The following is a 56009-nucleotide window of genomic DNA, read 5'->3' on the forward strand; positions in this document are numbered from 1 at the left end:
GGCAGGATCGCGCGCATTTCCGGCTCGACCCAGAAGACATCGACATCGTCGCGCGCATCGGCCATGGGGAAAATGCCGATGGCATAGGCCCGCATCAGCATGTTGAGATCGATGGTGACCGGGCCGGGTGTACCGTGCATGTTCATCAATCTAGGCGCTTGCAGGCCAAGATCAATCGGCTTTGGCGCGCGGGGCTTTGCGATTGCCCGGCAATCGGCTAGAGCGCGGCTCGATTTATTCAGGAGTGACCTACATGCGTGCCGAAGGGCAGGCCTATATCGATACCATCAACGCCGCGCTGGCGCTGGTCCGCAAGTTTCTGGACTGGGACCGCGCGCTGCGTCGCCTCGACGAGCTGAATGCGCGTGTCGAGGACCCGACGTTGTGGAACGATCCCAAGGCCGCAGAAGAGGTGATGCGCGAACGGCGCAGGCTGGAACAGGCGATCGGTACGGTCAACGAGATCGGTGCCGAGATGGCCGATGCGATCGAGTTCGTCGAACTGGGCGAGGCCGAAGGTGATGACGAAACCATCGCCGAGGGGCTCGCCAGCCTGAAGGCGCTGGCCGAACGTGCCGAGCGCGACAAGGTGCAGGCGCTGCTCGCGGGTGAAGCCGACAGCTATGACACCTATCTGGAAGTCCATGCCGGCGCCGGCGGCACCGAAAGCCAGGACTGGGCCGAAATGCTGCAGCGCATGTACTCGCGCTGGGCCGAGCGGCGCGGCTACAAGGTGGAACTGGTCGATTATCATGCGGGCGAACAGGCGGGCATCAAGTCCGCGACGCTGCTGATCAAGGGCGAGAATGCCTATGGTTTTGCCAAGACCGAAAGCGGCGTGCACCGGCTGGTGCGCATCTCGCCCTATGACAGCTCGGCACGGCGGCACACCAGCTTTTCCAGCGTCTGGGTCTATCCGGTGATCGACGACAATATCGAGATCGAGATCAAGGAAAGCGACCTCAAGATCGATACGTACCGTGCATCGGGTGCGGGCGGCCAGCACGTCAACACCACCGATTCGGCGGTGCGCATCACGCATATTCCTACCGGCATCATCGCCGCCAGCCAGAACGACCGTTCGCAGCACAAGAACCGCGCCACCGCGATGAACATGCTGAAGGCGCGATTGTACGAGGCCGAACTGCAGAAGCGAGAGGCCGAAGCCTCGGGCGAATATGCCGCCAAGACCGAGATCGGCTGGGGCCATCAGATCCGCTCCTATGTGCTGCAGCCCTATCAGCTGGTGAAGGACCTGCGCACCGGCGTCACCTCGACATCGCCTGGCGACGTGCTCGACGGCGCGATCGATCCGTTCATGGCAGCGGCGCTGTCTCAGAAGGTGACCGGGGAGAAGGTGGACGTCGAAGATGTCGACTGACCGGTCCGGTCGGCGGACCTGGATCGTGCTGGCAACGGCATGGCTTGCCGCCTGCCAGCCATCGGCCGGCGATGAGGGCGACCGGCCCGAGACCGCGCGCGCCTTTCCCCGCGCCGACCGTCCGGTGGCGGGCGTTGTCAGCAACGAGTTTTCCAACGAGGAAGCCCGCGACGACCGCAACGAGGCGACCAAGGTCATGGACCTGGCCGGGGTTGCGCCCGGCATGACGGTGGCCGATATCGGCGCGGGCAACGGCTATTACACCGTGCGCCTGGCCGAGCGGGTCGGGGCCGAGGGACGCGTGCTGGCGCAGGACATCGATGATGCCGCGCTCAAGCGGCTGGGTACCCGGGTCGAGCGCGAGCGGCTGGACAATGTCTCGATCAAGCCCGGCGATATCGACGATCCGCGTCTGCCGGAAAACAGCTTCGACCGCATCTTCATGGTGCACATGTATCATGAGGTGACCGAGCCTTATGCCTTTATCTCGCGGCTGCGGCCGGCGCTGAAAAAGGGCGGGCAGGTCATCGTCGTCGATGTCGACCGCCCGACCAACCGCCATGGCATTCCGCCCAAGCTGCTGTTCTGCGAGTTCGAGGCGGTCGGCTACAAGCTGGTCGAGTTTATCGAGAAACCGGATATCGCAGGCTATTTCGCCCGTTTCGAGGCGGAAGGTCGGGCGTTGAAGCCGAATGAGATCAAGGGCTGCGACCAGCCCTGAACGCCCGGGGCGTTTTTATGGGGCTTTTTGGGTGCAGCAAGACTATAGCGGCGGGGGCAAAGTGGGAGCGAATACGTGTTCAAGGGTTTGAAGCCGATCAACTATGGCGGGCGTGAAGTCTGGCCGCTGATCGAAGGTGGCAAGGGGGTTTCGGCCACCAATCATGCAAGTTCGGGTGCATGGGCGGCAGCAGGCGGCATCGGCACGGTCTCTGCGGTAAACGCCGACAGCTATGACGAAAACGGCAATGTCATCCCGCAGATCTACCACGGGCGCACGCGCGCCGAACGGCACCAGGAACTGATCCGCTACGGCATCGAAGGCGGCGTCGCGCAGGTGAAGCGCGCGTTCGAGATTTCGGGCGGCCAGGGTGCGATCAACATCAATGTGCTGTGGGAAATGGGCGGCGCGCAGCAGATCCTGCACGGCATTCTGGAACGCACGCGCGGCATGGTCGCCGGCGTCACCTGCGGTGCGGGCATGCCGTACAAGCTGTCCGAAATTGCTGCGCAATATAATGTGAATTACCTGCCGATCATCAGCTCTGCCCGCGCCTTCCGCGCGCTGTGGAAACGCGCCTATCACAAGGTCAGCGAGCTGATGGCAGCGGTGGTCTATGAAGACCCCTGGCTGGCGGGCGGGCATAACGGCCTGTCCAATGCCGAAGATCCCAAGGTTCCGCAGGATCCCTATCCGCGCGTCAAGGCGCTGCGCGACACGATGCGCGCCGAGGGCATTTCGGACGATGTTCCGATCATCATGGCCGGCGGCGTCTGGTATCTGCGCGACTGGGAAAACTGGATCGACAATCCCGAGCTGGGCCAGATCGCGTTCCAGTACGGCACGCGTCCGCTGCTGACCCAGGAAAGCCCGATCCCCCAGAAGTGGAAGGACGAACTGACCAAGATCAAGGAAGGCGATGTGCTGTTGCAGCGCTTCAGCCCGACGGGATTCTATTCCAGCGCGGTCCGCAATCCTTTTCTCCAATCGCTCGAAGCCCGCTCGGAACGGCAGATTCCGTTCTCGACCGAAATGGCGGGCGAGCATACGTCGCAGCTCGACTGCGGGGTGAAGGGCAAGAATTTCTGGGTGGCGCCAGCCGATCTGCAGCGCGCGCGCCGCTGGGACGCGCAAGGCTTCACGACCGCGCTCAAGACGCCGGACAACACCCTGGTCTTCTGCTCGCCCGAAGAGCGCGCCGAAATCCGCAAGGACCAGACCGACTGCATGGGCTGCCTGTCGCACTGCGCGTTCTCGTCGTGGAAGGACCATGACAACAACTCGACCGGCTATCTCGCCGATCCGCGCAGCTTCTGCATCCAGAAGGCGCTGCAGAACATCGCGCATGGCGAGGACCCGGACAAGAACCTGATGTTCGCCGGCCATGCCGCCTATAATTTCGGCACCGATCCGTTCTATTCCAATGGCTTCGTCCCCACGGTGAAGCAGCTGGTCGATCGCATCCTGACCGGCGACTGATCGCTACGGCTGCCGCGTCATGCCTGGTATAACTGGGCATTGACGCGGCGGCGTTTCTCCCGCATCCCGTTGTTAACCGGACGATTAACACGGGGTGTGGAGATGGATTTCAACCTTTCGGACGAGCAGATCGCGCTGCGCGATACCGTGCGCCGTTTTGCACGTGCCGAACTTGTCCCGCTGGCGGCCGAGCTGGAGCGCGACAACCGCCCGGTACCCCGCGCCATGGTGCGCCGCTATGCCGAAATGGGGCTGTTGGGCATCAACACACCCGAAGCGCTGGGCGGGCTGGGCCTGGGCAATCTCGATGCGCTGATCGTGCTGGAGGAGCTGGCGAAGATCAGCTCGGCGGTCGCCTTTCCCGTGTTCGAGGCCTGTGTCGGCCCTGTCCGCGCGATCCAGCATTTCGCGCCGGACGCGCTCAAGCAGCGCATCGTGCCGCAGGTCTGCGCGGGCGAGATGATCGTCGCGGTGTCGATGTCCGAACCGGCAGCGGGCACGGCGCTGACCGACCTGACGACGCGCGGCGTCATTGCCGATGGCCAGGTGACGATCAACGGCACCAAGCGCTGGTGCTCGGGCGGGGGGCATTCGGACGCCTATCTGGTCTATACGCGGCTGTCCGACGCGCCGGGTGCCAAGGGCATCGGTGCGGTGCTGGTCGAAAAGGGGACGCCCGGCCTCAGCTTCGGCCAGCCGGAAACGCTGATGGGCTTTCGCGGCGTTCCATCCGCCGACCTGATCTTCGATGACTGCGTCGTGCCCGAAGGCAATATCGTCGTCCCTGCAGGCGGCTTTGCCAAGCTGATGGAAGCGTTCGATCTGGAACGCTGCGGCAATGCCACCATGGCGCTGGGACAGGCCTCTGGCGCGCTGGAAGACGTGCTCGCCTATGTTCAGGAGCGGCAGCAGTTCGGCAAGCCGCTGGTCGATTTCCAGGCGGTGCAGATGAAGCTGGCCGAGATGCAGATCGAGGTCGAGGCGGCACGGCTGCTGATCTGGCGTGCGGCAGTCAACGCCGACCAGGGGCTGCCCTCGATCCTGGACAGTTCATCGGCCAAGTGCTTTGCCAACCAGATCGCCCGCAGCGTCACCGGCAATGCCGTCCAGCTGATGGGCGGCTATGGCTATTCCACCCAATATCCCATGGAGCGCCGCATGCGCGACGCCTGGGGCTGGGGAATTGCCGGTGGTGCGATCGATATCCAGAAGGTCAATATCGCCAGCGCGATGATTGGCCGCCGCTTCGATCAGCGACGCTGATCAGATGTTGATGCCTGCGGTATCGCGATCAGCTATATTGCGACCGCGCCTTGCGCAGCAGGCGGGACCAGTGCTTGCGATCGCGATCGCGCAGCTTGGTGTCTTCGGAACGCGCCTGCAGTATTTCGATCAGGTCGTCGCCATATTTTTCAAACATGTCACGCAGGTCGCGCGCGTCCTTCCGACGCTGCTCGGCGCTTTCAAACAGTCCCAGTATCATAATGCCCCCACAGGATCCGGTGCGACTCGTTTATGATACGGACACACCCCAACCCGTTACGCGGGGAAATATCTCCAAAACGGAGCTTTTCGCAACCGGACAGTGGCTGGACAAATGTCCAAACCGACCGATTTTGGCCCGTTTCTGGACATTTTGGCACAAACTGTGACTTAATGGTGACAGATGGAATGACAGTTCCAAAACAAGGAGGAACGCCCAAGTGGCAGAAGCAATCTGGACGATAAGCGATGTCGCGGCGACCGGGCCGCTCGCTGGAGTGCGCGTGCTCGATATGTCGAGCGTGGTGATGGGCCCGCTGGCCACGATGATGCTGGGCGATATGGGTGCGGACGTCATCAAGGTCGAAAACAAGGGCGGCACCCATTCGGGCGACATGATGCGCTATGCCGGATCATCGCCGACGGGAGACCTGGGGCCGATCTTCATGGCGCTCAACCGCAACAAGAAATCGGTGACGATCGACGGGCGCGACGAGCTGGGCAAGGCGCAGCTGGAAGCGCTGCTGCGCGAGGCGGACGTCTTCTTCCACAATGTGCGCATGGCGGGGATGGAACGGCTGGGGCTGGACTATGACTCGGTCAAGCGGATCAACCCCGGCATCATCTACATCCATTGCTGCGGCTATGGCGCCGAGGGCCCCTATGGCAAGCGCCAGGCCTATGACGATCTGGTCCAGGCAGCGTCGGGCTGGGCAGACCTGTATGCGAAACGGTCCGATGGTCCGCCAAGCTACACGCCGTCGCTGGTCGCGGACAAGACGGTGGGCCTGTTCGCCACGATCGCGACGCTCGCCGCTGTAGTGCACAAGCAGCGCACGGGCGAGGGGCAGTTCGTCTCGGTGCCGATGTTCGAATGCTTCACCTTCTTCAACATGGTCGAAAATCTCTACGGGCAGACGTTCCCCGGCGATGGCAAGTTCGGCTATACCCGGTCGATCAACCCGCGGCGCAGGCCGTATCCGACCAAGGACGGGTTCATCGCCATCGTGCCCTATGTCGACCGGCAATGGGCGCGCTTCTTCGAGATTGGCGGGCGACCCGGCGTGTTCGAGGATCCGCGCTTTTCAACTTATGAAGAGCGCACCAAGCATACCGGCGATCTGTATGCGATCATCGAGGAGGTCGCGGCGACCAAGACCACCGACGAATGGGTCGAGCTGCTCGACAAAGAAGACATTCCGGCGATGCGGTTCAACCCGATCGAACAGGTGCCCAACGATCCGCATCTGAAGGCGACCGGCTTTTTCATGGACATGGCAGCGCCGCATATCGGACCCTATCGCACCTTGCGGCACCCCATCGCGTTTACCGGCAGCCCGGCCAATCAGCGGCTGGCCCCGCAGAGCATCGGCGCGCAGAATGGCGAACTGCCCAGCGCGGCCAACGATTGAGCTGACACCGGCGCTCGCGCTGATCGGTGGTTGCGCCGGTCAGCGCGGGAAGGACGGATTGTAGGTGATCGGGGTGCGCAGATAGCGCGGAGTCTCGGCGGTTGCCCCGACCGGCTTGCGCGCCAGCTTGGGATTGATCTGGCGGTCGAAGGCAACGCCGAATTTCTCGCTGCGAACCCAGGCGATCTGGCCGCGCACCGGACCGATATTGCGCAGGTCCACGACGATCTTCTGGCCCTGAGCAACCTCGACGTCAGATTCGACCATCATGCCGCCGGCGGAAAGGTTGCGCACCTTCACCTTGTGCTGCTCGCCAGTATCCTCGACGGTCAGATCGGCCAGCAAGAACAGGCTGTCCCGCGCGCGACTCTCTTGGACGTCGAGAGATTTCGGGCTGACAGGCATGTTCATCGGTCTGACATCCAGATTGGCAACGGGGACAGTTCCCCCCAAACGGAGGGGATCAGGTGCGGCCCTGTTATAGCGCCAAGATCGTCGCCAATTGGTTAATTGTGGCCACCGATGGACCGCAATTTCAGTCGTCGCGGGAAATTTTCTCGCGGCGCTCATGCGCTTCCTGGGCTTCCACCGTCATCGTGGCGATCGGGCGGGCGACCAGGCGACCCAGGCCGATCGGCTCTCCGGTCACTTCGCAATAGCCATATTCGCCTTCATCGATGCGGCGCAGCGCGGAATCGATCTTGGCGATCAGCTTGCGCTGGCGATCGCGGGTGCGCAGTTCGATGCCCCAGTCGGTCTCGCTCGATGCACGGTCGTTCAGGTCCGGCTCGCGCATCGGGCCATCCTGCAACTGCTGCAGCGTATCCTTGGAGGCAGCGAGGATGGAGCGCTTCCATTCCTGCAAAAGGGTGCGGAAATATTCCAGCTGGCGCGGAGACATATAGTCTTCGTCAGGCGACGGGAAATAATCGCCCGCGATGTTCCTGCGCGCCTTGGCCAGCACATCGATGTCGTCGATTGCCGTCGAGATGGACGCCATTGAATGCTCCCGGTGGTCTTGCAGCACCGCCGCCACGCGCCCAGGGTCGGACACGTCCCGTCGGCCTTTGGTTGCAGCGGCCTATAGCCAGCAGGCACAAGGCATACAAGCAGCAAAAGCTTTAGAATCGGCGGTAAACCGGTGCATCTCCAGCCAGGGCACGATTGCCGTACCGTCATGCAGATTTCTAGACCGGCCGAGGGCGATGGTGGATAACACCGGTTAATTCCGACCTGTTTTTCGGTTCCAAATCGGGACAGGCGCGCCCCATCGGCACGCTGGAGCGCAGATTTTTGTCGCGCACATTGTCAAATCAAGGTTAACAGCATTGAGATTAACGCTTTGTTCTGGCTTGCCTTGCATATCGGGATGCTGACCCGGCTCATGGTTTGGTACCATCAGCCCAGGAATGGCCCCCAGGTCTGAGAGAGAAAACACAATGTCTGTACGGATGGCCTTGGCAAAATTGTGCGCCTGCACCTGCGGCGGAGCGATCATCGGCGGTGGCGCAGTCCATGTTGCCGATACGCCCCCTGCTCAGGTGAAGCAGTATCGCCAGACGAAGACCACCAAGCCGATTCGCGGTCGCCAGATCGCCAAGGCGCCGGTCCGCCAGGTCAAGCGTGCGCGCCGCATGGTTGCCCGCACTCCGGTGCAGGGCACGCCCCAGGTCATTACCGTAACGACCCAGCAGGCACCGATCCCGCTGCCGCTGCCCGCTTATCCCCAGCAGGATCCTGGCGGCTTCTCCGGCGGCGGCGGTGGCGGCGGCGGCTTCCCTGTCGTGGTCGGCGGTAGCGGCGGCTTCGGTGGCGGCTTTGGCGGCGGTTTTTTCGGCGGCTTCTTCGGCGGCGGCGGTGGTGGCGGCGGCAGCGTCGTGATCTCCTCGACCGGATCGACCAGCACCTCGACCGGCGGCTTCACCAGCACCGGCGGATCGACCAGCACCTCGACCGGTGGCTTCACCAGCACCGGCGGATCGACGAGCACTTCGTCGGGCAATATCTCGACCGGCGGCATCTCCACCTCGACGGGGGGCGTGTCGACCTCCACCGGCGGCGTTTCGACTTCGACCTCGACGGGCGGCGTCAGCACCTCCACCGGCGGTGTCTCGACCTCCACCGGCGGCGTGAGCACCTCGTCCGGCAACGTGTCGTCCTCTTCGGGCAACGTGTCGTCCTCGTCGGGTAATGTGTCCTCGTCGTCGGGTAACGTGTCGTCTTCCTCGGGCAACGTGTCCTCGTCTTCGGGTAACGTCTCTTCGTCCTCGGGCAATGTCAGCTCGTCGAGTTCCTCGTCGTCTTCTTCGAGCTCGTCGTCGTCCAGCTCGTCCTCTTCCAGCTCTTCCTCCTCGGGTGGTGGCAAGCCGGGTTCCAGCGGCTCTTCGGGTTCCAGCGGCTCTTCGGGTTCGAGTGGCTCTTCGGGTTCGAGTGGCTCTTCCGGTTCGAGCGGATCGTCGGGTTCGAGCGGATCGTCGGGTTCGAGCGGTTCCTCGGGCTCCAGCGGCTCCTCTTCGTCGTCGAGCAGCTCTTCCAGCTCCTCGTCGAGCAGCGGATCGTCGGGTTCCAGCGGCTCGACCGGTTCCACTGGGTCGAGCGGTTCCTCGGGCTCCAGCGGTTCCTCGGGATCGTCGGGCTCCAGCGGTTCGTCGGGTTCGACCGGTTCCTCGGGCTCGTCGTCTTCCTCCAGCAGCTCGAGCTCGTCCTCGTCGTCCAGCACCTCTTCGGGCGCCACGTCGAGCAGCACCTCTTCCAGCTTCGGCGGCACCAGCAGCGGCAGCAGCGGTTCGACCGGATCGAGCAGCAGCACCGGCTCGTCGGGTTCGTCGAGCTCCAGCAGCTCCTCCTCGTCTTCGTCGAGCAGCTCTTCCAGCTCCAGCGGCGGCACCCCGCCCGGTGGCGGCACCGACGTTCCGGCTCCGCCCGCCATCCTGCTCTTCGGTGCAGGTGCGGTGGCCCTGGCGGCGCGTCGTCGCTTCGCCAAGCGCAAGGATGACTCAAAGCGCAACGCGGCCTGATCCGGTCGGCAGCGACCGTCACCGCTGCCCGCCATCGACCGTCATTGGAAAGGGCGATCCCGGCCATGCCAGGATCGCCCTTTTTGCTGGGCTGCCCGCACGATTGCGCATTGCATCGGGGCGGGCGGGCAGGGCATAGGCTCAGGCCATGCACGACATCAAATTCATCCGCGAGAACCCCGAAGCCTTTGACGCCGCGATGGTGCGCAAGGGGCTGGAACCTGTCGCCGCCGAGATCATCGCGCTCGACGCCAAGCGGCGCGAGGCGCTGAACGAATCGCAGGCAGCGCAGGCGCGGCGCAACGAGGCATCCAAGCTGATCGGCCAGGCCATGGCGCAGAAGGATGCCGCCACCGCCGATGCGCTCAAGGCCGAGGTTGCCGAGCTCAAGACGCGTCTTGCCGAGCTGGAGGAACTGGCCCGCACGGGCGATGCCGCGCTGGCCGAACGGCTGGCAGCGCTGCCGAACCTGCCTGCCGCCGATGTCCCCGAAGGCGCAGACGAGACTGGCAATGTCGAAATCATCCGCTGGGGCGATCTGCCGCATTTCGATTTCACGCCCCAGGAACATGCCGATATCGGCCCGGCGCTGGGCATGGATTTCGAGACCGCCGCGAAGATTGCCGGTGCGCGCTTCACCTTCCTGCGCGGCGGCATCGCGCGAATGAACCGGGCACTGGGCCAGTTCATGCTCGATGCCCAGGTGGCGCGCGGCTATAACGAATGCGCAACGCCCTATCTGGTGCGCGACGAGGCGGTCTTCGGCGTGGGGCAGCTGCCCAAGTTCGCCGAGGACCTGTTCCAGACCACCGATGGCCGCTGGCTGATCTCCACCTCGGAAGTGAGCCTGACCAACAGCGTGCGCGAACAGATTCTCACCGCTGCCGAGCTGCCGATCCGGCTCACCGCGCTGACGCCCTGCTTCCGGTCAGAGGCGGGATCGGCTGGACGCGACACGCGCGGGCTGATCCGCCAGCACCAGTTCGAGAAGGTGGAGCTGGTCACCATCGCCGCACCCGACCAGTCCGAGGCCGAGCATGCGCGCATGTGCGAAGCGTCCGAGGCGATCCTGCAGGCGCTGGGCCTGCCGTACCGCAAGATGCTGCTGTGCGCTGGCGATATGGGGCAGGCGAGCCGCAAGACCTTTGACCTCGAGGTCTGGCTGCCCGGGCAGAACGCCTATCGAGAGATTGCCAGCATTTCGAACTGCGGCGATTATCAGGCGCGACGGATGAACACCCGCTACCGCCCCGAAGGCGAGAAGGGGACCGAGTTCGTCCACACGCTCAACGGCTCTGCGCTGGCAATCGGGCGCACCCTGGTGGCGATCGTCGAGAATTACCAGCAGGCCGATGGCTCGGTCCGCGTGCCCGACGCGCTGGTGCCCTATATGGGCGGCGTCGAGATCTTGCGGCCCTGACAACCCGCTTTTTGCAGGCTGGCTGTCCGGCAGCCGAGGGGGGTGAGGGGTGCGGCCGAGTGCTAGCAGCGCAAACTCGATACCCGCGCGCGATCCCAAAAGATCACCCCCACCCAACCCTCCCCCATCAAGGGGGAGGGCTTTTCGTGCGTTCCGGCCTCAGAACTTCGCCGCAACCTGCACGCCGTACAGGCGCGGTTCGCCGGCGATGAACGTGGGGGTGCCGAAGGCCCCGCCGGTATTGCCCGCGTCGATCAGATAGTCCTCGTTGGTGAGGTTGCGGGCAAAGGCGGTGATTTCGTACCTGCCTTCGTCAAACCGTACGCCCGCGCGGGCATTGACCAGCACATAGCCGTTTTCGCTCAGCAGCTGGGTGTTGGGGATTTCGAAGAACTGCTTGCTCGAATAAGTGACCGTCGGGAAGAAGAACAGCTCGGCGCTGTCGCCGACCGGCAGCGTCACGTCGATCCCGGCGGCGGCCTTGTGCTTCGACTGCAGGCGGAAGCGGTTGTCCTGGAAGGCCGGGTTGGGCGATTCGATCTTGGCATCGATATAGGCATAGTTGGCGAACAGCCGGACATTGTTGCCGATGCGCAATGCGCCTTCGACTTCCACGCCGAAATTGCCGGCATTGCCCGCATTCACCGGCACGGTCTGGCCCTGCTGGTTGAAGAAGCTGGTCTGGAAGTTCGAATAATCCTGGTAGAATGCGCCGATCGATCCGGTGAAACCGCCGAAGCTGGCCTTGATGCCGCCTTCGTAATTCCAGATCTTCTCTTCGGGCACGAGCGTGAAATTGGCGACCGCGCCGGTCGGGCGAGCGGTTGCGCTCAGGTTCAACACCGGCGAGCGGCGTCCCTTCGAGATGGTGGCATAGACGTTCACATCGTCAGTCACCCGGTAAAGCGCGTTGAAGCGCGGCAGCCATGCATCGAAATTGTCGCTGACGCGGAACACCTGCCCGCCGGTATCGGCAGCGCCCAGCAGCGACACGCCGCGCACGCCCAGCGAGGCGAAGATCTGGCTGCCCGGCTGCACCGCAGTATAGGTCGAGGCGCGCTCTTCATACAGATAGCGCACACCTGCCGACAGCTCGAACCGGTCGGAGACATCGAACGTCAGGTCGGCAAAGGCCGAATAGACCGTGTTCTTGCCGCCATTGGTGAACGAGCTGGAATAGGGCAGCACGCTGGCCGCGCCGCGAGTCAGGATCGCGGTGGCGTTGCGCGCCGGATTGGGGCTGTTGAGCGCGGCGCAGGTCGAGGCTCCCGGCACGCCAAGCGCTGCCGCGACATTATTGCGGACCGGCGCAAAGGCGGCAAAGGGTGCGCAGCTGATATAGGTGCCCTCGTCGGTCACGAACGGCACGGCCTGCGTGCCTTGCTCATGGAAGATGTTGAACCCGAAAAAGCCGCGCAGCCGGTCGCTGTCATAGGCGAAACGGGTTTCGTGGCTCATCTGTTCGCCTTGCGCATCCTCGGCAAATTCGAGGAAGAACAATGCGGTGCCATCGGCATCGAACGTTTCGAGGCTGTCGAACTTGCGATAACCGCTGATCGAGGTCAGCGACCAACCGCCACCCATGGGCGTCTGGAAGGTGACGCTGGCATCATAGACTTCGCGGTTCAGACCCAGCTTGGAAAGTCCCAGGATCGCGCGGCTAAGATCGGCCGGCGCACCGCCCAGCTCGGCAAAGGTGAACGGGCTGGTGGTGCCGCCGGTCGGCGCGATCGAGCCGGACTTGAACGCGGTGCCGGGGTTGCGCTGCTGTTCATAGTTGAACACGAAGTCCATCGTGCTTTCGGCGGTCGGCCAGATGCGCACCGATCCGCGCACGGCGAGCTGGTCGATGCCGTTCAGGTCCGCCTGCTGCTGTCCGACGGTGCGTGCCGAAGTCGTGCCGGCATCGCCAGCGATATTGCGGACATAGCCGTCGCGCTTCTTGTACGACGCGGCGATGCGTCCGGCGATCTTGTCGTTGCCGACGTTGATCATCGCGCGGCCTTCATACAGATTGAAATTGCCGTAGCTGCCGCGAATGTCGGCCGAGAAGCCCGGCTCGGGCTTGGCGGTGATCACCGAGATCGCACCGATGGTCGCGGCGGTGCCGAACAGCGTTGCCTGCGGGCCCTTGACCACCTCGATGCGGTCGATGTCGAACAGGTCGAAATAGGAGCCGCGCGAGCGCGATACGTCGATGCCGTTGAGGTAGATGGTCACGCGCGGCGCGATCTGCGCGCTGCCCGAATCCGATGTGATGCCGCGGATGACGAAGCCAGGATTGTTGGCGCTCTGCTCCTGGATGTTAAGGCCGGGAATATAGGCGGAAAGCTCGTCGAACTCGTCGATGCCGATCTTGTCCAGCTGCTCGCTGTTGATCGCCGAGATGGTCAGCGGCACGTCCTTGATCGACTGTTCGCGCTTCTGCGCCGTGACGATGATGGTGCTGTCGTCACGGGCTTCGGCATCGGCCTGGTCCTGGGCCAGGGCCGGGCTGGCCGACAGGGCGATGGCGAGCGAGAGCAACGAGACGCGAAGGGATGGCATGGGCGCATGTCCTCAGATTGAGTGGAATGCGCGCCCTCTGCCTAACCTCGGCGTCTTTTGTGCGTAGCAACAATTACCGATTTGTGGCGATTTGGAATTAGATTTGTAACATGGCGGCCATGATCCGGGTGACGCGACGTCAGCCCCTGGACCGGCCCCGATCAGATGCGCACCATCTTCATGCCCATCTCGCCATAGCGCGGCCCTGCGGTCGCTCCGGCGGGCGCAGCGGCATCGAGCGCGTCCAGATCGGCCGGGGTGAGCGTTACATTCACCGCCGCCATCGAATCCTCGAGCGTCGCCCGGCGCTTGGAACCGGGGATGGGGACGATGTCATCGCCCTGCGCCAGCAGCCAGGCGAGCGCGATCTGCGCGGGCGAGACGCTGTGCTGGGTGGCGATGCGCTTGACGACATCGACAATCCCCATGTTCGCGGCGAAATTCTCTTCCGAATAACGCGGATCGTTGAGCCGATAATCGCCCTCTGCCAGGTCCGAGCGCTGGCTGATCTGCCCGGTCAGGAAGCCGCGCCCGAGCGGGCTGTAGGGGACAAAGCCGATGCCCAGATCCTGACACAGCGGCAGGATCTCGTCCTCGATCCCGCGTTCCCACAGCGAATACTCGCTCTGCAGCGCGGCGATGGGGTGGGTGGCGTGCGCGCGGCGGATATTGTCCGCACCGGCTTCCGACAGGCCCAGATAGCGCACCTTGCCCTCTTCGACCAGGCGGGCCATCGCGCCCACCGTCTCCTCGATCGGCACATTGGGGTCGACGCGGTGCTGGTAATAGAGGTCGATGGTGTCGACACCCAGCCGCTTCAGCGAGCCCTCGCAGGCGCGGCGCACATTGTCGGGGCTGGAATCGACGCCGCGATAACCGCCATCCTCGATCCTGAAACCGAATTTGGTGGCGATGACCAGACGGTCGCGCCGCCCGCGAATGGCCTGGCCCAGCAGTTCCTCGTTGACATAGGGGCCATAGACCTCGGCCGTATCGAAAAAGGTCACGCCCAGCTCGATCGCGCGTTCCAGCGTGGCGATGGACTCGCGATGATCGCTCTTGCCGTACATCGCGGCACCAATGCCCGCCATCGGCATGCAGCCAAGGCCCAGCGCAGAGACTTCCAGCCCGCCCAGATTGCGATAGATCATTGCCTGTCTCCTTCGGCGCGAGCGATGGTCGTCGTCACCGCCATGTCCATGGTCACGTTGCCCAATGTGCGCATGATATCGGGGAACACCTCGATCGCCAACAACAGTGCCAGCGGCTCGACGGGAACGCCCATGGCGATGCAGATCGGCGCGATGGAGCTGATGAAGCTGATCGACCCTGGCAACGACACCGCGCCCATGGTGGTGATGGCGGCCGCGGCAATGCCCGCGACGAGCGCCACCGGGCCAAGTTCGACACCCATCAGATGTGCGACATAGACTGCCACGGCCATGTTCATGCACGGGCCGGTCGCCCGGAACAGCGCCACCGCAATCGGCAGCACGACATCGGCGGTCCGCTCGCCCACGCCGAGCGCGCGCACGCCGGTCAGCATGGCCGGGAGCGAGGCGAGCGAGGACTGGGTGGAAATGGCAACGGCCTGGGCCGGGATCGACGCCCGCAGGAAGCCGAGCGGACTGATCCGCCCGCCGACAAACGCGAGTGTGAAGGCCGAAATCCAGACCAGCGATCCGGTGCCTGCGACGATCAGGACATAATGGCCCAGCGCGCCGAAGGCGGCGACACCCGCGCGCGAGCCGACGACCAGCCCCAGGGCGAACACGCCGATCGGTGCGAGCGCCAGCACCCAGCCGATCAGGATGATCATGGCATCGGCGATCGCGGCGAACAGGCCCTGCACCGGCGCGCGCTGCTCGGCCGGAAGCCGGGTCAGCGCGAAGGCAAACGCAAGGGTGAAGATGATCAGCGGCAGGATCGCGTCATTGGCGGCGGCCGCGACCGGATTGGTCGGCACCAGCGCGCGCAGGAACTCGGTAAACGGCGGCACCTCCCCGGTCGGCTGGGCGCTGGCCAGCGCACCGCGCAGCGCCGCACGTGCCGCCTCGGGCAGCGGAAAGGTGGCGAGCAGGGCAGGGGTGACAAGCGCCGCCATGGCAGCGGACGCCCAGAGCAGCGCGATCATCGTTGCGATCGCGCGCACCGTCAGTCGCCCGGCGCTCGCCATCTGGGCGGTGCGCAGGATGCCGGTGATCAGCAGCGTAACGACCAGCGGCACCACGGTCATCTGCAACCCGCGCAGCCAGAGCGATCCGATGACATCGGCGGCGTTGACCAGCCCGGGCGCGGTTCCGCCAATCGCCATCCCCAGCGCAATGCCCACTGCCAGCGCGCCCAGGACCAGAAGGGTTTTCAGCATTCAAATGGCTTTCTTGTCTCTCATTCCGTCCCGCGAAAGGGCGACGTTTTCAGCCTTATGACCACGGATTGCGTTTTGCGTCACCCTGAACTTGGCGCATGGGCCATTTCTCCGTCATCCGCCTACGCCCGACGGGACGGCAAGGATGCTCGGACGGGCTCGAAATGACGGGATTTGACACTTGGCCCGGTGACATGGTTGGCAAGTCCCGGCCCAATCCGCTAAGCCCCGAAAAAACAGTCAGGGGTTCCAGCGTGACACGCAAGTTTTTCGGTACGGATGGCATTCGCGGACGCACCAATAGCGGCTTCATGACCGCTGCCATGGCGATGGCCGTGGGGCAGGCCGCCGGTGCGCATTTCCTGCGCGGCAAGCACAAGCACCGGGTGGTGATCGGCAAGGACACGCGGCTTTCCGGCTATATGATGGAAAATGCGCTGGTCGCAGGCTTTACCAGCGTCGGCATGGATGTGGTGCTGGTCGGGCCGATGCCGACGCCTGCTGTCGCGCTGCTGACCCGGTCGATGCGCGCCGATCTGGGCGTGATGATCTCCGCCAGCCATAACCCGTTCCAGGACAATGGCATCAAGCTGTTCGGTCCCGATGGCTTCAAGCTTTCCGACGATGACGAGATGCAGATCGAGGCGATGCTGGAGGCGGGCAATCCGCAGCTTGCCGCGTCCGAGGCGATTGGCCGGGCGCGCCGCATCGAGGATGCACGCGGGCGCTATATCCACGCGGTCAAGGCCTCGCTGCCCGATCAGGTGCGGCTGGATGGCCTGAAGATCGTGGTCGATTGCGCGCATGGCGCTGCCTATCAGGTCGCGCCTTCCGCCTTCTGGGAGCTGGGCGCGGAAGTGATCGCCATCGGCGTCAATCCCAACGGCCTCAACATCAACGACCGGGTCGGCTCGACCCATGTCGAAGCGATGCGCGAAAGCGTCGTCGCCTCGGGCGCGGACATCGGCATTGCGCTCGATGGCGATGCCGACCGGCTGATCGTGGTCGATGAAAAGGGCAAGGTTGTCGATGGCGACCAGATCATGGCGTTGATCGGCGGCAGCTGGGCGCGCCAGGGACGGCTGCGCGGCGGCGGCGTGGTCGCCACGGTGATGTCGAACCTGGGTCTGGAACGCTATCTGCAGGGCCAGGGGCTCGAGCTGGTCCGCAGCAAGGTGGGTGACCGCTATGTGCTGGGGGCGATGCGCGCAGGCGGTTACAATGTCGGCGGCGAGCAATCGGGCCATATGATCCTGCTCGACCATGCGACTACCGGCGATGGCACCGTCGCCGCGCTGCAGGTGCTGGCCGAGCTGGTGCGTGAGGGCAAGCCGGCGAGCGAGCTGCTCCATCTGTTCGATCCGGTGCCGCAGCTGCTCAAGAATGTGCGCTTCTCGGGAGGCAAGCCGCTGGAAAACCCCAAGGTGCAGAAGGTGATTGCCGATGCCGATGATGAACTGCGCGGGCGCGGTCGGCTGGTCATCCGGCCCTCGGGCACCGAGCCGGTGATCCGCGTGATGGCCGAAGGCGATGATGCGGCGCAGGTCGAGGCCGTGGTCGACCGGATCTGTGCGGTCGTGGCGGAGGTCGCGGTCTGATGCTGGAAATGCGCCCCGATTGCGAACGCTGCGGCACGGACACCCCGCCAGAGGCGCCCGGCGCGTTCATCTGCTCGTTCGAATGCACCTTCTGCGCCGAATGCGCGGAGGAACTGGACGACCGCTGCCCCAATTGCGGCGGCGAACTGGTCGATCGGCCGGTGCGGTCCAGGAAGCTGCTGGAGAAGTTTCCCGGATCGACCGTGCGGAAATTCACGCAGCATGGGTGAACTGCCCGCCCGCGTCCTCACCATCGCAGGCTCCGATTCCGGCGGCGGTGCCGGGATCCAGGCGGATATCAAGACCATCACCATGCTGGGCGGCCATGCCATGACCGCGATCACCGCGATCACCGCGCAGAATTCGCGTGGGGTCGATGCGGTGCGGGTGCTGGGCGCGGAGCTGGTCATCGCGCAGATCGATGCGGTGGCGCGCGACTTCGGGCTCGATGCGATCAAGATCGGCATGCTCGGCTCGCCCGAGATTGCCGAAGCCTTGGCTGATTGGCTCGTCGCGCATCCGGGCGTCCCTGTCATCTTTGACCCTGTCATGATCGCATCAAGCGGCGCGGTGCTGGCAAACCCGGCGACGATAGCGGCATTCAAGCGGCTGATGGCGTGCGCCACGCTGGTCACGCCGAACCTGCCCGAGCTCGACGCGCTGGGCGGCGAGGCGGCGGTGCTCGAACTTGCCCCTGCGCTGCTGATCAAGGGCGGGCATGCAGGCGGCGACACCGTCACCGATCGGCTGGTCACCCGCGAGGGCGAGATCGCGCGCTGGAGCGACCAGCGCATCGACAGCCCGCACAGCCATGGTACCGGCTGCACGCTCTCCAGCGCCATCGCCACGCTGCTCGGGCAGGGCGTGCCACTCGAACAGGCGGTCGAGCGGGCGCGAACCTTCGTGCGGCTCGCGCTGCGCGATGCGCCGGGGTTTGTGGCCAGCAACGGCCCGATGGGGCATCAGAATGTGCGCAACGATGCGCTCGCCCCCGGCTGGCACCTCAACCAGATCACGCTGGGCGCGACCGATTATGCTGCCTCGGTGACCTTCTACCGCGCGCTGGGGCTGACCCAGATCGTCGACAGCCCGGACAATGGCTATGCCCGGTTCGAGGCGGACAATGGCGCGACGCTCTCGATCCATGTAGGGCAAGGCACCGGCGGGGCGATGGCCTATCTCGAATGCGCCGATCTCGATGCGCGCGTTTCAGCGCTCGCATCCGAAGGGTTCGCCATCGACCAGATGCCGCGCGATGAGAGCTGGGGCTGGCGCGAGGCGCGGCTTTCCGATCCGGCAGGCAATGTGCTGTGCCTGTATTTCGGAGGCGAGAACCGGCGCTACCCGCCGTGGCGCATCGCAACCGATTGAGCCACGCCCCGTAATTGCTGCGACCCCTAGCGCTTTGGCCCTTTACCCGCAGCGGCAATTGCCCATATGCGTTGCGGCAACGTTCCAACGCTTTTCCAAAACAGGAGATGACCCATGGCTTTCGTCCTTCCCCCGCTTCCCTATGAAAAGACCGCGTTCGGCGACATCATGTCGGCCGAAACCTTCGATTATCACCACGGCAAGCATCACAATGCCTATGTCGGCAAGGCGAACGACATGGTGAAGGGCACGGACCTGGAAGGCGCGAGCCTCTCCAAGGTGATCGTCGCTGCCAAGGAAAAGGGCAACAAGGGCCTGTTCAACAACGCCGCGCAGATCTGGAACCACACCTTCTTCTGGCACTGCCTCAGCCCCGAAGCACAGGCCGTCCCCGCCTCGCTCGAAGAGCGCATCAATGCCGATTTCGGTTCGGTTGCTGATCTCAAGGAAAAGCTGAAGGCAGAAGCCATCGGCCATTTCGGCAGCGGCTGGGCCTGGCTGGTGCTCAACGGCGACAAGCTGGAAATCACCTCGCTGCACGATGCGGACTCGCCGGTGGCGCACGAAGGCATGAAGCCGCTGCTGACGCTCGATGTGTGGGAACACGCCTATTATATCGACTATCGCAACGCGCGCCCCGATTACCTGACGACCGTGCTCGACAAGGCGATCAACTGGGAATTCGTCGCGCAGAACCTCGACGGCAAGGGCACGTCGCGCGCTGACCAGGAAGGTTGATTTCATTCACCCCCGCTCTCCGGCGAAAGTTGGAGGGCGGGGTGCATTGCGAAAGGGGCTGCGATCATGTCGCAGCCCCTTTGCTGCTTTAAGGCTTGCCGCCTGCAGGAACGGCATAGGCCACGAACTCATCGCCCAGGCACTGGAAGGTTGCGCCGTTGGTGGGCTGCCAGGCATCCAGCTTTGGCGCCAGCTCGGGATAGGCTGTGGCAAATTGCTGGCGAGACCCTTCCAGGTCCGATGAATAGCGCATGGCATTGCGCCGCCCGCCATCGGCCATTTTCTCGAGCGCCAGCATCTCGAAATCGCCGATATAGGTGACGCTGCCCGGGCGCAGGCTGAACTGCGGTGCGCCGAAGCAGAAGATGTCGGTATAGGTCGCGTTGAACGTGCGCCCTGCCAGCACATAGTCACCCGCCGGAACGATCGCCACGCGCAGCGCCTTCTCACCCTTCTTGCCGCTGAATACGGTGTAGCTGTAGGTGATCTTCGTGCCGACGGGCTTGCCCTGCGCATCCACGGCTACCTTTTTGGTGGCCGGGTCATAGCGGTAGAACAGGATGCGGTTGTCGCCGACCATGCCGGATGCGTGGGGGCGCAGCACGATCATCGCTTGATCGGGTGCGGCAACTGGACGCTCGGGTTTCTTGAGGTCCACCTGCTCGGTGAGTTGGGCGAAGGCGGGGCTGGTCAATGCCAGGCCGAGCAGGGCGATCAGTCTTTTTGCCACAGCACAGGCTCCGCATAATCATTGGCCCAGGTCCGCAGCAGGCTTCCGCGCGTCGGCTTGTCAGCGCCCACCAGCACGGCAAGCTCACGGTTGCGTTCGGCTTCGGTCATGGCCTTCCACACGCGGCCTTCCTCGCGGGTCATCGCGTAAAGGCTCCAGCCGCGCACCAGCATGCAGTTTTCAATGTTGATCCGCTTCTGGTCGCCATCGGCAAGCCCGCCAGCGATGATCGCGGCAAGGCCCCCGACGATGACGCTGGAGGTCTCGATCTGCGATTCGGCACCCCTGGCGAGCTTGCGGCAACTGTCGATGTCGTGCGCGGCCAAATCGGCCGACGCTCCGGGCCTGTTGAAGAAACTGCCGTTGCCGCGATCTGCTTTCTGCGATGCCCATCCGGGGCTCGGCAAACATGCAGCCATCATGGCTGCAATAACCATCAAGTTTCTGGCCATCATCATCATTCCAGCATCATCACAATGGACCGCCCGCCGGGTCGGCCCTCGATAGGTTATGATTTTGAGGCCACAGCGATTTGCACTTAACTTTTTGTTTCAGTCCCTTCAAGCGCAAGGCCATGCTTCATCAGCATCGGGATCTGGCTCATCGCAAAGAGGAACGACAAGGCGGTCACGCCCCAGACCTTGACCGTCAGCCAGGTCTCGAAGGTCAGCGTCTGGCGCAGGCCCTCGTTGATCAGCGCCATCACCACGAAGAACAGGCCCCAGTTGCGCGAGAGCTTGAGCCAGCCGGTCTCGTCCAGCCCGTCATAGGCTGCCTGAAGCAGATAGCGCAGCAGCGGCTTGCCCATCATCCATCCGCCGAGCAGCAATGCGGCAAAGGCGGAATAGATGATCGTTGGCTTGATCTGGATGAAGCTCTCGTCATTGAAATAGACCGTGAGCGCGCCGAAGCCGACGACCAGCACCGCGCTCAGCCACAGCATCGGCGAGACGCGGCCCAGCCGCCATTTCGACACCGCCACCGCAACCAGGATCGCCACCATGAACGCCAGTGTGCCGTTGATCGCGGCGCGGGTGGAGGCGAGCGCAGCGCCGTCGCTCTGGGTCAGCTTGAACACCGCGAAGAAGATCAGCAGCGGCCCGAAATCGAGCAGCAGCGGCAACAGGCTGCCTTCCGATTTCTTCGGCGCGGCTACGGCAGCGCTCTGGGGCATCTCCTCGCTCATTTCGTGCCTCCGGCGATCACATGCGCGAGATATTCGGGATCGAACGGGCGCAGGTCGTCGATGGTCTCGCCGACGCCGATCGCGTGGATCGGCAGACCGAACTTTTCGGCCGCCGCCACCAATATGCCGCCGCGCGCGGTGCCATCGAGTTTCGTCATCACAAGACCGGTAACGCCTGCCACCTCCTTGAAGGTTTCGATCTGCGACAGGGCGTTCTGCCCGTTGGTCGCATCGAGCACCAGCACCACGTCATGCGGTGCTTCAGGGTTCAATCGGCCCAGCACGCGGCGGATCTTGGCAAGCTCGTCCATCAGCTCGCGCTTGTTCTGCAACCGGCCAGCGGTGTCGACGATCAGCACGTCGATGCCCGTCGCGGTCGCCTGCTTGACCGCATCGAACACGATGCCCGCCGCGTCCCCGCCTTCCTTGCCGCTGACGATGGGGATGCCCAGCCTGTCCGCCCAGATCTTGAGCTGGCCGATCGCAGCGGCGCGGAAGGTGTCGCCCGCCGCCAGCATCACGCCATAATCCTGTTCCTGGAACAGATGCGCCAGCTTGGCGATGGTCGTGGTCTTGCCCGATCCGTTGACGCCGATCACGAGGATCACCTGCGGGCGCGGGAAGGCGATGATGTCGAGCGGCTCGGCCACCGTCCGCAGCGACTTGGCGATTTCCTCGCCGACGATCTCGCGCAGGCCTTCGTCATCGAGCCCGCGCTCGAACCGGCCTTCGGACAGGCGATTGCGCACCTTGCCCGCCATCTGCGGCCCCAGATCGCTGACGATCAGCGCTTCCTCGATCTCGTCGAGCTGGTCTTCGTCAAGCCGCGACTTGGTGACCAGACCGGTGAGATTCTGGGTCAGCTTGTCCGACGTCTTGCGAAAGCCGCCCAGCAGGCGCTCGCTCCAGCTGCCCTCGCTCATGTATTCATCTCCGCTGTCAGCATATCGCCATTCTGGCCCGTGATGGTCACTGGCACGATCCGTCCGATATGGGAAGGATCGGGCCTGTCGCTATCACGCTCCAACGCGATGCGCACAAAGTTTTCGCCATGGCCGGTGCGCCCGTCGCGCTCGACCAGAAGGTTTTGATGGGTGCCGACCAGCGATTGACGCCAGCGCGCTGCGCGCGCCTGCGCAGCGGACCGCATCTCGGCAGCGCGCGCTTTCACCAGCGCCCGGTCCAGCTGCGGCATGCGCGCTGCGGGCGTGCCGCTGCGGGGCGAGAAGGGGAAGATATGGCCGTGCACGACATCGCAGGCGTCCAGGATCGAGAGGTTCTGCGCGTGCATCGCCTCGTCCTCGGTGGGGAAGCCCGCGATCAGGTCCGCGCCGATGGCGATCTCGGGCCGCCTCGCCTTCATCCGCTCGACGAGCGCGATGGCCTGCGCGCGCGAGTGGCGGCGCTTCATCCGCTTGAGGATCATGTCATCGCCCGATTGCAGCGAAAGGTGCACGTGCGGCATGATGCGCTGCTCGCCGGTGATGAGGTCGAACAACCGGTCGTCCACCTCCACGCCGTCGAGCGAGGACAGGCGGAGGCGCGGCAGATCGGGCACCAGCTTGAGAATGCGTTCGATCAGCATGCCGAGGGTCGGCGATCCGGGAAGGTCGGGGCCATAGCTGGTCACGTCTACCCCGGTCAGCACCACCTCGGCATAGCCGCGTTCGACCAGCGCGCGCACCGCATCGACAACGGCACCGGCGGGGACCGAGCGGCTGTTGCCCCGGCCATAGGGGATGATGCAGAAGGTGCAGCGATGGTCGCAGCCGTTCTGCACCTCAACAAACGCGCGGGCATGCTCGGCAAAGCTGGTGACCATGTGCGGCGCGGTCTCGCGCACGGCCATGATGTCGGAGACGCGCGCCTTGGCATTGGCGCGCGGGTCGAAGCTCGTCGCATCAAGCTTGTCGATATTGCCCAGCACCCGGTCGACTTCGGGCATCGCGGCAAACATCGCGGGATCGGTCTGCGCCGCGCAGCCGGTAACGACTACCTGCGCACCTGGACGGGCCTTGCGTGCCTTGCGGATCGCCTGGCGCGTCTGGCGCACCGCCTCGTTGGTGACCGCGCAGCTGTTGATCACGATCACATCGTCGCGCCCGGCGAGCAGACCGCGCATCGCCTCGCCCTCGGCAATGTTGAGGCGGCAGCCCATCGAGATGATCTCGGGGCCGGTGGTGGCAATAGGGATACTGTCGGGCATGGCCGTCAGAGGTCGATCTCGCCGGTAAAGACATGGGTGGCGGGGCCTGCCATCTGCACATTGCCGCCCGGTTGCCAATCGATGGTGAGCGTGCCGCCGGGCAGGTGCACCGCGACCGGGCCGGTGACCAGCTTGCGCCGGATCGCCGCAACCGCGGTGGCGCAGGCGCCGGTGCCGCAGGCGAGCGTCAGCCCGGCCCCGCGCTCCCAGACGCGCAGGTGCAGGCCATCATCCGCCAGATGCGCGACATTGACGTTCACCCGCTCGGGAAACAGCGGATCATGCTCGATCAGCGGCCCCAGCCGGTCCAGCTCGATCGCATGGCTGTCCTCGACAAAGAAGATCACATGCGGGTTGCCCATGCTGACAGCCGCCGGATCGGTCAGCTCTTCCCAGCCCACCGGCATGTGCAGCGTGTCCATCGGATAGGCGAGGGGGATCGCATCCCATTCGAGCCCCGGCTGGCCCATGTCGATCGTCACGGCATGGTCGCCAAGCTTGCCGTGCAGCAGGCCTGCGCCGGTTTCGATCACGACATCATGCCCCGCCAGCGCGACCACGCAGCGCGTCGCGTTGCCGCAGGCGCTGACTTCGCCGCCATCCTGGTTGAAGATTTGCATCGCGAAATCGGCGTTTTCGGATGGCCGCATGACCACCAGCTGGTCGCAGCCGATGCCGCGATGCCGGTCGGCTAGCGCGCGCGCCTGCGCCCCGGTCAGTGCGAGGTCATGGGTGCGGGCATCGAAAATGACAAAGTCATTGCCCAGGCCGTGCATCTTGTGAAAGCGGTGTTGCGCCATGGCGGCGCTTTATACCGGGTGCGCCCGCGTGGAAAGGGCGATCACTCGCCGCGCGCGGCGCGCAATTGCGGTTCGGTATACAGCTCGGGCGCGTCCACCGTTGCGGGCTTGGGCGTCCAGCCCAGACCCAGCAGGTTGCGCTCGGCCAGCAGGCGGCGTGCCTGTTCGACCGAAAGCGGCTGACCGAAATGGAAGCCCTGGCCCTTGCCGCAGCCGATTTCGGTCAGATGCGCGATCAGCTCGCCATCCTCGATCCCTTCGGCGGTGATCGGCAACCCCATGGATTCGCCCAGCAGCGCGATGGTCTGCACGATGGCGCGGCTTTCCTTGCTCTCGTTCATCGAGGTGACGAAGCTGCGGTCGATCTTGATCCGGTCGAACGGCAGCGCGCGCAGATGCGCCAGCGAGCTGTAGCCGGTGCCGAAATCGTCGAGGGCAACGCGCACGCCCTGATTCTTCAGGCTGCCGATGATCGACTGGGCCAGGCCCATATTCTCGAACAGGCAGCTTTCGGTGATCTCGATTTCCAGACGACTGGCGGGGAAGCCCGTCTCGACCAGCAGCTTGACGATCTTCTGCGCCAGCCAGGGATCGCGCAGCTGCACCGGCGAGATGTTGACCGAAATGGTGAGGCTGGGATCCCAGCCGCGCGCGTCTTCCATCGCCTGACGGATGACGCAGGCGGACAGATCGCCGATCATGCCGGTATCCTCGGCAATCGGGATGAAAATGTCGGGCGAGATCTGGCCCAGTTCGGGCGAGTTCCAGCGGGCCAGCACCTCAAAGCCGATCAGCATGCCGGTGTTGAGATCGATCTGCTGCTCGTAATAGGGGACGAACTCGCCGCGGCCGATGCCGATACGCATGCCCGATTCGATCTTGTTGCGGAACTGGACCTCGTTTTCCATCCGCGGATCGAACCAGCAATAGCGGTTCCGGCCATGCTTCTTGCTGGCGTACATCGCGATATCGGCGCGGCGCATCAGGACGTCCAGGCTGTTGTCGCACTGGTCGGCCCGGGCAATGCCGATCGAGGCGGTGACGGTCAGCTCTGCATCGCCGCTGCTGGCGGGGCCGCTGATCGCCTTGCTGACCTGCTCGATCAGGTCTTCGGCGACACGCTGTACTGTTTCGGGGAAATCGGCGTCAAAGATGAAGGTGCAGGCGAATTCATCGCCGCCGAGCCGCGCAACATGGCTGTTGGGGGGCATGGTCGCCTTGAGCCGCTGTGCGACCTCGACCAGCACCTTGTCACCCGCGTGATGGCCCTGGATGTCATTGATATTCTTGAAGTTGTCGAGGTCGAGCATCAGATACGCGACGGTCATGTCGCGCCGTGTCGCCTGGGCGATCAGGCTGGCGGTGGCCTCGCCGATCGCACGGCGGTTGAGGCATCCGGTCAGCGGATCGGTGACGGCCAGCGTCTTGGCCTGCTCTTCGGCATTCTTGTGATGCGCGATCTCGCGGTGCAGCTCGCTATAGCGGCGCCAGCCAAAGATGATCAGCGCAATGTTGAGGATCAGCGCGGTCACCGCGATATTGTCCGGCGATACCGCAGCGCCATAATAGCGCCCGATAATGTCGGGCATGATGCTGCCGGCGGTGCCCACGAACATCAGGATGGCGGCGGTCATGATGCCGCCTGCGACGAAATCGCGGCCGCGCGCAGCGCGTCCCGTCAGTTCGTCCGTTCGGCTGCTGCCGTGCGAGGCGGTGGTTTCATGTGGCACAAGAATTCCCCTCAACCGGGATGAGGCACCCGATCGAATGGACGCAGCCTAGGCAAGGAGCGTTAAAAGAGTGTTTATGCCGAAACCACCAATATGGGGAAGAATCGCGAATTTCTGCGGAATGCGGTGGTGAATTCCGGGTTAACCGGGGTGAACGGCCCCGGTGCCCATCAAGGCACCCAGCGTAGGGCTTGCCATCTGCATGCTATTGCGCTAGTGGCCCGGCCAGCTTTTTGCGCAGGACCTGTGCATGGGGCACCCAGTTCAGCCGCTTATACCGCATTGTCGGTTCATGCGCGCGCCGGTCGGCGAGGTTTCGCCCACCGGCGATTTTTGCGTTTGGCGGTCTGACGTGGCGGGGTGTCCTTGATCGGGTCTGGCCGGGCAGCCATGTGGGCGGACAGAAGGAGAAGCGGATATGTTCGATAATCTGACTGATCGCCTTGGCGGCGTGTTCGACCGGCTGCGCGGCCGGGGTGCGCTGAAGGAAGAAGACGTCCGCGCCGCCATGCGCGAGGTGCGGATCGCGCTGCTGGAAGCCGATGTCGCACTCCCTGTTGTTCGCGACTTCATCAATACCGTCACCGAACAGGCCGTGGGCCAGGCGGTGCTCAAATCGGTCGCGCCGGGCCAGCAGGTCGTCAAGATCGTCAACGATGCGCTGACCGAGATGCTGGGCTCCGAAGCCAGCGATCTCGACCTGGCCGTCGCTCCGCCTGCCGTCATCATGATGGTCGGTCTGCAGGGGTCGGGCAAGACCACCAGCACTGCCAAGATCGCCAAGCTGCTGAAGGAAAAGCACGGCAAGAAGGTCATGATGGCCTCGCTCGACGTGCAGCGTCCCGCCGCACAGGAACAGCTCAAGGTGCTGGGCGAGCAGGTGAATGTCGCGACGCTGCCGATCGTCGCCGGTCAGATGCCGGTCGATATCGCACGGCGCGCGCTGCAATCGGCCAAGCTGCAATCGTTCGATGTGGTGATGCTCGACACCGCAGGCCGCCTGCATGTCGACCAGCAGCTGATGGACGAGATGAAGGCGGTGGCTGCCGAGGCGACGCCGAAGGAAATCCTGCTCGTCGTCGATTCGCTGACCGGCCAGGACGCGGTCAATGTCGCGCAGAACTTCTCTGACCAGGTGCCGCTGACCGGCGTGGTGCTGACCCGCATGGACGGCGATGCGCGCGGTGGTGCGGCGCTGTCGATGCGCGCGGTTACCGGTCGTCCGATCAAGTTCGTCGGCATGGGCGAGAAGATGGACGCGATCGAGCCGTTCCATCCGGGCCGTGTCGCAGGGCGCATCCTGGGCATGGGCGATGTCGTCAGCCTGGTCGAAAAGGCCGCCGCGACGGTCGAGAAGGAAGACGCCGACAAGCTCGCCGCCAAGATGGCCAAGGGTCAGTTCGACATGAACGACCTGCGCACCCAGCTGCGGCAGATGACCAAGATGGGCGGTCTGGGCGCGCTGGCGGGCATGATGCCGGGCATGAAAAAGGCCAAGGCGGCGATGAGTGCCAGCGGAGTCGACGACAAGGTGCTGGTGCATATGGATGCCATCATCGGATCGATGACTCCCAAGGAGCGTGAAAAGCCTGCCGTTCTCAACGCCAAGCGCAAGATCCGCATCGCCAAGGGATCGGGCACCACCGTGCAGGACGTCAACCGGGTGATCAAGATGCACCAGGAGATGGAAGGCGCGATGAAGAAGATCCGCAAGATGGGCGGATTGAAGGGCCTGGCTGCCATGTTCGGCGGCGGCGGCGGAGATGGCGGCATGGGCGGCCTTGGCGGCAAGATGCCTTCCGAGGACGATATCGCCGGGTTGCTCGGCGGCGGTGGCGGCAAGGGCATCGCGGGCGGTCTTCCCGGCCTGCCCGGCGGGCTTCCCCCCGGTTTTCAGAATTTCAACAAGAAGAAGTGATTTCAGTTTTCAAGTTCATCAGAAAGGTAAGGTTCTACAATGTCGATTTCCATGCGTCTTTCGCGCGGCGGTTCCAAGAAGCGCCCCTATTACAAGATCGTCGTCGCCAACAGCCGCGCGCCCCGCGACGGCAAGTATCTTGAGCAGATCGGCACCTACAACCCGCTGCTCGCCAAGGATTCGGGCGAGCGCGTGAAGATCAACGAAGAGCGCGCCAAGCACTGGCTGTCGGTCGGCGCGCAGCCCACCGATCGCGTTGCCCGTTTCCTCGACGCCGCCGGCCTCAAGGAGCGCAAGGCTACCGTGAACCCCAAGAAGGGCGAGCCGGGCGAAAAGGCCAAGGAACGCGCTGAAGAAAAGGCCGCCAAGATCGCTGAAGCCGAAGAAGCCGCCAAGGCTGCTGCAGAAGCTCCGGCCGAAGCGCCCGCTGCTGAAGAAGCACCGGCTGAAGAAGCTGCTGCCGAACAGGCCGAAGGCTGATCTTTTGTCCCTCTCCCCTCCCGCATGCGGGAGGGGAAGGTTCGGCTTGCCGAACCGACCTGGGGCTTCGGGATTTCAAATTGAATGGCTGATCGCCCCATTACCCTGGCCGTGATCGTCGGCGCGCATGGCGTCACCGGCGAGGTGCGCGTGAAGCTGTTCGGCTCCGGGCTGGACGGCGTCAAGGCGCACAAGAGCTTCAACAACGGCGCGCTGACGCTCAAGTCTCTGCGTCCGCAAAAGGACCTCGGCATCGCGCGCTTTGCCGAGATTACCGATCGCAACGCGGCAGAGGCCGCACGCGGTACCGAGCTCACCGTCCCCCGCTCGGCGCTCCCGCCCTTGGGCGAGGGCGAATATTATCATGCCGATCTGATCGGGCTGCCGGTGGTGTCCGAAACCGGCGAGCCGCTGGGCACCGTCCGCGCGATAGAGGATTTCGGCGCGGGCGATCTGCTCGATATCGGCAAGCCCGACGGCAAGACCTTCATGGTTCCGGTCGCTGCGGGCGACATCGGTGAAGATCGCGTCGTCATTGACCCCGTCTGGGCCGAATAGTATATACATCGCGTATATACAGGAGGCTCTGATGGGCAAGGAATACCGCGCTAAGAGCTTCAAGTCGGGCAATTCCGTCGCGATCCGCATGCCCGCAGCTTTGGGCATCGAGCCGGATCGCGAGTGGACGATCGTCGAGAATGACGGCGAGTTCGTCGTCCGCGCAGTCGGCGAGCAAAGGCGCAAGTTCAACATCGGCAAGGTTGCAGGCTCCGCGACGGGTCTCGTCCCGCTCAAGCCGGAGGACAGGCTGTTCGAGTCCCGACCATTGCGATGGGATTTGCTGGACGGCAGCGAACCTGCATGAAGTACCTGCTCGACAGCAATATCATCATCCTGCTCACCATGAATGCCGACGCTTGCGTTGTTGGGCGCGCGGGAGATTGCTTTGAAGGCGATCTGGTGACATCCGCGATTGCGATTGGCGAAGTGGCGCTAGGATCGGTGCGTGGGAGGCCGCCGGGTTTGGGGCAGTTGCAGGCGTTTCTGGAGGAAGTGCCGGTGCTTCCGTTCGATCTTGCCGCAGCGCGCGCCTACGCAACGCTTCCGTTCAAGCGCCGCAGCTACGATCGGCTCATCGCAGCGCAGGCACTTGCATTGAACGTTGTGCTGGTAACGGACAATGAGAAGGACTTCACCGACATCCCCGGCCTCAAGGTCGAGAACTGGACCCAATGACCTTCGCTGCCCAGATCCTTACCCTCTACCCCGAGATGTTTCCCGGCCCGCTCGGCCATAGCCTGGCCGGGCGTGCGCTGGCCGAGGGGCGGTGGTCGCTCGATGCCATCCAGATCCGCGATTTCGCCACCGATAAGCATCGCAGCGTCGATGATACGCCGGCTGGCGGCGGCGCGGGGATGGTGTTGCGCGCCGATGTGCTGGCGAGCGCGGTCGATCATGCGCTGGAGCGATCGCCCGACGCTCCCGTCATCGCGATGACACCGCGTGGGAGCCCGCTCACCCAGCAACGGGTTCGGCAGCTTGCGGCGGGGCCGGGCGTGACCATTTTGTGCGGACGTTTCGAGGGGTTCGACCAGCGCCTGTTCGATGCGCGGCCGATCGAAGAGGTGTCGATCGGCGATTACGTGCTTTCGGGCGGAGAAACCGGGGCTTTGGTGCTGCTTGATGCTTGCGTTCGGCTATTGCCCGATGTAATGGGCGCCTCTTCCAGCGGAGACGAAGAATCGTTCGAGAACGGTTTATTGGAATATCCGCATTATACCCGACCCCAGATTTGGGAAGGGCGTGCGATCCCCGAAGTGCTGCGATCGGGGGATCACGCGAAAATCCGGGCCTGGCGTGAAGCTCAGGCAGCGGACATCACACGGCTAAGGCGGCCGGATCTTTGGGAGCGCCATGGGGGCACTCCGGATCGGTCGCCCTCTGGTGCGCGGCGAAAAACAGAGGGAAAAGGTCAATGAACCTCATCCAGACGCTCGAAGCGGAAGCTATCGAGGCATTCAAGGCTAGCAAGTCCATCCCCGATTTCCGGGCTGGCGATACCGTTCGCGTCGGCGTGCGCGTGGTCGAAGGCGACCGCACCCGCGTCCAGAATTACGAAGGCGTGTGCATTGCACGCTCGAACCGGGGCCTCGGCTCCAACTTCACCGTGCGCAAGATCTCGTTCGGTGAAGGCGTCGAGCGCGTGTTCCCGCTCTACTCGCCCAATATCGATTCGATTACCGTTGTCCGTCGTGGCGTCGTGCGTCGTGCGAAGCTCTATTATCTGCGCGGCCTGACCGGCAAACGCGCACGTATTGCCGAGCGTCGCGACAACCGTCCGGCCAAGGATACCGCCGAGGGCTGATATTCCGGGGCTCTGCCCTGAAACAGACAAGAGGGGCGGTCCGGCTGGGCCGCCCCTTTTTCTTTGCGCCGCGTCCGCATGGCGCAGTCTACTGCGAAAGCTTGCTGTTTGCGGCAAGGCCAGCGTGAATGAAAACTGCGTGAATCGGGTTTCACGCGTAACGATATGCAAGGTGATGCCGATCCTGCCTTACTCGCAGCTTGTATTGCAGGGGGTTAGGGGCTAGGCGCGCCGGTGCATTGCACTGGAGGATAAGACAAGTGGGTTATCGTGTTGCCGTTGTCGGCGCGACCGGAAATGTCGGTCGCGAAATGCTCGCCATCCTGGCGGAGCGCGAGTTTCCGATTGCAGAAATTGCTGCCATCGCTTCGCCGCGCTCGACCGGATCGACTGTCGAGTTCGGCGAAACCGGCAAAATGCTCAAAGTGCAGAATATCGAGCATTTCGATTTCACCGGCTGGGATATCGCACTGTTCGCCGCGGGTTCTGCCGCGACCAAGATCTATGCGCCCAAGGCTGCCTCGCAGGGCTGCGTGGTGATCGACAATTCGTCGCTCTACCGCATGGAGCCCGACGTGCCGCTGATCGTGCCCGAAGTGAACCCCGATGCGATCGACGGGTACAAGGCACGCAACATCATCGCCAACCCCAATTGCTCGACCGCGCAGCTCGTCGTCGCATTGAAGCCGCTTCATGATGCTGCCACGATCAAGCGCGTCGTCGTCGCCACCTATCAGTCGGTGTCGGGCGCGGGCAAGGAAGGCATGGACGAGCTGTTCGAACAGTCGCGCAACATCTTCGTCGGCGACAGCGCCGAACCCAAGAAGTTCACCAAGCAGATCGCCTTCAACGTCATCCCGCATATCGACGTGTTCCTGGACGATGGATCGACCAAGGAAGAATGGAAGATGGTGGTCGAGACCAAGAAGATCCTCGATCCCAAGATCAAGCTGGTCGCGACCTGCGTGCGCGTGCCGGTGTTCGTTGGCCATTCCGAGGCGGTGAACATCGAGTTCGAGAACGAGCTCTCCGCCGAGGATGCGCAGAAGATCCTGCGCGAAGCCCCGGGCGTGATGCTGGTCGACAAGCGCGAGGACGGCGGATACGTCACCCCGGTCGAGTGTGTCGGCGACGGCGCGACCTATATCAGCCGCGTGCGTGATGACAGCACGGTCGAAAACGGCATCTCGCTGTGGTGCGTCTCGGACAATCTGCGCAAGGGCGCTGCGCTCAACGCGGTCCAGATCGCCGAACTGCTCGGCCGCCGCCACCTGAAAAAGGGCTGATCCTGCCGGGACGGGGGGCGATGGGCCTTCCGTCCCGCTGGTTCACTCGCCGATATGCACCGGCGCGCCGGCCATGTTCGGCGGGCGCTTGAGCAGCAGCAGCAGCGGGATGGCGACCAGGTTGATGATCATCATCGCGTGGAAATCGTCGATATAGGCGACCATCGCGGCCTGGCGGTTGACCTCTCCGTTGATCGCCAGCATCGCCGCATCGCCGACCGAGCCCAGCCGTCCGGCAACGCTGGAATCGATCACCGAGAGCGAGCTGTCGGTGATGTGCGAGGCCAGGTCGCTATGGCTCACCTGGATGTTGCGGCCGAGCAAGGCGGTCATCGCCGATATGCCGATGGATGCGCCGATGCTGCGCGACAGGTTGAGCAGGCTGGCGCCGTCGGTGCGGTGTTGCGGCTGGAGCGTCGCAAAGGCGGTCATGTTGAGCGGTATGAACACCAGCCCCATGCCCATGCCCTGGACCAGCCCGGCAATGACCATCGGCTCCCAGCTCATCTCCAGCGACCAGCCGGTCATCATCCAGAGCGAATAGGTCGAGATGCAGGCCCCGGTCACCATCAGGTAGCGCGGGTCGATCCGCGTCACCAGCCGGCCCGCGATCGCCATCGAGACCAGAATGCCGAAGCCGCGCGGGGCAAGCAGCAGCCCGGTATCGAGCACCGAATAGCCGAACAGCTGCTGCAGCATCGGTGGCAGCAGCGCCATGCTGGCGAACATCACCATGCCGACCACCAGCATGAACAGCAGCGCGGCGGACATGTTCGGGTTGCCCAGCAGCGATCGATCGAACAGCGGCTGGCGGCCCCAGATCATATGGGTGCCGAACATCCACAGGCAGCCAATGGCAATCGCGCCTTCTGCCAGGATTTCGCTGCTGTCGAGCCAGTCGAGCTGCGTGCCGCGATCGAGCATCACCTGCAGGCTGGCCAGACCGAGAGCGAGCATGGAAAAGCCGAACAGGTCGAACCTCCGCTCGGTGCGCGGGCGGCTGGGCAGCAGCCACAGCATCAGCGCGATGGTCACCATACCCAGCGGCACATTGATCAGGAATACCCAGCGCCAGTTGTAATTCTCGGTCAGCCAGCCACCGATCACCGGCCCCATGATCGGCCCGACCATGATGCCCATGCCCCATAAGGCCATCGCCTTGGCCTGGCGGCTGGGCGGGTTGATGTCCATCAGCACCGTCTGCGACAGCGGTCCGATAAAGGCGGCGCTGATGCCCTGAAGTGCGCGGAACAGCACCATCTCGCTGAGGCCGGTGGCCGCACCGCAGAGCAGCGAGGAAAGCGTGAAGGCGATCACCGCGCCGATGAACAGGTTGCGCGATCCGATCCGCTCGGACAGCCAGCCAGTGATCGGGATCGCGATGGCCGAGGCGACGAGATAGCTGGTCAGCGCCCAGGTCACCGTTTCCGATGTCGCGCCCAGGCTCGATTCCATGTGCGGCAGCGCGACATTGGCGATGGTGGTGTCTAGGATCTGCATGATCGACGCCATCATCACGGCCAGGGTCAGCAACCCGTGATGGCGCACCGGCAGCGTCGCGACATCGCCAGCTGGTGCTGCGGCAGGCGGCGCAGAGCGGGGTGGGGCGGGGGCGGCGCGGGTGGCCATGACAGGCTAGTTGCGCTTGCCGGTGTCTACCGTGACCTCGGCGGAAAGCCCCGCGATCAGGCGGCGGTCGGCGGGCCTGTCCAGCCGGATGCGTACCGGCACGCGCTGCGTCACCTTCACCCAGTTGCCGGTGGCGTTCTGCGCGGGCAGGACCGAGAATTCCGCGCCGGTGCCTGCACCGATGCTTTCGACCCTGCCGATCAGCTTCAGATCGGGATAGGCGTCGAGCTTTACCTCGGCCGCCTGGCCGACGCGCATATGGTCAAGGTCGGTTTCCTTGAAATTGGCCTCGATCCAGCTGCGATCATCGACCACCAGCGTGAGCGCGGGCAGGCCGACGACCATCGCCTGGCCGCGCTGCAGCCGGTCGGCCTGGACCACGCGCCCGCTGACCGGCGCGCGTACCACGGTGCGGGCGAGGTTGAGTGCGGCGGTTTCGCGGCGCACGCGCGCCTGGGCGATGGCCGGGTTGACACCGGGCACCGCGCTGCCGGTGGCAAGCTTAGCGCGCGCATCGGCGGCATCGGCCTGCGCCCCGCGCAGCTGTTCGCGCGCCATCTGGACGCGGCGCTCGGCCTCGTCGAGCCGCGCCTTGGTGGTGAAGCCGCGTTGCATCAACGCCTGCTGTCGCTCCAGATCGATCCTGGCATAGTCGATCGCATCCTGCGCCGCTGCGATGCCGACCCCGGTGGAGCGCGCCTCGCTGGCGAGCGTCGCGACCGACACTTCGGCACCGGCGATATCGGCATCGGCCTGGCGCACGGCCAGTTCATAGGGCTGGGGGTCGATGCGGAACAGCACGTCGCCCGCCTTGACCGCCATGTTCTCGCGCACGCGCACGTCCACGATCGGCCCGCCGACTTCGGACGTCACCGCCACCTTGTCCTGCTGCACATAGGCATTGTCGGTGGAGACATAGCGCCCGCCCGACAGCCAGTAATAGCCGCCGGCCACGGCCAGCGCGAGCGGGACCGAGATCATCACCAGCCGCTTGAGCAGCTTGCGCGGTGCCTTTTCGACCGGTTTGGCGGGCGCAGGAGCGGCCGATGAGGCGGCCAGCGGCGAGTCCGCCTCGGCCGTGTCGTCGCTCACACCGATGCGTTCGTCGCGATCAAGCATCGATGGACTCCTTGCGGGACAGATTGGCGCGGACCCGCTCGACCAGTCCGGCCAGCTGTTCGCGTTCGGCTTCGTTCAGCCCGCCCAGCGCGCGATCCTCGACGCGCTTGGCCTCGATTTCCAGCTGGCGGATCAGCCCGTCGGTCTTGTCGGTCAGGTACAGGTTCCAGGCGCGCCGGTCATTGGGGTCGGGCTTGCGGCAGACCATGCCTGCATCAGCCAGCCGGTCGATCATCCGCGACAGGGTGATCGGCTCGACCTCCAGCAGATCAGCAAGTTCGCTCTGGCGCATGCCGGGTTCGCGGCGCAGCCGGGCGACGGTGCGCCATTGCAGGCTGGTCATGCCGAGATCGCGGATATTGCCGTCGAGCGTCCGGCGATAAAGCCGCGCGGTGTCATTGATCAGGAAGCCGACCGAGTCTTTCATGGCTATCGATATAATAGCATATGACACTAATGGGAAGTGCAGGCAGCACAATTGCGATTGCGCGGGACGTAACATTTTGGCAGTGTATGTGACATGACATTGACAGCCGATATCTTCTGGTCGTTCCGGTCGCCCTACAGCTATCTCGCGATGCGCCGCTATCGCGCGATGGAAGCGCAATATGACCTCACGCTCAACCTGCGGCCGGTCTATCCGCTGGCGGTGCGCGAGCCGACCTTCTTCGAGCGCAACCATCCCAGCTGGCTGCGCTACACGCTGACCGACGTGTTTCGCCTGGCGCAATATCTGGAAATTCCGTTTTTCCCGCCCAATCCCGATCCGATCGTTCAGAACATGGCGACCCGGACGATCGCGGCGGATCAGCCCTATATCTATCGCATCACCCGCATGGGCCAGGCCGCCGCGCGGATGGGCAAGAGCCTCGCCTTTTGCGACGAGGTATCGCAGCTTATCTGGGGCGGCACGGCGGGCTGGCACGAGGGCGATCACCTCAAGGGCGCTGCCGAACGCGCCGGGCTTGATCTGGCAGAGCTGGATGCCATCGCGGCATCCGATGCAGAGACGCTCGACGCCGAGCTCGCCGCCAATCAGGAAGCGCTGGAAATGGCGGGGCACTGGGGCGTGCCGACGCTGGTATTCCAGGGCGAACCCTTTTTCGGCCAGGACCGCATCGGACTTGCCATCTGGCGCATGGAGCAGGCAGGCCTTAAAGAGCGGGGATGACCGCCGCAAGATCGAAGCTCGACAGCTTTTTCGTTTGGCTCAATCGCTTCAATGCCATTGGAATTGGCATTGCATTGGTGTGTTTGATTGTTGTTGGTAGTGCTGCGTTGTATTCGCGCTTTCAGGAGCCGCCATCAGAATATTTCGGCGACAACAATCACAAGCTGGGGCCTTATGCTGGCGAGGAGATACAGACCGCGTCTGGTCCGGTCGCTGCCTATGGGATTGGCAACCTGCACGACGGCCTCGTATCGATCAATTCACCTAACCTGTCACTGACCCATCTGGCATCTGGCAGGAAGCGGCTGGTCCTACCGAAAGACGGCAAGAAGCGGATCATACGGTTCGAAACGATCAAAAGCACACCTGACTTGGCCAAGCCTTTTGCTCGCGCTTATGTGGCTTTGGCGGTCGAGGCGGCTGACAAGGCCGATGGCAAGATCGAACTGTTCGTTGGCACCCTGCCTGACCTTGACCAGGTATCGGTTGCGCGCGACCTGTTTGCCGTCGATCTGGCGACGCTGTACGGCAGCGACAAGCTGGCGATCATCATCTGGCCGAAACCGGATCAGGCTCAGCTGGTCACGATCGATCTTGGCACTTTACGGATTCAGGATACTGAAGCCATACCTCTGCCACTGCCACAATCCGCCAAGGCAGCTGACGGCGCCGGACAGGCTGTCCGACGCGCCACGGATGCCGCCCCCGCCAACCATTTCGAGTTTTGACCCATGACCATCACCACAACCCGCATCCGTTCCTTTGAAGGCACCGAGCTTGCCGTGCACGAGACGGGCGAGGGGCGGGCGCTGCTGTTGCTGCACGGGCTGTTTTCCAGCGCGGAGACCAACTGGATCAAGTTCGGCCATGCTGCCAGGCTCGCTGCGGCCGGTTTTCGCGTGATCATGCCCGATCTGCGCGCGCATGGGCAAAGCGGCGCACCGCACGATCCCGCCGCCTATCCGCGTGACGTGCTGGTCGATGATGCGCTGTCGCTGATCGACACGCTGGGGCTCGACGATTTCGATCTGGGCGGGTTCTCGCTGGGCGCGCGGACCACGGCCAAGCTGCTGGCGACCGGCGTCACCCCGCGCAAGGCGATCATGGCGGGCATGGGCTGGGAAGGGCTGACCGGATGGGGACGGCGGCGCGATTTCTTCGTCACCGCGATTGACCGGCGCGACGAGGTGAAGCGCGGCGACCCGCATTTCATGGCGGTCGCGTTCATGAAGACCCAAGGCATCGATCCCATCGCGGCGCGCCTGCTGCTCGACAGCTTCGGCGAGGTGGACACCGACACACTGGTGGCACGCGATGTGCCGGTGCTGGTCGTGTGCGGGGCGGATGATCAGGACAATGGTTCAGCGCCCGAACTGACGCGGCAGCTGAAGAATGCCACCTATCGCGAGATCAAGGGTACGCACATGTCGAGCGTGCTCGAACCTGCGCTGGCCGAGGAGATGATCGCCTTTCTCGCCTGAGAATAACCTGTGTTGCATTGCTGCGGTGCAACAGATTCGGCTTTGGCCGGTAATGCTGCCGATAGTTTCCACCGAACACGATCGGCACCCTGATGATCATTCCCTCGACCCCCGGCGCGACGCGCATCCTGCACGAAGTCTGGAAGCCGCTGACGGTGCTGTTCGTCTGGGACGTCATCGTCACGATTACCTATTATTTTCTGCCGTTCAAGGCGCCGGGGCTGCCGCTCACGATATTCGGTTCGGCGCTCGCGCTGTTCCTCGGTTTCAGGGATACCGCCGCCTATGCCCGATGGTGGGAAGGGCGAGTGCTATGGGGGCAGATGATCAACGCCTCGCGCAGCCTGGCGCGCGCCGCGCTCGCCTTCATTGACGATGCCACCGCAACCGGCCGGGAGATCCGCCGTGACATCGTGGTCCGCCAGATCGCTTATGTGCATGCGCTGCGCACATCGCTGCGCCGGCAGAATGATTGCCCGGACCTCGAGCGGCTGCTGTCCGATGATGAAGTGAATCTGGTCAAGCAGCGGCGCAACGTGCCTAACGCCATTCATGACGGCACCGGCTATCTGGTCGCGCATGCCCAGCGCAGCGGCGAGATCGATACCATCCAGCAGGCGCAGATCGAGGCGGTGCTGGTCGATATCTCGAACGCACAAGGCGGGATGGAGCGGATCAAGAATACTCCGCTGCCGATGCAGTATCGCTTCTTCCCCGCGCTGTTCACCCGCGTGTTCTGCGTGCTGCTGCCGATCGGGCTGGTCGAGACGCTGGGCGTGGCGACACCCATTGGTTCGACCATCGCTGGCCTGATGTTCCTGGCCATTTTGCAGATCGGCGAGGACCTGGTCGATCCCTTTGCCGATAGCGTGCACGATGTGCCGCTGAGCGCCATGTGCCGCACGATCGAGATCGATCTGCTGCAGGCGCTGGGCGAGCCGGCCCCCGAGCCGCTGGCCGAGGTCAAGGGTGTGCTCTGGTAAGCCCGCAAATGCGCTTGACCTGACCGGGGGGCAGGCCCAATCCTGCCGGGCATAAACCGATATTCAGGGTGCCCAAACATGATCCTTCGTACCTCGCTCGCCGCGCTCGCCTTTGCGCTGGCCGTACCCTCCGCTGCCTTTGCCGAAGACGCCGCACCGCAGACCGCTGCGGCCAAGCCGACCGCAGCCGATGCCGAAGCCTTTGTTGCGGCGGCGGAAAAGGAAGCATTCGACTATACCGTCTCGGCCAGCCGCGTGTTCTGGGTCAATTCGACCTATCTCACCGATGATACCAACGCGCTGGCCGCCGAAGTGGGGGCCAGGGGCACCGAGATGCAGGTGCGCTTTGCGCTGGAGGCGGCGAAGTTCAAGGACGTAGCCGGGCTGAGCGACGAGACGCGGCGCAAGCTGGACAAGCTGCGCGGCGGCATCGTGCTGCCTGCGCCGACCACCGAGGGCGCGGCGGCAGAGCTCAACACCATCGCGACCGAGCTGCAGTCGATCTACGGCAAGGGCAAGGGGACGCTCGATGGCAAGCCGGTCAGCGGATCGGACATCGAGGCCGCGATGGGCGATGTGCGTGATCCGGCCAAGCTCAAGGAAATGTGGGTCAGCTGGCACGACAATGTCGGCGCGCCGATGAAGGACGATTATGCGCGCCTGGTCGATATCGCCAACCAGGGCGCGCGCGAACTGGGCTTCAAGAATGTCGGCGCGATGTGGCGCGGCCAGTATGACATGAGCGCGGATGAATTCGCCGCGCTGACCGAGAAGCTGTGGCAGCAGGTCAAGCCGCTCTATGACGACCTGCATTGCTACACCCGCACCAAGCTCAACGAGAAATATGGCGATGCGGTGCAGCCCAAGACGGGGCCGATCCGTGCCGACCTGCTCGGCAACATGTGGGCGCAGGAATGGGGCAATATCTACGACATCGTGGCGCCAGCGGGCGCGGGCGATATCGGCTATGATGTCACCGAGTTGCTCAAGGCGAAGAGCTATGATCCGCTGAAGATGGTGAAGGGCGGCGAGGGCTTTTTCTCGTCGCTGGGCTTTGCGCCCCTACCCGAAACCTTCTGGCAGCGTTCGCAGTTCACCAAGCCGCAGGATCGCGAGGTGGTGTGCCATGCATCGGCCTGGGATATCGACAACAAGGACGATATCCGCATCAAGATGTGCATCAAGGTGAATGCCGACGACTTCACCACCATCCATCACGAGCTGGGGCACAACTATTACCAGCGCGCTTATAACAAGCAGGACATGCTGCATCTGGATGGCGCGAATGACGGGTTCCACGAGGCGATCGGCGATATGGTCGCGCTTTCGATCACGCCCGATTATCTGGTCGAGATCGGCCTGCTCGACAAGGCCAGGGTACCTGGCGCTGACAAGGACCTGGGGCTGCTGCTGCGCCAGGGCATGGACAAGCTGGCGTTCCTGCCGTTCGGCCTGCTGGTTGATCGCTGGCGCTGGGGTGTGTTCGATGGCAGCATCAAGCCTGCCGATTACAACGATGCCTGGATCGCGCTGCGGCTGCAATATCAGGGCATCGTTCCGCCTGCCCAGCGTCCGGACAATGCCTTCGATCCCGGCGCGAAATATCATATCCCGGGCAACACGCCCTATACCCGCTATTTCCTGGCGCGTATCCTGCAGTTCCAGTTCTACAAGGCGGCGTGCGACATTGCCGGCTGGAAGGGGCCGCTCCATCGCTGCAGCTTCTATGGCAACAAGGACGTCGGCAGCCGGCTGAACGCGATGCTGGAAATGGGCGCATCCAAGCCCTGGCCCGACGCGCTGGAAGCGTTCACCGGATCGCGCGAGATGGACGGCACGGCGATGGTTGAATATTTCGCGCCGCTGCAGACCTGGCTGAAAGAACAGAACAAGGGCAAGCAGTGCGGCTGGTAAGCCGCGCCACTTGCCCTTGCAATGTCATCGGATAGGGATTTGGGGCCTGTCTTCCTGAAGCGGGGGGCGCCTCTGTCTGGAAAACAGGCCCCGAGGCCCCGCGCATGAGGGAATCGCGAGCGGGGCCTGAGCGGGTATCGATCAGTGTACCTTGTACGCCGAACCTGCAGCGCCCGTGGTCGAGGGGACCACATTCTGATCGACATAATCGCTGTTTTCGTCACCGGCCTCGGGGGCCTGCTTCTTGCCGCGACGCGACAGCGCAATGGCTGCGGCGATCAGGGCGATGCCGCCTGCGGCTAGGCCCAGCGTCAGTGCGGGGTGCGCCTTGGCCTGCTGTGCGGCATAACGGCTGTTCTCGCTGACCTTGCCGGAAAGCTCGCGCGCTGCCACCGAGATGCGCTCGCTGGCTTCATGCGCCAGTTCTTCCGCCTTGTCGCGCAGCGGGCCTATCTCGTTCGAGAGGCTCTTGGCGTTGTCGCTGATCATGGTTGCTGCAGCAGAGGCATTGCGCTTGGCAAGGTCCGAGGCGATGCGCGCGTTTTCCGCGATGACTTCGCCCGCCAGCTTCGCGGTTTCGCTCGCCTTGGCGCGCAGTTCGCCGCGATTCTCGTTGACCGACGCAAAGGCGCTGGCGGCTTCGCTCCGCGCGCGATCGGCCAGATGCAGCGCATCAGCCTTGATGCGTTCGGCAGCGGTCTTGATGGCGTCACTCATGGTGATCTCCTCTGGTACAGGCCGGGCAAGGAGAAACCTCCCCAGCATCGCAAGCAATACGCCGGTGCCGGGGCTTTGTTCCCGCCACTTCGACCTGTGGCGAAATTCTTTCGATAAGCCGAAACGAGAACGGCCACCGGATCGCTCCGGTGGCCGTTTCTTGTTGTTATTGAGGGGGTTGGCGGTAGATCAGGCCGCCGGCTCAAGCACCGGCCTGGCCTTTTTGGGCCCGTCTCCCGGCCCGTTGCCGGTCCCATCGGCTGCATCCTGCATCTTCTGATAGGGCGATGCATAGCGCTCGTGCAGGTCCTGCCACTCCATCACCATGCTGCCGCCGGTGGCCTTGTGCTGCTTTTCCCAGGCACCCAGCATGTCGAGACAGGCATGATCGATATGGTCGAGATGCTCGACATGAACATGCACTTCGCGGCCGGCCTTCACCGTTTCCAGCACGCTGGCCAGGCGCGGGATCGAGAAGAAGGTGGCCGATCCATGCAGGAACACATCGGTGCGGCCTGCCATCTCGTCATCTTCCAGATCCACGCGGACATGGGTGAAGGTGTAGACCACCTTTGCCGTTGCCAGCGCAAAGCCGACGATCACGCCGGTCAACAGATCGAACACCACGATACCGCCCAGCGTGGCAAAATAGATGGCCAGCTCCACACGGCCATAAGAGGCGATCTTCCTGATCTGGGCGATGTTGACCAGCTTGTAGCCGGTATAGACCAGGATTGCGGCGAGCGCTGCGGTGGGAATGAGCGCCAGCAGCCAGGGCAGTGCGACCACGGTGGCGAGGATCCACGCGCCGTGCATGATCGCCGACAGGCGCGATTTGGCACCCGCTTGCACATTGGCCGAAGAGCGCACGATCACGCCCGTCATCGGCAGCGCACCGACCGCACCGCACAGCATGTTGCCGATGCCCTGCGCGCGCAGTTCCTTGTCGTACTTGGTACGCGGGCCGGTGTGCATCTGGTCGACGGCGGTCGCGCACAGCAGCGTTTCGGCGCTGGCGACGAAGGCGAAGACCACGCCCAGCAGCAGGATTTCCATGGTCAGGCCGCGCTGCAGCGCTTCCATGGTGGGGATGTTGAGCGATGCGACGATGTTGTCGGGCACGGTGACGCGCTTGATGTCGAACCCGGCAAAGGCCGCAACCATCGTGCCCACGATCACCGCGATCAGCGGCGCGGGGACCATCGCAAGCTGCTTGGGCTTGAACTGGTTCCAGATCAGGATCGCGGCAATGGTTGCCACGCCGGTGATCGCCGCGAGGTGATGGCTGTCCATCGCCATCGGGAAGATCGCCTTGTAGATCGCCTCGGGGATCGACAGCAGGTTCTCGATACCGCTGCCGCGCGGACTGTCATCGATCATCACATGGAATTGCGAGCCGAGGATCAGCACGCCGATCCCGGCCAGCATGCCGTGGATGACCGAAGGCGAAATCGCGCGGAACCACTGGCCCAGGCGGGCAATGCCCGCCAGCAGCTGCAGCGCCCCAGCGATCAGGCCGACCACGCCCATCATGATCAGGCCGTGTTCGTCGACCAGCTGATAGCACAGCACCGCAAGCCCTGCGGCGGGGCCGCTCACCTGCAGCGGCGATCCGGCGAGCGATCCGACGACCAGACCACCGATGATCCCAGTGATCAGGCCGAGCGCGGGCGGCGCGCCCGATGCGATGGCGACGCCAAGGCAGAGCGGAAGCGCCACCAGAAAGACGACGACCGAAGCGAGCAGGTCTTGCGGCCAGCTCCGCTTCATCGTCTCGATTTCACCCATCTGGGCGGTTGCAGCAGTCATGATCGGATTCCTTGGGACAGACGTGACAGGCGATCGATCAGGCGGCGCACTGGTGCTTTTCAAGCGCCAGCGCGGCCATTTCACTGGCATAATGTTCGTGCACCGGATTGAACTTGCCGGTGGCGTCGTCATAGGCGGTCACATCGCCGGTGCGGATGTCATAGACCCAGCCGTGCAGCTGCAGATCGCCCGCCGCCAGGCGCGCAGCGACCGACGGGTGCGTCTTCAGATGGTTGAGCTGCAGAATCACATTCTGCTCGAGCAGCATCTGCATCCTGGCGGTTTCGTCCAGATTGCCGCCGAGATGCTTGACCACCTCGACTGCCGCGCGCGAATAGCCCAGCCACTCGCGGACATGCGGCAGGCTGTCGAGTCCTTCGGGGTTCATCGCGCCCTTCATCGCGCCGCATTCGGTGTGGCCGCAGATCACGATATGCGGAACCTTCAGCGCGGCGACGGCGAATTCGATCGACGCGGTCATGCCGCCGGTATGGTTGGTGTGCGGGGGCACGATATTGCCTGCATTGCGGCAGATGAACAGCTCACCCGGATCGGTCTGGGTGATCATCGCGGTTTCGATGCGCGAATCCGAGCAGGTGATGAACAGCGCTTCGGGCGATTGGCCCTTGGCCAGGCTTTCGAACAGTTCCTGCTTCTCGGGGAAGACTTCGGTCTGGAAGCGGACAACGCCGGCGGCGAAATGGGGCATGGGGATACTCCTTATTGAGGCTTAAGGTTTTGGTTGATCAGGACCAGAGTTCACGCACCTCGCGCAAATCTCCGGCCAAGGCCGCAGGGGCACGGGCCTCGACAAAGGCGAGCCCGTCGGTGATCCAGCCGGCAATGTGCGGCTGGGCCAGGCGATAGAGATGCTGGCGGCCGTTGCGCCGCTCTTCCACCATTCGCGCGGTGCGCAGCAGGCTGAGATGCTGCGAAAGGCGGGTTGGCGGCAGGTTCAGCTTTTCCGCGAGTGTCGTGACGTCGCACTCGCCCGTGCGCAGCTCTTCGATCAGGCGAATCCGGTCCGGATGCGCGATCAGCTTGAAGACTTCGGCCAGTTCACGGGCGACAGAGACACGGTGCGGCATGCCATGGATTATGGCTATCCGCTAAACTAGGTCAATACATACCTGCAAATATATGCAGATGTTACGGTAATATCAGTCCGAGCCCTGTGGGCCGTTTCCTAGGTAGAATCGAACTGGTTCAAAGACATAAGAGTCGATGGGCGCACCGTTGAGCGTTGCAGGCTGGTAGCGTGCCTTTCTGGAAAAGGTCCGGCACGCGGTCTCGTCCAACTCGCTCGATCCGCTGGATATCATGATAGTGCATCCAGTTACCTTGCCCGCCGTGTTGACGAGAAGCCGCATGGTGACAGTGCCTTGCTCTCCACGCCTGAGGCTTGAAGCCGGATAATCGTCGGGACCAACCGGTGCTGTCTTGTTCGTTTTCCGAGGACGCATATAAGTGCCTTCGATCGGTAAGCGTGACCACACCTTGGTCGCAGCTGTTCCGACTTTGCCCTTTGGCGTCTTGTAGAACTGGACGGTCGAACAGGCCTGCTCGTCTGCCTCGGGATCGCCGCTCGATTCGACCAACTGGCAATGCTCGGTTTCGAGCCAATAGCCGTTGCTGATGAAACGGACACTGGCTGTCCGCTCGATGGGCTCTGGTGAACCTGCAGGGTAAGCGGGAAGGCTGCCGCTTTCGGCTTCCTTGTCGGTCCCAGAATGCTGTTGCGCATGAGCCATCGGCACGAAGGAGGACAGCGCTAGAGTCGTTCCGATCAATCGGAGAATGCCAGATTTCATCAAGGCCTTGTCCTTGTATTACCGGAACGGCGGCTCATTGAACGCGCGCAGCTTGCGGCTGTGCAGGCTGTTGCTCTCCCCGCGCAGCATTTCGCAGGTGCGGATGCCGATCTGCATGTGCGCGGCAATCGCCTCCTCGTAGAAGCGGTTGGCCTGGCCGGGCAGCTTGAGTTCGCCATGCAGGGGCTTGTCCGACACGCACAGCAGCGTTCCGTACGGCACGCGGAAGCGATAGCCCTGAGCGGCGATCGTGGCGCTCTCCATGTCGATCGCGACCGCGCGCGATTGCGAGAAGCGCAGTGCGCTGGTCGAATAACGCAGTTCCCAGTTGCGGTCGTCGGTGGTGACGACGGTCCCGGTGCGCATCCGCCGCTTGAGGTCAGCGCCGCTGGTGCCCGAGATTTCCTCCGCTGCACCTGCCAGTGCCTGCTGGATCTCGGCGATCGGCGGGATCGGGATTTCCGGCGGCAGCACCTCGTCCATGATATGGTCGTCGCGCAGATAGGCGTGCGCGAGCACATAGTCGCCGATCCGCTGGGTCGGGCGAAGGCCGCCGCAATGGCCGATCATCAGCCACACTTCGGGGCGCAGCACCGCGAGATGATCGGTGATCGTCTTGGCGTTCGACGGGCCGACCCCGATATTGACCAGGGTGATGCCGCCAAAGTCGGGCGCGATCAGGTGATAGGCGGGCATCTGGTGCCTGCGCCAGGCGCTGTCGGCGACCAGCTGGCTGGGGTCTGCCCCGGGCTGATCGGTATAGAGCCCGCCTGCGCCCGAAAGCGCGGTATAATGGCCCTTGCCGATCTGGCTGCAGGCCCAGCCCACGAATTCATCGACATAGCGGTGATAGTTGGTGAACAGGATGAAGCGCTGGACATGCTCGGGCGGGGTACCGGTATAATGCCGCAACCGCGCCAGCGAGAAATCGGTGCGCAGCCCGTCGAACAGCGACAGCGGCCGCTCCGATCCATTTCCGAAGGAGAGGAAGCCGTCGGCAATCTCGTCGCCGATATCGGCCAGCTCGGTGGTCGGGAAATAGCGTGCCAGCTCGAGCGGAGTGATGCCGCCCAGTTCGGGCCCTGAAATGCCGTCGAGCACATAGGGGAAGGGGATTTCCTGCGCGCTCGGCTCGACCGACATTTCGACATCGTAATTGTCGCGCAGCAAGGTGAGCTGCTCGGTCAGATAGTCGGCAAACATGCGCGGGCGGGTGACGGTGGTGGTGTAGACGCCCTGCGCGTTCAACCGCCCGAACGACAGGCCCGGCATCGCGCCATGTTCCTGGCCGTCATATTCGATGCGCAGGCAGGGATAGCTGAACGCGCCGTTCTGGCGCAGCGCCGGGTCGGGGGGCGTGCCATTCTCGACAAAGGCGCGGATTGCGGTCTGGAGATTGTGGACCGACCGTTCGTAATGGTCGGCAAGCTCGGTGATGATGGTCTCGATAGTGCTCATGTTAAGCTCTTAACGACTCCGGATGTCACTGTCATTACTGTTGTCAGCCTGCTCGCCGCACCGGATTTCAAGCGGTTGCAAGCCAAGCAGCAGACCGCTTATGATGCCATCGGGTCCGATGGAGCGGGATGGAGCAAAGACATGGCGGTTAAGGGCAGGGGATTTCGCGCTGGAAGGGCCATTGCGGTTGCCGCGCTGGCGCTGGTGCTGGCGGTACCGGCCACGGCGCAGCAGCAGAGCAATGCCGATGACAAGGTGGAGGTCAATGCCTTCACCCCCGCCACGGTGCGCGACATCCTGGCCCCCTTCGGCACCGCGGTGACGATCGCCGACCGCCAGACGCCCGAAGGCCGCCCCTTTGTCGAGGCGAGCTTCGGCCAGCTTCGGGTCAACATGTTCTTCACCGCGTGCCCGCCGAACCAGCCCAGCCAGTGCCAGGGGCTGTACATGCTCGCCTTCTGGCCCAAGCCCGCCGAGCGCAATCCGCAGAACCTTGCCCAGGCGGCGAGCGACTTCAACCGGTTGTACGAGTTCAGCAAGGCGGGTGTTTCGGTGGCGGGCGAGCCGTTTGTCGCACGCTATCTGATCAGCGATTTCGGCGTGAAGCGGGGCACCTTGCGCCGCGAAGTGACAAATTTCGTCGTGCTGGCGCAGCGCTTCAACCAGGAAGTGGTGAACCCGCAGGCGCAGTGACACGCTGTCTGGCGGTGGGCTGGGTAGCGCACGTTTTTTCTGATACCATGCCTGCTGACCGGAAGAACGGAAGGGGGCAGGCGATGAAAATCAAGCCGAGTGCTGTGGTAGCAGCTCTGATCGCGGTAATATTAGGCTGCGTGGTGGTCTTTGGCGTGCTTTGACCGGACCATGACGAGACATTGACGACACATGGAAAAAGGCCGGGCTCCATCGCTGGAACCCGGCCTTTTTGTCAAACCGTGTCCGGTCCGATCAGGCGGCGGCGTCTTCGCCTTCGTCTGCTTCGGGCTCGTCAACCGGGATGGTGCCCGGCTCGGCATTGGGGTCGAATGCTTCGACGAAGCCGGCCGGAGCCTGATCTTCCTCGAACATCTGCTGCATCACGTCGACGCCGGCCTTCTGCAGCTCGGCTTCGTCGTCGCTGCGCGCAACGTTGACGGTGACGCTGACCGCGACTTCCGGGTGCAGCGCGATCTTGACCGGGAACACGCCCAGCGTCTTGATCGGGCGTTCCAGGATGATCATCGCCTTGGTGACATTGGCACCGGCGGTGTTCAGCGCGTCGGCGATGTCGCGGACCGACACCGAACCGTACAGCTGGCCGCTGTTCGACGAGGCGCGGATCAGCACGACCTGCATGCCGTCCACCGACTCGGCGCGCTTGGCCGCTTCGTCGCGCTTGGCGACGTTATCCGCCTCGATGCGCTCACGATTGGCTTCAAACACCTTGCGGTTGGCTTCGTTGGCGCGCAGCGCCTTCTTGTTGGGCAACAGGAAGTTGCGGGCATAGCCGTCCTTCACGGTGACGACGTCACCGATCGAACCCAGCTTCTCGATCCGTTCGAGCAAAATGATCTGCATGTCCCTTGCTCCTTACTTCACGATGTACGGCAGCAGGCCGATGTGGCGAGCGCGCTTGATGGCCTTGGACAGCTCGCGCTGCTTCTTGCCGGAAACCGCGGTGATGCGGCTGGGGACGATCTTGCCACGTTCGGACATGAAGCCCTGAAGCAGGCGCACATCTTTATAATCGATGGCGGGAGCGTTCTTGCCCGAAAACGGGCAGGACTTGCGGCGGCGGAAAAATGGGCGTGCCATGTGTCGTTATCCCTTTCTGTCTCAGGCTTCGCGGTCGCGGCGCGGGCGCCGTTCGCGGTCCTGCTTGCGCATCATTACCGACGGGCCGGTTTCCAGCTCGTCGACGCGCACGGTGAGATAACGGATGACGTCTTCGTTGATCGAAGTCTGACGCTCCAGCTCGGCGACAACGCCGGCAGGGGCTTCGATGTTCAGCAGAACGAAATGCGCCTTGCGGTTCTTCTGGATCTTGTAGGCGAGGTTGCGCAGGCCCCAGGTCTCGGTCTTGGTGACCTTGCCTTCGTTCTGTTCGACAATCTCGGTTGCGGTCTGGGCCAGCGCGTCCACCTGGGCCTGTGACAGGTCCTGGCGCGCCAGAAACACATGCTCGTACATCGGCATGTTGGCTTCCTTTACTCATCTGCCGATCGCTGATGTGCGCACCATGCAACACACCCCTCCGGCCTTCTTCATGCCCTGGGCGACGGTCAGTCGTCCGAGGGCAAGCGCGGGCTAATACCCAAAAGCCTGAAGAAAGCAAGCGTGGAGACGAGAAAAAGCGGCATGTTTGCGGGAACTCCAGGCCGTGACGACAGCCCATCATCGTCACCCCCGCGACGGCAAGGGGGCGGCTTCCGAACGGCGGTCACGAAAGGTAGCGGGATTCCCGCGTTCGCGGGAATGACGAAGGTGGGTTACGGAGAAGCCAGTCGTCGTCCAGGGTTCAGGGTCAGTTGCCTTGGTAGATCAGCACCTGGTTGCGGCCGGTGTTCTTCGCTTCATACAGCGCAGCATCGGCATTGCGCAGCACCTGGCGGTTGGCCTCGCCCGGAATGAACGGCGCGACACCGGCAGAGAATGTGACGCGGCCGATCGGCTGGCCGCTTTCCTTGTTGACCAGCGACCGTTCGGCCAGATCCTCGCGAACGGCATCGATCTGCTGCTTGGCTTCGGCGGTGGTGGTATTTTCCAGCACGATCACGAATTCCTCGCCGCCATGCCGCGCCAGATGGCAATTTCCGCGCGCGAACCGGTCCAGCGTCTTGGCGACGAGCTGCAGCACGCGGTCGCCTGCCTCATGCCCGTGCGTGTCGTTGACCTGCTTGAAATGGTCGATGTCGATGAACGCGACCGACAGCGGCTCGAAGCGTTCCTTGGCGCGGATCGTCGCGGCAGAGAATTGCTGCTCGAACGCCCAGCGGTTGGGCAGGCCGGTCAGCTGGTCGCGCTGCGCCTTGTCGTTCGCTTCATCCAGACGACTGCGCATCTGGCTGAGCTTCTTGGTGCTCTCGTCCAGGCTTTCGCTCGCCTTCTTGGTCGACTGCATCATCTGCGTGGTGATCTTGAGCAGCGCCTTGAACTGGGCCTCGATCGGCATGTCGGCCTGTTCGGCGGGGTCAAGGTCGCGCATCCAGTCGAGCCGCGTCTGCAGCGCCTCGGCATAGGCCATGCTTTCCTTGCCGCTCTTGCTCAGCGTCTTGAATCCGCCGGCGAGCAGCGACTCGCTCTCGGCCACCAGCGAGTTCAGGTCCTGCACCTTCATCTGGCCTTCGCACTCGTCGAGAATCTCTGCGACCGTTTCGGACGACAGCCGGCCATTGGTATCGAGCTTGCGGTTCACCGCGGCGCGCAGGGTGTTGTTGCCACCGTTCAGATATTCCCAGGCCAGCTTGTAATTGTCGGGCAGCGGGTCGAGCTGCACCTGCTCCAGGAACGAGAAGATCTTGAGATAATGCTGCTTCTTGATGTTCTCGAACACCGTTTCCTGCTTGGGGGCGTCCTCTTCCGCCTTGCCCTGGCCTGCCAGGATGGACGCGGCGAGCTTCATCCGGTCCCTGAGATTGCCGCGTTGTGCCTGGAGTTCTGCCATCGTTGGACCCAATCGTGCTTAATTGATCGTTCACCTGACTTAACGACCGGGAACGCTGCCGATTAAGACCCAAAATGGCGTGAGATTATAAATTCTTGGGTGATCTCTGCGGCTTTCAGCTCCAGGCTGCGCGCGCGATCGGCAGGCCTGCATAGCGCGGCTGATCGATCAGGCAGTTTTCCGCTGCCAGCCGCCGAAGATGATGGTGAACCGCCGGGGTGGCATGGGCCGGGTCCTGCCGAAGCGCGGCGACCAGACCCGCGGCATCATAGCCCAGCACCTCGAGCCTCTTGGCCTGGCTGGCGCGCAAACCGGGGCCAAGCGCCGCATCGCGCGCCGCCATGCCGAGCGCGTTGACTGCGACCTTGGCTTCGAACCTCTGATGGCCACTGGCCTGCGCGGCAATGCTGGAATCGAGCCAGAGGCTGACCGCGTCGATCAGCGCAGCGCCGCTGGGTACGCCATTTTCGGGCGCGATGTCGGTCAGGGGCCAGTCCATCGGTGCGGGTACATCGGCCAGGTCGTCCGACAGCATCAGCATCAGGTCGATCTCGACCTCGGACACGCGGCGGCCGATGACCAGCCGTTCGGGCCCGGCCTTGTCGCCGCGCCGCCAGATATCAGCCATGATCAGGCAGCACACGCCCCACCACAGGCACGAATAGACCAGCCAGAAGCGGAACCGCGCCGGATCGACCGGCGTCCCCGTGATGGCTTCATAATGCTGCAGCATGTCAGCGGGCTGGGCAAAGCCGCCGAGTACCTTGTCATAGCGCCCGAAGCGCCAGCTGGGGATGCAGCCAAAGGCAAGGTCCTGCACCGGATCGCCCAGATGCGCGAGTTCCCAGTCGAGCACGGCGGAAAGGCCGTCAGGCGTGATCAGCAGATTGCCCATGCGGAAATCGCCATGGCAAAGGCGCGGTTCCACCGGCTCGGGCAGTGCCCGCTCCAGCCAGCCAAAGGCCAGCGCATAGACCGGCGACACGCCGCCCAGTTCGCGCCAGCGCGCCTCCAGATCGGCGAGCATCAGCGCCGGGCTGCGATGGGCGAGGGCGGTGGGCAGGCTGGTCGGGGCGATGCCATGGATTGCGGCAAGCTGCTGCGCCCATTGCTGCGGCAGCCGCTCGAGTGCTTGCCCATAAGCGGGATCGCGCAGCAGCACCTGCGGCAACGCCTCGCCCGGCGCGCAGGCCATGACAAAGCCTTCGCCCAGCCCATCCTCGGGCGTCAGCCGCGCGCGCACCGCAGGGGCGATAACCCCGTGCGCGACGGCGCTTTCAATGACGTCAGCCTGTCCGTCGAGGGTGAGTGCGCCGGAATCGATGGCAGCGTCATCGCCCCTCAAGCCTTCGGGCATCCGCCGCAGGATGAGCAGTTCATCACCCCAGGCAAAGCGCCAGCTTTGCATGCTCGCACCACCCGATAGCCGCTTGAGCTCGGTCAGGGGGCCCGTCCCGCCGAGCCGGTTGCAGCAAAGCGTTTCCAGCCGTTCGGCAAATGCTGTATCGTCCATGATGCGCTGTTAATCGATCGGTTAACTTGCGGCAACCCGCTTGCAAGCAAGGAACTTGCAACGCGGCGGCAACGGGGATAACGGGCGGCGCTTGACGCAGGGGCTGGAGGGCTCCGGCGCGACATCTTGGGGCGAGGGACGTCTAGGGTCATGACACGCGCATTCATTTTTCCGGGACAGGGCAGCCAGAAGGTCGGCATGGGCAAGGCGCTTGCCGAAGCGAGCGCCGAGGCGCGCGCCGTGTTCCAGGAGGTCAACGACGCGCTCGGCCAGAATCTGTTCAAGCTGATGTGCGAAGGCCCGGCGGACGAATTGCAGCTGACCGAGAACGCGCAGCCCGCGATCATGGCCAATGCCATTGCGGTCTATCGTGCGTTGCAGGGCGCGGCGGGCGACCTGCCGGTCAGCTTTGCCTATGTCGCCGGGCACAGCCTGGGCGAATATAGCGCGCTGTGCGCCGCCGGGTCGATCGATCTGGCCACCACGGCCAGGCTGCTCAAGCTGCGCGGCCAGGCGATGCAGGCCGCGGTGCCGGTGGGCGAGGGCGCGATGGCCGCGCTGCTCGGCATCGAGTTCGAGGAAGCGCTAAAGGCCGCCGAGCAGGCAGCGGGCGACCAGGTCTGTGCCGTCGCCAACGACAATGCCTTTGGTCAGGCTGTGATCTCCGGCCATGTGGCGGCTGTCGAGCGCTGCCTGCCGATCGCCAAGGAGATGGGCGCGCGCAAGGCGATGATGCTGCCCGTTTCCGCGCCCTTCCACTGCGCGCTGATGCAGCCCGCCGCCGACCGCATGGCCGAGGCTTTGGCCGGAACCGAGATCAAGGACCCCAGCGTGCCGCTGTTTGCCAATGTCACCGCCGCGCCGGTCAGCGATGCGGGCACGATCCGCAACCTGCTGGTCGATCAGGTGACCGGCATGGTCCGCTGGCGGGAATCGGTCATCGCCATGCGCGATGCGGGCGTGAACCATTTCATCGAACTGGGCGGCAAGGTGCTGGTCCCAATGATCAAGCGCATCGTCGAGGATGTCGACAGCGAGAGCATCGTCGAGATGAGCGATATCGACAGCCTGCTCGAAGCGGTTTGAGGTTTGTATCCTCTCCCGTCACGGGAGAGGATACAAAGGCTTGGCAGCTTGCTGCCTAGCCGATGTTGGAGAGGGCATCGCGGAATCGTGCCCCCTCTCCCGCTGCGACGAGGCGGACAAGCCGCCAAGTCTCGCGGCCTCTCCCGCAAGGGGAGAGGCAAAGCTATGGAGTATTTCGAATGTTCGATCTTACAGGCATGACCGCCCTGGTCACCGGCGCAAGCGGCGGCATCGGCTCGGCGATCGCACGCGGTCTGGCGGCGCATGGTGCGCGGCTGGCGCTGTCGGGCAGCAACGAGGCCAAGCTCAAGGACTTTGCAGCCTCGCTGGGCGGCGATCATGTCGCGCTGACCTGCAACCTTTCCGATGCGGCGGCGGTCGATGCGCTGGTGCCGCAGGCGGTGGAAGCGCTGGGATCGCTCGACATTCTGGTCAACAATGCCGGCATCACCCGCGACAATCTGGCGATGCGGATGAAGGACGAGGAATGGTCCGATGTCATCAGCGTCAATCTGGAAGCCGCATTCCGCCTGTGCCGTGCCGCCGCCAAGCCGATGATGAAGGCGCGCTTCGGCCGCATGATCTCGATCACCAGCGTGGTGGGGGCAACCGGCAATCCCGGCCAGGCCAATTATGCCGCGTCCAAGGCGGGGCTGGTGGGCATGTCCAAGGCGCTGGCGGCAGAACTTGCCAGCCGCAACATCACCGTCAACTGCGTCGCGCCGGGCTTTATCGCGTCGGCCATGACCGAAGTGCTGCCCGAGGCGCAGAAGAGCGCCTTGCTGGGCCGCATCCCGGCGGGCAAGCTGGGCGAGGGTGATGATGTTGCCGCAGCGGTGGTCTATCTGGCCAGCCGCGAGGCAGGCTATGTCACCGGGCAGACGCTGCACGTCAACGGCGGCATGGCCATGCTGTAACGCAGCCCTCTTGCCAGCCGATAAAAGCGGCATTAGGGCGTGGCAGTGATTTCAGTTCGCATATTTCGTTACACACAAACCGAAGGAACTCTGAATGAGTGAGACTGGGGACCGCGTCAAAAAAATCGTGATCGAGCACCTCGGCGTGGAAGCCGAGAAGGTCACCGAAGACGCAAGCTTCATCGACGATCTGGGTGCTGACAGCCTGGACATCGTTGAACTGGTGATGGCTTTCGAAGAAGAGTTCGGTGTGGAAATCCCCGACGATGCTGCCGAAAAGATCAGCACCGTCAACGATGCCATCGAATATATCGACAGCCACAAGGGCTGATTTGCTGCTGGCACAGGGGCCCATCGCACCGGCATGGCACCGCTTTGACGCAGGTCGGCGGGCCGGGTCCGGTGGGCAGCGTCGCTGCGCTATGGCAGCGAGCATGTGAAGATTGGATGGCTTCCCTGATCGTCGCGTGACGACGCAGGGAGGCCATTTTTCGTTTTCGAGCACGGCAGTCCAGGCCCATTGTGCGCCTGGCTGCGAAACAGGTTTTCAGGAGTGGGGCGAATGCGCCGTGTAGTCATTACGGGTCTGGGTCTGGTCACGCCTTTGGGGGCGGATGTCGAGACCGCGTGGAGCAATCTGATCGCCTCCAGATCGGGCGCGGGCACGATTACCCGTTTCGACGCGAGCGAGTACAAGTGCCGCATCGCCTGCGAGGTAAAGCCTGCGACACACGAATATGGCTTCGACCCCAACAAGCGCGTCGACCACAAGGTGCAGCGCCAGGTCGATCCGTTCATCATCTATGGCATCGATGCCGCCGGACAGGCGCTGGAAGATGCCGGGCTGACCGACATGAGCGAGGCCGAACGGCTGCGCGCGGGCTGCTCGATCGGATCGGGCATTGGCGGGCTTCCGGGCATCGCCAGCGAGTCGCTGGTGCTCAATGAAAAGGGACCGGGCCGCGTCAGCCCGCATTTCGTGCATGGCCGCCTGATCAACCTGATCTCGGGCCAGGTCAGCATCAAATACGGCCTGATGGGCCCGAACCACGCCGTCGTCACCGCGTGTTCGACCGGTGCGCATTCGATCGGCGATGCCGCCCGGATGATCGCGCTCGACGATGCCGATGTCATGCTGGCGGGTGGTGCGGAAGGCGCGATCTGCCCGATCGGCATTGCCGGTTTCGCCCAGGCCCGTGCGCTTTCGACCGGCTTCAACGACACGCCCGAGCGCGCCTCGCGCCCCTATGATGTCGACCGCGACGGCTTCGTCATGGGCGAGGGTGCGGGCGTTGTTGTGCTCGAAGAATATGAGCGGGCCAAGGCGCGCGGTGCGAAAATCTATGCCGAGGTGATCGGCTATGGCCTGACCGGCGATGCCTATCACGTTACCGCCCCGCATCCCGAAGGTTCGGGAGCGTTCCGCTCGATGGAAATGGCGTTGCGCAAGTCGGGCCTGGCGCTCGAGGATATCGATTACATCAACGCGCACGGCACCTCGACCCCGCTCGGCGACGAGCTGGAGCTGGGCGCGGTGCGCCGTCTGTTCGGCAGCGCGATCGACACGCTGTCGATGAGCAGCACCAAATCGGCTATCGGCCATCTTCTGGGGGGCGCAGGCGCAGTGGAATCGATCTTCTGCGTGCTGGCGATGCGCGACCAGATCGTGCCGCCGACGCTGAACCTCGACAATCCCAGCGAAAGCTGCACCGGCGTCGACCTGGTCCCGCACAAGGCCAAGGAACGCAAGGTGCGCGCGGTGCTGAACAACAGCTTCGGCTTTGGCGGCACCAATGCCAGCCTGATCATGAAGGCGGTCTGACGCGATCATGCTGCGCCGTCTGGGATGCATCGTTCTGGCAGGCGCTGCGGCGCTGATACTGCTGATCGGCGGCAATTTCTATTGGGGCTGGACCGCGTCCGGCCCCGCAGCCGAAGAACTGGCGGTGGTCATTCCCGCCGGCAGTTCACTGGCCAGCGCCGCGCAGGTTCTGGAGGAGAAGGGCGCGATCAGCTCGGCTGGCGCTTTCCTGAACCGCGCGAAGGTGTTCGGCGGCAGCGATCCGATCAAGGCGGGCGAGTTCGTCATCCCGGCTGGCGCCAGCAATGCGCAGATCCTCAGCATCCTGCAGGGCGGCGAGGTTGTCCTCCGCATGGTGACGGTGCCTGAAGGCATGCCCAGCATCCTGGTGCATGAAAAGCTGATGGCGGAAAAGCTGCTGACCGGGGACGTGCCGGTGCCCGAAGAGGGCACGATCCTGCCCGAAAGCTACAGCTTCGAACGCGGTGAAAAGCGCATCGCGGTAATGCTGCGCATGCAAAAGGCGATGCAGGACACGATCGACGAGCTGTGGCCCAACCGCTCGCCCGACACCGTGGCGAAGACCCCGCAACAGGCGATTACGCTGGCAGCGATCGTCGAGAAGGAAACCGGCAAGCCTTCGGAGCGCCGCATGATCGCAGGCGTCTATAGCAACCGCGTCCGCAAGGGCATGATGCTGCAGGCGGATCCGACGATCATCT

At 63.8% G+C, this 56009-nt stretch carries 58 protein-coding genes (2 of these 58 running past the window's edge); 29 read left to right on the top strand and 29 right to left on the bottom strand.

Annotation, left to right across the window (positions count from 1 at the left end; genetic code table 11):
* On the bottom strand, window positions 1-140 hold the start of the coding sequence (aat, locus tag OU999_00305; GenBank protein ID WAC23671.1) for a leucyl/phenylalanyl-tRNA--protein transferase. It extends 691 nt beyond the left edge of the window; the window shows 140 of its 831 coding nt (coding positions 1-140); the start codon lies at window positions 138-140; its stop codon lies off the left edge, out of view.
* A gap of 113 nt (window positions 141-253) precedes the next feature.
* On the opposite strand from aat, the gene prfB reads away from it, so the two are divergent.
* The 4 genes from prfB (at window position 254) to OU999_00325 (ending at window position 4844) form a co-directional block, all read left to right on the top strand.
* On the top strand, window positions 254-1381 hold the full coding sequence (gene prfB / locus OU999_00310; GenBank protein WAC23672.1) for a peptide chain release factor 2: 1128 nt from the start codon (window positions 254-256) through the stop codon (window positions 1379-1381).
* Entirely contained in the window at window positions 1371-2102 is a 732-nt protein-coding gene (locus tag OU999_00315) for a class I SAM-dependent methyltransferase (protein WAC23673.1), read from the top strand. Before prfB ends, OU999_00315 begins: the two co-directional genes overlap by 11 nt.
* Window positions 2103-2177: 75 nt before the next feature.
* The gene (locus tag OU999_00320) at window positions 2178-3581 is read left to right on the top strand and encodes a nitronate monooxygenase (GenBank protein WAC23674.1); all 1404 of its coding nucleotides are present in this window, start codon (window positions 2178-2180) and stop codon (window positions 3579-3581) included.
* A gap of 102 nt (window positions 3582-3683) precedes the next feature.
* The gene (locus OU999_00325) at window positions 3684-4844 is read left to right on the top strand and encodes an acyl-CoA dehydrogenase family protein (GenBank protein WAC23675.1); all 1161 of its coding nucleotides are present in this window, start codon (window positions 3684-3686) and stop codon (window positions 4842-4844) included.
* A gap of 28 nt (window positions 4845-4872) precedes the next feature.
* Here OU999_00325 and OU999_00330 read toward each other — a convergent pair whose 3' ends face one another.
* Complete coding sequence (locus tag OU999_00330; protein ID WAC23676.1) at window positions 4873-5064, bottom strand: hypothetical protein; 192 nt, start codon at window positions 5062-5064, stop codon at window positions 4873-4875.
* Between the two features lie 220 nt (window positions 5065-5284).
* On the opposite strand from OU999_00330, the gene OU999_00335 reads away from it, so the two are divergent.
* The gene (locus tag OU999_00335) at window positions 5285-6475 is read left to right on the top strand and encodes a CoA transferase (GenBank protein ID WAC23677.1); all 1191 of its coding nucleotides are present in this window, start codon (window positions 5285-5287) and stop codon (window positions 6473-6475) included.
* A 39-nt stretch (window positions 6476-6514) separates the two neighbouring features.
* Here OU999_00335 and OU999_00340 read toward each other — a convergent pair whose 3' ends face one another.
* The 3 genes from OU999_00340 to OU999_00350 all read right to left on the bottom strand — a co-directional run bounded on the left by OU999_00340 (window position 6515) and on the right by OU999_00350 (window position 9458).
* Complete coding sequence (locus OU999_00340; GenBank protein ID WAC23678.1) at window positions 6515-6886, bottom strand: PilZ domain-containing protein; 372 nt, start codon at window positions 6884-6886, stop codon at window positions 6515-6517.
* Between the two features lie 124 nt (window positions 6887-7010).
* Window positions 7011-7475, bottom strand: a complete 465-nt coding sequence (gene dksA, locus OU999_00345) for an RNA polymerase-binding protein DksA (protein WAC23679.1) — start codon at window positions 7473-7475, stop codon at window positions 7011-7013.
* A gap of 720 nt (window positions 7476-8195) precedes the next feature.
* Window positions 8196-9458: a hypothetical protein gene (locus tag OU999_00350; protein WAC23680.1), complete on the bottom strand. Its 1263-nt coding sequence runs from the start codon at window positions 9456-9458 to the stop codon at window positions 8196-8198.
* A gap of 182 nt (window positions 9459-9640) precedes the next feature.
* On the opposite strand from OU999_00350, the gene serS reads away from it, so the two are divergent.
* Window positions 9641-10912 carry a serine--tRNA ligase gene (gene serS, locus OU999_00355; protein ID WAC23681.1) on the top strand — a complete coding sequence of 424 codons (1272 nt, stop codon included), beginning with the start codon at window positions 9641-9643 and terminating at the stop codon, window positions 10910-10912.
* 159 nt (window positions 10913-11071) lie between these two features.
* Here the strand turns inward: serS and OU999_00360 are convergent, their stop codons facing one another.
* From OU999_00360 to OU999_00370, 3 genes are all read right to left on the bottom strand, one after another.
* Window positions 11072-13459: a TonB-dependent receptor gene (locus OU999_00360; protein WAC23682.1), complete on the bottom strand. Its 2388-nt coding sequence runs from the start codon at window positions 13457-13459 to the stop codon at window positions 11072-11074.
* Window positions 13460-13620: 161 nt separating this feature from the next.
* Window positions 13621-14610 carry an aldo/keto reductase gene (locus OU999_00365; protein WAC23683.1) on the bottom strand — a complete coding sequence of 330 codons (990 nt, stop codon included), beginning with the start codon at window positions 14608-14610 and terminating at the stop codon, window positions 13621-13623.
* A complete protein-coding gene (locus OU999_00370) occupies window positions 14607-15827 on the bottom strand; it encodes a cation:dicarboxylase symporter family transporter (protein WAC23684.1) in 1221 nt (406 codons plus the stop codon). Before OU999_00370 ends, OU999_00365 begins: the two co-directional genes overlap by 4 nt.
* Before the next feature lie 254 nt (window positions 15828-16081).
* On the opposite strand from OU999_00370, the gene glmM reads away from it, so the two are divergent.
* The 4 genes from glmM (at window position 16082) to OU999_00390 (ending at window position 19534) form a co-directional block, all read left to right on the top strand.
* Window positions 16082-17425, top strand: a complete 1344-nt coding sequence (gene glmM, locus OU999_00375; GenBank protein WAC23685.1) for a phosphoglucosamine mutase — start codon at window positions 16082-16084, stop codon at window positions 17423-17425.
* A complete protein-coding gene (locus OU999_00380; GenBank protein ID WAC23686.1) occupies window positions 17425-17655 on the top strand; it encodes a DUF1272 domain-containing protein in 231 nt (76 codons plus the stop codon). Before glmM ends, OU999_00380 begins: the two co-directional genes overlap by 1 nt.
* Before the next feature lies 1 nt (window position 17656).
* Window positions 17657-18796, top strand: a complete 1140-nt coding sequence (gene thiD, locus OU999_00385) for a bifunctional hydroxymethylpyrimidine kinase/phosphomethylpyrimidine kinase (GenBank protein ID WAC25312.1) — start codon at window positions 17657-17659, stop codon at window positions 18794-18796.
* 114 nt (window positions 18797-18910) lie between these two features.
* Complete coding sequence (locus OU999_00390; GenBank protein WAC23687.1) at window positions 18911-19534, top strand: superoxide dismutase; 624 nt, start codon at window positions 18911-18913, stop codon at window positions 19532-19534.
* Between the two features lie 88 nt (window positions 19535-19622).
* Here OU999_00390 and OU999_00395 read toward each other — a convergent pair whose 3' ends face one another.
* From OU999_00395 to OU999_00425, 7 genes are all read right to left on the bottom strand, one after another.
* Window positions 19623-20264 (bottom strand): hypothetical protein, encoded by a 642-nt coding sequence (locus OU999_00395; protein ID WAC23688.1) that lies wholly within the window; start codon window positions 20262-20264, stop codon window positions 19623-19625.
* Window positions 20249-20725, bottom strand: a complete 477-nt coding sequence (locus tag OU999_00400) for a hypothetical protein (GenBank protein ID WAC23689.1) — start codon at window positions 20723-20725, stop codon at window positions 20249-20251. The genes OU999_00395 and OU999_00400 overlap by 16 nt, the downstream gene beginning before the upstream one ends.
* Window positions 20726-20802: 77 nt before the next feature.
* The gene (locus tag OU999_00405) at window positions 20803-21450 is read right to left on the bottom strand and encodes a septation protein IspZ (GenBank protein WAC23690.1); all 648 of its coding nucleotides are present in this window, start codon (window positions 21448-21450) and stop codon (window positions 20803-20805) included.
* Window positions 21447-22373: a signal recognition particle-docking protein FtsY gene (gene ftsY, locus OU999_00410; protein ID WAC23691.1), complete on the bottom strand. Its 927-nt coding sequence runs from the start codon at window positions 22371-22373 to the stop codon at window positions 21447-21449. Before ftsY ends, OU999_00405 begins: the two co-directional genes overlap by 4 nt.
* Window positions 22370-23656: a tRNA (N(6)-L-threonylcarbamoyladenosine(37)-C(2))-methylthiotransferase MtaB gene (gene mtaB / locus OU999_00415; protein WAC23692.1), complete on the bottom strand. Its 1287-nt coding sequence runs from the start codon at window positions 23654-23656 to the stop codon at window positions 22370-22372. Before mtaB ends, ftsY begins: the two co-directional genes overlap by 4 nt.
* A gap of 5 nt (window positions 23657-23661) precedes the next feature.
* A complete protein-coding gene (gene dapF / locus OU999_00420; protein WAC23693.1) occupies window positions 23662-24456 on the bottom strand; it encodes a diaminopimelate epimerase in 795 nt (264 codons plus the stop codon).
* A gap of 41 nt (window positions 24457-24497) precedes the next feature.
* Window positions 24498-26186: an EAL domain-containing protein gene (locus OU999_00425; protein ID WAC23694.1), complete on the bottom strand. Its 1689-nt coding sequence runs from the start codon at window positions 26184-26186 to the stop codon at window positions 24498-24500.
* A 418-nt stretch (window positions 26187-26604) separates the two neighbouring features.
* Between OU999_00425 and ffh the strand changes: the two genes are divergently transcribed.
* The 8 genes from ffh to OU999_00465 all read left to right on the top strand — a co-directional run bounded on the left by ffh (window position 26605) and on the right by OU999_00465 (window position 32235).
* On the top strand, window positions 26605-28104 hold the full coding sequence (ffh, locus tag OU999_00430; protein WAC23695.1) for a signal recognition particle protein: 1500 nt from the start codon (window positions 26605-26607) through the stop codon (window positions 28102-28104).
* Between the two features lie 39 nt (window positions 28105-28143).
* Window positions 28144-28584 carry a 30S ribosomal protein S16 gene (gene rpsP / locus OU999_00435; protein ID WAC23696.1) on the top strand — a complete coding sequence of 147 codons (441 nt, stop codon included), beginning with the start codon at window positions 28144-28146 and terminating at the stop codon, window positions 28582-28584.
* A gap of 84 nt (window positions 28585-28668) precedes the next feature.
* Complete coding sequence (rimM, locus tag OU999_00440) at window positions 28669-29142, top strand: ribosome maturation factor RimM (GenBank protein ID WAC23697.1); 474 nt, start codon at window positions 28669-28671, stop codon at window positions 29140-29142.
* A 31-nt stretch (window positions 29143-29173) separates the two neighbouring features.
* Entirely contained in the window at window positions 29174-29449 is a 276-nt protein-coding gene (locus OU999_00445; protein WAC23698.1) for a hypothetical protein, read from the top strand.
* A complete protein-coding gene (locus OU999_00450; protein ID WAC23699.1) occupies window positions 29446-29820 on the top strand; it encodes a type II toxin-antitoxin system VapC family toxin in 375 nt (124 codons plus the stop codon). The genes OU999_00445 and OU999_00450 overlap by 4 nt, the downstream gene beginning before the upstream one ends.
* The gene (gene trmD, locus OU999_00455; GenBank protein ID WAC23700.1) at window positions 29817-30563 is read left to right on the top strand and encodes a tRNA (guanosine(37)-N1)-methyltransferase TrmD; all 747 of its coding nucleotides are present in this window, start codon (window positions 29817-29819) and stop codon (window positions 30561-30563) included. Before OU999_00450 ends, trmD begins: the two co-directional genes overlap by 4 nt.
* Window positions 30560-30949 (top strand): 50S ribosomal protein L19, encoded by a 390-nt coding sequence (gene rplS, locus OU999_00460; GenBank protein ID WAC23701.1) that lies wholly within the window; start codon window positions 30560-30562, stop codon window positions 30947-30949. Before trmD ends, rplS begins: the two co-directional genes overlap by 4 nt.
* A gap of 260 nt (window positions 30950-31209) precedes the next feature.
* Window positions 31210-32235: an aspartate-semialdehyde dehydrogenase gene (locus OU999_00465; protein WAC23702.1), complete on the top strand. Its 1026-nt coding sequence runs from the start codon at window positions 31210-31212 to the stop codon at window positions 32233-32235.
* Between the two features lie 42 nt (window positions 32236-32277).
* Here the strand turns inward: OU999_00465 and OU999_00470 are convergent, their stop codons facing one another.
* The 3 genes from OU999_00470 to OU999_00480 are packed head-to-tail and all read right to left on the bottom strand — an operon-like array spanning window position 32278 to window position 35410.
* Window positions 32278-33864, bottom strand: coding sequence for a DHA2 family efflux MFS transporter permease subunit (locus tag OU999_00470; GenBank protein ID WAC23703.1), 1587 nt, complete (start codon window positions 33862-33864; stop codon window positions 32278-32280).
* A 6-nt stretch (window positions 33865-33870) separates the two neighbouring features.
* Window positions 33871-34983 carry an HlyD family secretion protein gene (locus OU999_00475; GenBank protein WAC23704.1) on the bottom strand — a complete coding sequence of 371 codons (1113 nt, stop codon included), beginning with the start codon at window positions 34981-34983 and terminating at the stop codon, window positions 33871-33873.
* Window positions 34976-35410: a MarR family transcriptional regulator gene (locus tag OU999_00480; GenBank protein WAC23705.1), complete on the bottom strand. Its 435-nt coding sequence runs from the start codon at window positions 35408-35410 to the stop codon at window positions 34976-34978. Before OU999_00480 ends, OU999_00475 begins: the two co-directional genes overlap by 8 nt.
* A 93-nt stretch (window positions 35411-35503) precedes the next feature.
* Between OU999_00480 and OU999_00485 the strand changes: the two genes are divergently transcribed.
* From OU999_00485 to OU999_00505, 5 genes are all read left to right on the top strand, one after another.
* Window positions 35504-36154 (top strand): DsbA family protein, encoded by a 651-nt coding sequence (locus OU999_00485; protein ID WAC23706.1) that lies wholly within the window; start codon window positions 35504-35506, stop codon window positions 36152-36154.
* On the top strand, window positions 36151-36882 hold the full coding sequence (locus tag OU999_00490) for a hypothetical protein (protein WAC23707.1): 732 nt from the start codon (window positions 36151-36153) through the stop codon (window positions 36880-36882). The genes OU999_00485 and OU999_00490 overlap by 4 nt, the downstream gene beginning before the upstream one ends.
* A gap of 3 nt (window positions 36883-36885) precedes the next feature.
* Window positions 36886-37635: an alpha/beta fold hydrolase gene (locus tag OU999_00495; protein ID WAC23708.1), complete on the top strand. Its 750-nt coding sequence runs from the start codon at window positions 36886-36888 to the stop codon at window positions 37633-37635.
* A gap of 92 nt (window positions 37636-37727) precedes the next feature.
* Window positions 37728-38618, top strand: coding sequence for a bestrophin family ion channel (locus OU999_00500; protein ID WAC23709.1), 891 nt, complete (start codon window positions 37728-37730; stop codon window positions 38616-38618).
* A 78-nt stretch (window positions 38619-38696) separates the two neighbouring features.
* Window positions 38697-40532 carry a M2 family metallopeptidase gene (locus tag OU999_00505; protein WAC23710.1) on the top strand — a complete coding sequence of 612 codons (1836 nt, stop codon included), beginning with the start codon at window positions 38697-38699 and terminating at the stop codon, window positions 40530-40532.
* A 141-nt stretch (window positions 40533-40673) separates the two neighbouring features.
* Here the strand turns inward: OU999_00505 and OU999_00510 are convergent, their stop codons facing one another.
* The 6 genes from OU999_00510 to OU999_00535 form a co-directional block, all read right to left on the bottom strand.
* A complete protein-coding gene (locus OU999_00510) occupies window positions 40674-41249 on the bottom strand; it encodes a hypothetical protein (protein WAC23711.1) in 576 nt (191 codons plus the stop codon).
* A gap of 189 nt (window positions 41250-41438) precedes the next feature.
* The gene (locus OU999_00515; protein ID WAC23712.1) at window positions 41439-43058 is read right to left on the bottom strand and encodes a SulP family inorganic anion transporter; all 1620 of its coding nucleotides are present in this window, start codon (window positions 43056-43058) and stop codon (window positions 41439-41441) included.
* Between the two features lie 37 nt (window positions 43059-43095).
* The gene (locus tag OU999_00520) at window positions 43096-43767 is read right to left on the bottom strand and encodes a carbonic anhydrase (GenBank protein WAC23713.1); all 672 of its coding nucleotides are present in this window, start codon (window positions 43765-43767) and stop codon (window positions 43096-43098) included.
* A 37-nt stretch (window positions 43768-43804) separates the two neighbouring features.
* On the bottom strand, window positions 43805-44146 hold the full coding sequence (locus OU999_00525) for a metalloregulator ArsR/SmtB family transcription factor (GenBank protein ID WAC23714.1): 342 nt from the start codon (window positions 44144-44146) through the stop codon (window positions 43805-43807).
* A 72-nt stretch (window positions 44147-44218) separates the two neighbouring features.
* Window positions 44219-44869, bottom strand: a complete 651-nt coding sequence (locus tag OU999_00530) for an energy transducer TonB (GenBank protein ID WAC23715.1) — start codon at window positions 44867-44869, stop codon at window positions 44219-44221.
* Between the two features lie 18 nt (window positions 44870-44887).
* On the bottom strand, window positions 44888-46327 hold the full coding sequence (locus OU999_00535) for an AMP nucleosidase (GenBank protein ID WAC23716.1): 1440 nt from the start codon (window positions 46325-46327) through the stop codon (window positions 44888-44890).
* Between the two features lie 141 nt (window positions 46328-46468).
* Between OU999_00535 and OU999_00540 the strand changes: the two genes are divergently transcribed.
* Entirely contained in the window at window positions 46469-47020 is a 552-nt protein-coding gene (locus OU999_00540) for a YbjN domain-containing protein (GenBank protein WAC23717.1), read from the top strand.
* 255 nt (window positions 47021-47275) lie between these two features.
* Here OU999_00540 and rplI read toward each other — a convergent pair whose 3' ends face one another.
* The 5 genes from rplI to OU999_00565 form a co-directional block, all read right to left on the bottom strand.
* A complete protein-coding gene (gene rplI / locus OU999_00545; protein WAC23718.1) occupies window positions 47276-47884 on the bottom strand; it encodes a 50S ribosomal protein L9 in 609 nt (202 codons plus the stop codon).
* Window positions 47885-47896: 12 nt separating this feature from the next.
* Window positions 47897-48121: a 30S ribosomal protein S18 gene (rpsR, locus tag OU999_00550; protein ID WAC23719.1), complete on the bottom strand. Its 225-nt coding sequence runs from the start codon at window positions 48119-48121 to the stop codon at window positions 47897-47899.
* 21 nt (window positions 48122-48142) lie between these two features.
* Window positions 48143-48502: a 30S ribosomal protein S6 gene (rpsF, locus tag OU999_00555; GenBank protein WAC23720.1), complete on the bottom strand. Its 360-nt coding sequence runs from the start codon at window positions 48500-48502 to the stop codon at window positions 48143-48145.
* A gap of 328 nt (window positions 48503-48830) precedes the next feature.
* Window positions 48831-49970: a GGDEF domain-containing protein gene (locus OU999_00560; GenBank protein ID WAC23721.1), complete on the bottom strand. Its 1140-nt coding sequence runs from the start codon at window positions 49968-49970 to the stop codon at window positions 48831-48833.
* A 115-nt stretch (window positions 49971-50085) separates the two neighbouring features.
* Window positions 50086-51483, bottom strand: coding sequence for a phosphotransferase (locus tag OU999_00565; GenBank protein ID WAC23722.1), 1398 nt, complete (start codon window positions 51481-51483; stop codon window positions 50086-50088).
* Window positions 51484-51633: 150 nt separating this feature from the next.
* On the opposite strand from OU999_00565, the gene fabD reads away from it, so the two are divergent.
* The 5 genes from fabD to mltG all read left to right on the top strand — a co-directional run.
* Window positions 51634-52569 carry an ACP S-malonyltransferase gene (fabD, locus tag OU999_00570; GenBank protein WAC23723.1) on the top strand — a complete coding sequence of 312 codons (936 nt, stop codon included), beginning with the start codon at window positions 51634-51636 and terminating at the stop codon, window positions 52567-52569.
* 179 nt (window positions 52570-52748) lie between these two features.
* On the top strand, window positions 52749-53486 hold the full coding sequence (fabG, locus tag OU999_00575) for a 3-oxoacyl-[acyl-carrier-protein] reductase (protein ID WAC23724.1): 738 nt from the start codon (window positions 52749-52751) through the stop codon (window positions 53484-53486).
* Between the two features lie 94 nt (window positions 53487-53580).
* The gene (locus OU999_00580) at window positions 53581-53817 is read left to right on the top strand and encodes an acyl carrier protein (GenBank protein ID WAC23725.1); all 237 of its coding nucleotides are present in this window, start codon (window positions 53581-53583) and stop codon (window positions 53815-53817) included.
* 231 nt (window positions 53818-54048) lie between these two features.
* A complete protein-coding gene (gene fabF, locus OU999_00585) occupies window positions 54049-55308 on the top strand; it encodes a beta-ketoacyl-ACP synthase II (GenBank protein WAC23726.1) in 1260 nt (419 codons plus the stop codon).
* Window positions 55309-55315: 7 nt separating this feature from the next.
* Window positions 55316-56009: the 5' portion of an endolytic transglycosylase MltG gene (mltG, locus tag OU999_00590; GenBank protein ID WAC23727.1), read on the top strand. Its footprint extends 281 nt past the window's final position; 694 of the gene's 975 nt are visible here — the first part of the coding sequence; its start codon is at window positions 55316-55318; its stop codon lies beyond the right edge, outside the window.

Origin of the sequence: Blastomonas sp. SL216 (assembly GCA_026625625.1) — a bacterium.
In the GTDB taxonomy this organism is placed as follows: domain Bacteria; phylum Pseudomonadota; class Alphaproteobacteria; order Sphingomonadales; family Sphingomonadaceae; genus Blastomonas.

Excerpts from the sequence above, each read along its gene's own strand:
- OU999_00530 (WAC23715.1), bottom strand. The coding sequence starts at position 44,869 with ATGAAATCTGGCATTCTCCGATTGATCGGAACGACTCTAGCGCTGTCC.
- OU999_00365 (WAC23683.1), bottom strand. The coding sequence starts at position 14,610 with ATGATCTATCGCAATCTGGGCGGGCTGGAAGTCTCTGCGCTGGGCCTT.
- prfB (WAC23672.1), top strand. The coding sequence starts at position 254 with ATGCGTGCCGAAGGGCAGGCCTATATCGATACCATCAACGCCGCGCTG.
- OU999_00450 (WAC23699.1), top strand. The coding sequence starts at position 29,446 with ATGAAGTACCTGCTCGACAGCAATATCATCATCCTGCTCACCATGAAT.
- OU999_00380 (WAC23686.1), top strand. The coding sequence starts at position 17,425 with ATGCTGGAAATGCGCCCCGATTGCGAACGCTGCGGCACGGACACCCCG.
- rplI (WAC23718.1), bottom strand. The coding sequence starts at position 47,884 with ATGCAGATCATTTTGCTCGAACGGATCGAGAAGCTGGGTTCGATCGGT.
- OU999_00560 (WAC23721.1), bottom strand. The coding sequence starts at position 49,970 with ATGGCAGAACTCCAGGCACAACGCGGCAATCTCAGGGACCGGATGAAG.
- ffh (WAC23695.1), top strand. The coding sequence starts at position 26,605 with ATGTTCGATAATCTGACTGATCGCCTTGGCGGCGTGTTCGACCGGCTG.
- mtaB (WAC23692.1), bottom strand. The coding sequence starts at position 23,656 with ATGCCCGACAGTATCCCTATTGCCACCACCGGCCCCGAGATCATCTCG.
- OU999_00325 (WAC23675.1), top strand. The coding sequence starts at position 3,684 with ATGGATTTCAACCTTTCGGACGAGCAGATCGCGCTGCGCGATACCGTG.
- trmD (WAC23700.1), top strand. The coding sequence starts at position 29,817 with ATGACCTTCGCTGCCCAGATCCTTACCCTCTACCCCGAGATGTTTCCC.
- OU999_00520 (WAC23713.1), bottom strand. The coding sequence starts at position 43,767 with ATGCCCCATTTCGCCGCCGGCGTTGTCCGCTTCCAGACCGAAGTCTTC.
- OU999_00390 (WAC23687.1), top strand. The coding sequence starts at position 18,911 with ATGGCTTTCGTCCTTCCCCCGCTTCCCTATGAAAAGACCGCGTTCGGC.
- OU999_00580 (WAC23725.1), top strand. The coding sequence starts at position 53,581 with ATGAGTGAGACTGGGGACCGCGTCAAAAAAATCGTGATCGAGCACCTC.
- rpsF (WAC23720.1), bottom strand. The coding sequence starts at position 48,502 with ATGCCGATGTACGAGCATGTGTTTCTGGCGCGCCAGGACCTGTCACAG.
- rpsR (WAC23719.1), bottom strand. The coding sequence starts at position 48,121 with ATGGCACGCCCATTTTTCCGCCGCCGCAAGTCCTGCCCGTTTTCGGGC.
- fabF (WAC23726.1), top strand. The coding sequence starts at position 54,049 with ATGCGCCGTGTAGTCATTACGGGTCTGGGTCTGGTCACGCCTTTGGGG.
- ftsY (WAC23691.1), bottom strand. The coding sequence starts at position 22,373 with ATGAGCGAGGGCAGCTGGAGCGAGCGCCTGCTGGGCGGCTTTCGCAAG.
- OU999_00445 (WAC23698.1), top strand. The coding sequence starts at position 29,174 with ATGGGCAAGGAATACCGCGCTAAGAGCTTCAAGTCGGGCAATTCCGTC.
- OU999_00535 (WAC23716.1), bottom strand. The coding sequence starts at position 46,327 with ATGAGCACTATCGAGACCATCATCACCGAGCTTGCCGACCATTACGAA.
- OU999_00405 (WAC23690.1), bottom strand. The coding sequence starts at position 21,450 with ATGAGCGAGGAGATGCCCCAGAGCGCTGCCGTAGCCGCGCCGAAGAAA.
- OU999_00475 (WAC23704.1), bottom strand. The coding sequence starts at position 34,983 with ATGCTTGATCGCGACGAACGCATCGGTGTGAGCGACGACACGGCCGAG.
- fabG (WAC23724.1), top strand. The coding sequence starts at position 52,749 with ATGTTCGATCTTACAGGCATGACCGCCCTGGTCACCGGCGCAAGCGGC.
- rplS (WAC23701.1), top strand. The coding sequence starts at position 30,560 with ATGAACCTCATCCAGACGCTCGAAGCGGAAGCTATCGAGGCATTCAAG.
- OU999_00505 (WAC23710.1), top strand. The coding sequence starts at position 38,697 with ATGATCCTTCGTACCTCGCTCGCCGCGCTCGCCTTTGCGCTGGCCGTA.
- OU999_00490 (WAC23707.1), top strand. The coding sequence starts at position 36,151 with ATGACCGCCGCAAGATCGAAGCTCGACAGCTTTTTCGTTTGGCTCAAT.
- serS (WAC23681.1), top strand. The coding sequence starts at position 9,641 with ATGCACGACATCAAATTCATCCGCGAGAACCCCGAAGCCTTTGACGCC.
- OU999_00470 (WAC23703.1), bottom strand. The coding sequence starts at position 33,864 with ATGGCCACCCGCGCCGCCCCCGCCCCACCCCGCTCTGCGCCGCCTGCC.
- OU999_00330 (WAC23676.1), bottom strand. The coding sequence starts at position 5,064 with ATGATACTGGGACTGTTTGAAAGCGCCGAGCAGCGTCGGAAGGACGCG.
- rimM (WAC23697.1), top strand. The coding sequence starts at position 28,669 with ATGGCTGATCGCCCCATTACCCTGGCCGTGATCGTCGGCGCGCATGGC.
- OU999_00360 (WAC23682.1), bottom strand. The coding sequence starts at position 13,459 with ATGCCATCCCTTCGCGTCTCGTTGCTCTCGCTCGCCATCGCCCTGTCG.
- OU999_00515 (WAC23712.1), bottom strand. The coding sequence starts at position 43,058 with ATGACTGCTGCAACCGCCCAGATGGGTGAAATCGAGACGATGAAGCGG.
- dksA (WAC23679.1), bottom strand. The coding sequence starts at position 7,475 with ATGGCGTCCATCTCGACGGCAATCGACGACATCGATGTGCTGGCCAAG.
- fabD (WAC23723.1), top strand. The coding sequence starts at position 51,634 with ATGACACGCGCATTCATTTTTCCGGGACAGGGCAGCCAGAAGGTCGGC.
- OU999_00500 (WAC23709.1), top strand. The coding sequence starts at position 37,728 with ATGATCATTCCCTCGACCCCCGGCGCGACGCGCATCCTGCACGAAGTC.
- OU999_00315 (WAC23673.1), top strand. The coding sequence starts at position 1,371 with ATGTCGACTGACCGGTCCGGTCGGCGGACCTGGATCGTGCTGGCAACG.
- OU999_00370 (WAC23684.1), bottom strand. The coding sequence starts at position 15,827 with ATGCTGAAAACCCTTCTGGTCCTGGGCGCGCTGGCAGTGGGCATTGCG.
- OU999_00510 (WAC23711.1), bottom strand. The coding sequence starts at position 41,249 with ATGAGTGACGCCATCAAGACCGCTGCCGAACGCATCAAGGCTGATGCG.
- OU999_00340 (WAC23678.1), bottom strand. The coding sequence starts at position 6,886 with ATGAACATGCCTGTCAGCCCGAAATCTCTCGACGTCCAAGAGAGTCGC.
- OU999_00495 (WAC23708.1), top strand. The coding sequence starts at position 36,886 with ATGACCATCACCACAACCCGCATCCGTTCCTTTGAAGGCACCGAGCTT.
- OU999_00565 (WAC23722.1), bottom strand. The coding sequence starts at position 51,483 with ATGGACGATACAGCATTTGCCGAACGGCTGGAAACGCTTTGCTGCAAC.
- OU999_00540 (WAC23717.1), top strand. The coding sequence starts at position 46,469 with ATGGCGGTTAAGGGCAGGGGATTTCGCGCTGGAAGGGCCATTGCGGTT.
- OU999_00525 (WAC23714.1), bottom strand. The coding sequence starts at position 44,146 with ATGCCGCACCGTGTCTCTGTCGCCCGTGAACTGGCCGAAGTCTTCAAG.
- dapF (WAC23693.1), bottom strand. The coding sequence starts at position 24,456 with ATGGCGCAACACCGCTTTCACAAGATGCACGGCCTGGGCAATGACTTT.
- OU999_00480 (WAC23705.1), bottom strand. The coding sequence starts at position 35,410 with ATGAAAGACTCGGTCGGCTTCCTGATCAATGACACCGCGCGGCTTTAT.
- OU999_00400 (WAC23689.1), bottom strand. The coding sequence starts at position 20,725 with ATGATGATGATGGCCAGAAACTTGATGGTTATTGCAGCCATGATGGCT.
- rpsP (WAC23696.1), top strand. The coding sequence starts at position 28,144 with ATGTCGATTTCCATGCGTCTTTCGCGCGGCGGTTCCAAGAAGCGCCCC.
- OU999_00485 (WAC23706.1), top strand. The coding sequence starts at position 35,504 with ATGACATTGACAGCCGATATCTTCTGGTCGTTCCGGTCGCCCTACAGC.